This window comes from Bradyrhizobium xenonodulans, assembly GCF_027594865.1.
GTDB lineage: Bacteria > Pseudomonadota > Alphaproteobacteria > Rhizobiales > Xanthobacteraceae > Bradyrhizobium > Bradyrhizobium xenonodulans.
The window spans coordinates 7,682,196-7,738,942 of record NZ_CP089391.1; the positions used below are offsets into that span (position 1 = coordinate 7,682,196).

General features: G+C 64.2%; 51 protein-coding genes and 2 tRNA genes (2 of these 53 cut by a window edge). 26 read left to right on the top strand and 27 right to left on the bottom strand.

Features of this window, described 5'->3' with window-relative positions; genetic code table 11:
- Positions 1 to 993: the 5' portion of an OpgC domain-containing protein gene (locus I3J27_RS36250; RefSeq protein WP_270163593.1), read on the bottom strand. Its footprint begins 219 nt before the window's first position; the window shows 993 of its 1,212 coding nt (coding positions 1-993); the start codon lies at positions 991 to 993; its stop codon lies off the left edge, out of view.
- A 307-nt stretch (positions 994 to 1,300) separates the two neighbouring features.
- Positions 1,301 to 4,357 carry an ATP-binding protein gene (locus tag I3J27_RS36255; RefSeq protein ID WP_270163594.1) on the bottom strand — a complete coding sequence of 1,019 codons (3,057 nt, stop codon included), beginning with the start codon at positions 4,355 to 4,357 and terminating at the stop codon, positions 1,301 to 1,303.
- A gap of 249 nt (positions 4,358 to 4,606) precedes the next feature.
- On the opposite strand from I3J27_RS36255, the gene I3J27_RS36260 reads away from it, so the two are divergent.
- On the top strand, positions 4,607 to 5,098 hold the full coding sequence (locus tag I3J27_RS36260; RefSeq protein WP_270163595.1) for a hypothetical protein: 492 nt from the start codon (positions 4,607 to 4,609) through the stop codon (positions 5,096 to 5,098).
- 279 nt (positions 5,099 to 5,377) lie between these two features.
- Entirely contained in the window at positions 5,378 to 6,415 is a 1,038-nt protein-coding gene (locus tag I3J27_RS36265) for a thermonuclease family protein (RefSeq protein WP_270163596.1), read from the top strand.
- 25 nt (positions 6,416 to 6,440) lie between these two features.
- Here I3J27_RS36265 and I3J27_RS36270 read toward each other — a convergent pair whose 3' ends face one another.
- Both I3J27_RS36270 and I3J27_RS36275 read right to left on the bottom strand, forming a co-directional pair.
- The gene (locus I3J27_RS36270) at positions 6,441 to 7,340 is read right to left on the bottom strand and encodes an alpha/beta fold hydrolase (RefSeq protein ID WP_270163597.1); all 900 of its coding nucleotides are present in this window, start codon (positions 7,338 to 7,340) and stop codon (positions 6,441 to 6,443) included.
- Between the two features lie 262 nt (positions 7,341 to 7,602).
- A tRNA-Met gene (locus I3J27_RS36275) sits at positions 7,603 to 7,679 on the bottom strand.
- A 311-nt stretch (positions 7,680 to 7,990) separates the two neighbouring features.
- On the opposite strand from I3J27_RS36275, the gene I3J27_RS36280 reads away from it, so the two are divergent.
- A complete protein-coding gene (locus tag I3J27_RS36280; RefSeq protein WP_270163598.1) occupies positions 7,991 to 9,448 on the top strand; it encodes a coniferyl aldehyde dehydrogenase in 1,458 nt (485 codons plus the stop codon).
- 218 nt (positions 9,449 to 9,666) lie between these two features.
- A complete protein-coding gene (locus I3J27_RS36285) occupies positions 9,667 to 11,259 on the top strand; it encodes a GMC family oxidoreductase (RefSeq protein WP_270163599.1) in 1,593 nt (530 codons plus the stop codon).
- 9 nt (positions 11,260 to 11,268) lie between these two features.
- Here the strand turns inward: I3J27_RS36285 and I3J27_RS36290 are convergent, their stop codons facing one another.
- Positions 11,269 to 12,030, bottom strand: a complete 762-nt coding sequence (locus I3J27_RS36290; RefSeq protein WP_270163600.1) for an SDR family oxidoreductase — start codon at positions 12,028 to 12,030, stop codon at positions 11,269 to 11,271.
- 108 nt (positions 12,031 to 12,138) lie between these two features.
- Between I3J27_RS36290 and I3J27_RS36295 the strand changes: the two genes are divergently transcribed.
- From I3J27_RS36295 to I3J27_RS36305, 3 genes are all read left to right on the top strand, one after another.
- Positions 12,139 to 12,651, top strand: a complete 513-nt coding sequence (locus I3J27_RS36295; protein WP_270163601.1) for a CvpA family protein — start codon at positions 12,139 to 12,141, stop codon at positions 12,649 to 12,651.
- 125 nt (positions 12,652 to 12,776) lie between these two features.
- The gene (locus I3J27_RS36300; RefSeq protein ID WP_270163602.1) at positions 12,777 to 13,559 is read left to right on the top strand and encodes an SDR family oxidoreductase; all 783 of its coding nucleotides are present in this window, start codon (positions 12,777 to 12,779) and stop codon (positions 13,557 to 13,559) included.
- Positions 13,560 to 13,722: 163 nt separating this feature from the next.
- Positions 13,723 to 14,712, top strand: a complete 990-nt coding sequence (locus I3J27_RS36305) for an NADPH:quinone reductase (RefSeq protein WP_270163603.1) — start codon at positions 13,723 to 13,725, stop codon at positions 14,710 to 14,712.
- A gap of 4 nt (positions 14,713 to 14,716) precedes the next feature.
- Here the strand turns inward: I3J27_RS36305 and I3J27_RS36310 are convergent, their stop codons facing one another.
- On the bottom strand, positions 14,717 to 15,148 hold the full coding sequence (locus I3J27_RS36310) for a DUF3775 domain-containing protein (RefSeq protein WP_270163604.1): 432 nt from the start codon (positions 15,146 to 15,148) through the stop codon (positions 14,717 to 14,719).
- Between the two features lie 134 nt (positions 15,149 to 15,282).
- On the opposite strand from I3J27_RS36310, the gene I3J27_RS36315 reads away from it, so the two are divergent.
- The 7 genes from I3J27_RS36315 (at position 15,283) to mbfA (ending at position 22,337) form a co-directional block, all read left to right on the top strand.
- On the top strand, positions 15,283 to 16,131 hold the full coding sequence (locus I3J27_RS36315) for an MBL fold metallo-hydrolase (protein WP_270163605.1): 849 nt from the start codon (positions 15,283 to 15,285) through the stop codon (positions 16,129 to 16,131).
- A gap of 199 nt (positions 16,132 to 16,330) precedes the next feature.
- Positions 16,331 to 17,173, top strand: a complete 843-nt coding sequence (locus I3J27_RS36320) for a fumarylacetoacetate hydrolase family protein (RefSeq protein WP_270163606.1) — start codon at positions 16,331 to 16,333, stop codon at positions 17,171 to 17,173.
- Positions 17,174 to 17,309: 136 nt separating this feature from the next.
- Positions 17,310 to 17,921, top strand: a complete 612-nt coding sequence (locus I3J27_RS36325; RefSeq protein ID WP_270163607.1) for a glutathione S-transferase family protein — start codon at positions 17,310 to 17,312, stop codon at positions 17,919 to 17,921.
- Positions 17,922 to 17,941: 20 nt separating this feature from the next.
- Complete coding sequence (locus I3J27_RS36330) at positions 17,942 to 19,132, top strand: serine hydrolase domain-containing protein (RefSeq protein ID WP_270163608.1); 1,191 nt, start codon at positions 17,942 to 17,944, stop codon at positions 19,130 to 19,132.
- 17 nt (positions 19,133 to 19,149) lie between these two features.
- On the top strand, positions 19,150 to 20,019 hold the full coding sequence (locus tag I3J27_RS36335) for an MBL fold metallo-hydrolase (RefSeq protein ID WP_270163609.1): 870 nt from the start codon (positions 19,150 to 19,152) through the stop codon (positions 20,017 to 20,019).
- A 130-nt stretch (positions 20,020 to 20,149) separates the two neighbouring features.
- Positions 20,150 to 21,298, top strand: a complete 1,149-nt coding sequence (locus I3J27_RS36340; protein ID WP_270163610.1) for an alpha/beta hydrolase — start codon at positions 20,150 to 20,152, stop codon at positions 21,296 to 21,298.
- Between the two features lie 67 nt (positions 21,299 to 21,365).
- Positions 21,366 to 22,337, top strand: a complete 972-nt coding sequence (mbfA, locus tag I3J27_RS36345; RefSeq protein WP_270163611.1) for an iron exporter MbfA — start codon at positions 21,366 to 21,368, stop codon at positions 22,335 to 22,337.
- A 123-nt stretch (positions 22,338 to 22,460) separates the two neighbouring features.
- Here mbfA and I3J27_RS36350 read toward each other — a convergent pair whose 3' ends face one another.
- Together I3J27_RS36350 and I3J27_RS36355 are read right to left on the bottom strand one after the other, a co-directional pair.
- The gene (locus I3J27_RS36350; protein WP_270163612.1) at positions 22,461 to 23,675 is read right to left on the bottom strand and encodes a hypothetical protein; all 1,215 of its coding nucleotides are present in this window, start codon (positions 23,673 to 23,675) and stop codon (positions 22,461 to 22,463) included.
- Between the two features lie 56 nt (positions 23,676 to 23,731).
- Positions 23,732 to 24,361: an NUDIX hydrolase gene (locus I3J27_RS36355; protein ID WP_270163613.1), complete on the bottom strand. Its 630-nt coding sequence runs from the start codon at positions 24,359 to 24,361 to the stop codon at positions 23,732 to 23,734.
- 68 nt (positions 24,362 to 24,429) lie between these two features.
- Here I3J27_RS36355 and I3J27_RS36360 point away from each other — a divergent pair, with 68 nt between their 5' ends.
- From I3J27_RS36360 to I3J27_RS36385, 6 genes are all read left to right on the top strand, one after another.
- Complete coding sequence (locus I3J27_RS36360) at positions 24,430 to 24,855, top strand: PaaI family thioesterase (protein ID WP_270163615.1); 426 nt, start codon at positions 24,430 to 24,432, stop codon at positions 24,853 to 24,855.
- Between the two features lie 155 nt (positions 24,856 to 25,010).
- Complete coding sequence (locus tag I3J27_RS36365) at positions 25,011 to 26,021, top strand: aldo/keto reductase (protein ID WP_270163616.1); 1,011 nt, start codon at positions 25,011 to 25,013, stop codon at positions 26,019 to 26,021.
- 13 nt (positions 26,022 to 26,034) lie between these two features.
- Positions 26,035 to 27,348 carry a tetratricopeptide repeat protein gene (locus tag I3J27_RS36370; protein WP_270163617.1) on the top strand — a complete coding sequence of 438 codons (1,314 nt, stop codon included), beginning with the start codon at positions 26,035 to 26,037 and terminating at the stop codon, positions 27,346 to 27,348.
- A 33-nt stretch (positions 27,349 to 27,381) separates the two neighbouring features.
- On the top strand, positions 27,382 to 28,200 hold the full coding sequence (locus I3J27_RS36375; protein WP_270163618.1) for a CoA transferase subunit A: 819 nt from the start codon (positions 27,382 to 27,384) through the stop codon (positions 28,198 to 28,200).
- The gene (locus I3J27_RS36380; RefSeq protein WP_270163619.1) at positions 28,200 to 28,943 is read left to right on the top strand and encodes a CoA-transferase; all 744 of its coding nucleotides are present in this window, start codon (positions 28,200 to 28,202) and stop codon (positions 28,941 to 28,943) included. The genes I3J27_RS36375 and I3J27_RS36380 overlap by 1 nt, the downstream gene beginning before the upstream one ends.
- A 203-nt stretch (positions 28,944 to 29,146) precedes the next feature.
- Positions 29,147 to 29,722, top strand: coding sequence for a hypothetical protein (locus I3J27_RS36385; protein WP_270163620.1), 576 nt, complete (start codon positions 29,147 to 29,149; stop codon positions 29,720 to 29,722).
- Positions 29,723 to 29,731: 9 nt separating this feature from the next.
- Here the strand turns inward: I3J27_RS36385 and I3J27_RS36390 are convergent, their stop codons facing one another.
- Both I3J27_RS36390 and I3J27_RS36395 read right to left on the bottom strand, forming a co-directional pair.
- Entirely contained in the window at positions 29,732 to 31,291 is a 1,560-nt protein-coding gene (locus I3J27_RS36390; protein WP_270163621.1) for an oleate hydratase, read from the bottom strand.
- A gap of 94 nt (positions 31,292 to 31,385) precedes the next feature.
- Complete coding sequence (locus tag I3J27_RS36395) at positions 31,386 to 33,209, bottom strand: AMP-dependent synthetase/ligase (RefSeq protein ID WP_270163622.1); 1,824 nt, start codon at positions 33,207 to 33,209, stop codon at positions 31,386 to 31,388.
- Positions 33,210 to 33,317: 108 nt separating this feature from the next.
- Here I3J27_RS36395 and I3J27_RS36400 point away from each other — a divergent pair, with 108 nt between their 5' ends.
- From I3J27_RS36400 to I3J27_RS36410, 3 genes are all read left to right on the top strand, one after another.
- Entirely contained in the window at positions 33,318 to 33,665 is a 348-nt protein-coding gene (locus I3J27_RS36400) for a DUF3088 domain-containing protein (RefSeq protein WP_270163624.1), read from the top strand.
- A gap of 115 nt (positions 33,666 to 33,780) precedes the next feature.
- Entirely contained in the window at positions 33,781 to 34,350 is a 570-nt protein-coding gene (locus I3J27_RS36405) for a cysteine hydrolase family protein (RefSeq protein WP_270163625.1), read from the top strand.
- A gap of 163 nt (positions 34,351 to 34,513) precedes the next feature.
- The gene (locus I3J27_RS36410) at positions 34,514 to 34,828 is read left to right on the top strand and encodes a hypothetical protein (protein WP_270163626.1); all 315 of its coding nucleotides are present in this window, start codon (positions 34,514 to 34,516) and stop codon (positions 34,826 to 34,828) included.
- 98 nt (positions 34,829 to 34,926) lie between these two features.
- On the opposite strand, the gene I3J27_RS36415 is transcribed toward I3J27_RS36410, so the two are convergent.
- The 5 genes from I3J27_RS36415 to I3J27_RS36435 all read right to left on the bottom strand — a co-directional run bounded on the left by I3J27_RS36415 (position 34,927) and on the right by I3J27_RS36435 (position 38,220).
- Complete coding sequence (locus tag I3J27_RS36415) at positions 34,927 to 36,201, bottom strand: flavin monoamine oxidase family protein (RefSeq protein WP_270163627.1); 1,275 nt, start codon at positions 36,199 to 36,201, stop codon at positions 34,927 to 34,929.
- 8 nt (positions 36,202 to 36,209) lie between these two features.
- Positions 36,210 to 36,920, bottom strand: a complete 711-nt coding sequence (locus I3J27_RS36420) for a RibD family protein (RefSeq protein ID WP_270163628.1) — start codon at positions 36,918 to 36,920, stop codon at positions 36,210 to 36,212.
- A 21-nt stretch (positions 36,921 to 36,941) separates the two neighbouring features.
- A complete protein-coding gene (locus I3J27_RS36425; RefSeq protein WP_270163629.1) occupies positions 36,942 to 37,604 on the bottom strand; it encodes an FABP family protein in 663 nt (220 codons plus the stop codon).
- 159 nt (positions 37,605 to 37,763) lie between these two features.
- Positions 37,764 to 37,943: a hypothetical protein gene (locus tag I3J27_RS36430; RefSeq protein ID WP_270163630.1), complete on the bottom strand. Its 180-nt coding sequence runs from the start codon at positions 37,941 to 37,943 to the stop codon at positions 37,764 to 37,766.
- 94 nt (positions 37,944 to 38,037) lie between these two features.
- The gene (locus tag I3J27_RS36435; RefSeq protein ID WP_270163631.1) at positions 38,038 to 38,220 is read right to left on the bottom strand and encodes a hypothetical protein; all 183 of its coding nucleotides are present in this window, start codon (positions 38,218 to 38,220) and stop codon (positions 38,038 to 38,040) included.
- Between the two features lie 377 nt (positions 38,221 to 38,597).
- Here I3J27_RS36435 and I3J27_RS36440 point away from each other — a divergent pair, with 377 nt between their 5' ends.
- Positions 38,598 to 39,740, top strand: a complete 1,143-nt coding sequence (locus tag I3J27_RS36440; RefSeq protein ID WP_270163632.1) for a helix-turn-helix transcriptional regulator — start codon at positions 38,598 to 38,600, stop codon at positions 39,738 to 39,740.
- A gap of 14 nt (positions 39,741 to 39,754) precedes the next feature.
- On the opposite strand, the gene I3J27_RS36445 is transcribed toward I3J27_RS36440, so the two are convergent.
- The 4 genes from I3J27_RS36445 to I3J27_RS36460 all read right to left on the bottom strand — a co-directional run bounded on the left by I3J27_RS36445 (position 39,755) and on the right by I3J27_RS36460 (position 44,513).
- Positions 39,755 to 40,003 carry a hypothetical protein gene (locus I3J27_RS36445; protein WP_270163633.1) on the bottom strand — a complete coding sequence of 83 codons (249 nt, stop codon included), beginning with the start codon at positions 40,001 to 40,003 and terminating at the stop codon, positions 39,755 to 39,757.
- A 131-nt stretch (positions 40,004 to 40,134) separates the two neighbouring features.
- A complete protein-coding gene (locus tag I3J27_RS36450) occupies positions 40,135 to 42,741 on the bottom strand; it encodes a bifunctional diguanylate cyclase/phosphodiesterase (protein WP_270163634.1) in 2,607 nt (868 codons plus the stop codon).
- Between the two features lie 306 nt (positions 42,742 to 43,047).
- Positions 43,048 to 43,827 (bottom strand): DUF2182 domain-containing protein, encoded by a 780-nt coding sequence (locus tag I3J27_RS36455; protein ID WP_270163635.1) that lies wholly within the window; start codon positions 43,825 to 43,827, stop codon positions 43,048 to 43,050.
- Between the two features lie 53 nt (positions 43,828 to 43,880).
- Positions 43,881 to 44,513, bottom strand: a complete 633-nt coding sequence (locus tag I3J27_RS36460) for a DUF1326 domain-containing protein (protein ID WP_270163636.1) — start codon at positions 44,511 to 44,513, stop codon at positions 43,881 to 43,883.
- Positions 44,514 to 45,018: 505 nt separating this feature from the next.
- On the opposite strand from I3J27_RS36460, the gene I3J27_RS36465 reads away from it, so the two are divergent.
- Entirely contained in the window at positions 45,019 to 49,848 is a 4,830-nt protein-coding gene (locus I3J27_RS36465; RefSeq protein ID WP_270163637.1) for an NAD-glutamate dehydrogenase, read from the top strand.
- Positions 49,849 to 50,279: 431 nt separating this feature from the next.
- Here I3J27_RS36465 and I3J27_RS36470 read toward each other — a convergent pair whose 3' ends face one another.
- Both I3J27_RS36470 and I3J27_RS36475 read right to left on the bottom strand, forming a co-directional pair.
- Positions 50,280 to 50,735, bottom strand: a complete 456-nt coding sequence (locus I3J27_RS36470; protein ID WP_270163638.1) for a hypothetical protein — start codon at positions 50,733 to 50,735, stop codon at positions 50,280 to 50,282.
- Complete coding sequence (locus I3J27_RS36475) at positions 50,732 to 51,313, bottom strand: hypothetical protein (protein WP_270163639.1); 582 nt, start codon at positions 51,311 to 51,313, stop codon at positions 50,732 to 50,734. The genes I3J27_RS36470 and I3J27_RS36475 overlap by 4 nt, the downstream gene beginning before the upstream one ends.
- A 1,163-nt stretch (positions 51,314 to 52,476) precedes the next feature.
- Between I3J27_RS36475 and I3J27_RS36480 the strand changes: the two genes are divergently transcribed.
- Positions 52,477 to 52,983: a tyrosine-type recombinase/integrase gene (locus I3J27_RS36480; RefSeq protein ID WP_270163640.1), complete on the top strand. Its 507-nt coding sequence runs from the start codon at positions 52,477 to 52,479 to the stop codon at positions 52,981 to 52,983.
- Positions 52,984 to 53,048: 65 nt separating this feature from the next.
- Here I3J27_RS36480 and I3J27_RS36485 read toward each other — a convergent pair.
- The 6 genes from I3J27_RS36485 to hisD form a co-directional block, all read right to left on the bottom strand.
- A tRNA-Phe gene (locus I3J27_RS36485) sits at positions 53,049 to 53,124 on the bottom strand.
- Between the two features lie 185 nt (positions 53,125 to 53,309).
- On the bottom strand, positions 53,310 to 53,492 hold the full coding sequence (gene yacG / locus I3J27_RS36490; RefSeq protein WP_270163641.1) for a DNA gyrase inhibitor YacG: 183 nt from the start codon (positions 53,490 to 53,492) through the stop codon (positions 53,310 to 53,312).
- Positions 53,493 to 53,642: 150 nt separating this feature from the next.
- Positions 53,643 to 54,272 (bottom strand): Maf-like protein, encoded by a 630-nt coding sequence (locus I3J27_RS36495; RefSeq protein ID WP_007597557.1) that lies wholly within the window; start codon positions 54,270 to 54,272, stop codon positions 53,643 to 53,645.
- A gap of 155 nt (positions 54,273 to 54,427) precedes the next feature.
- Positions 54,428 to 54,895, bottom strand: a complete 468-nt coding sequence (locus I3J27_RS36500; RefSeq protein WP_270163643.1) for an arsenate-mycothiol transferase ArsC — start codon at positions 54,893 to 54,895, stop codon at positions 54,428 to 54,430.
- A 72-nt stretch (positions 54,896 to 54,967) separates the two neighbouring features.
- Complete coding sequence (locus tag I3J27_RS36505; protein WP_247504021.1) at positions 54,968 to 55,465, bottom strand: UPF0262 family protein; 498 nt, start codon at positions 55,463 to 55,465, stop codon at positions 54,968 to 54,970.
- Positions 55,462 to 56,747: the 3' portion of a histidinol dehydrogenase gene (hisD, locus tag I3J27_RS36510; protein WP_270163644.1), read on the bottom strand. The gene runs 10 nt beyond the window's last position; the window shows 1,286 of its 1,296 coding nt (coding positions 11-1,296); its start codon lies off the right edge, out of view; its stop codon occupies positions 55,462 to 55,464. The genes I3J27_RS36505 and hisD overlap by 4 nt, the downstream gene beginning before the upstream one ends.

Genomic DNA, 56,747 nt, shown 5'->3' on the forward strand with positions numbered 1-56,747 from the left:
CAGGAATACGCCGAGGCAGAAGATCGGCAGCGAGTGCTGGCCGCAGAGGATGACGGGCCGCAGCCATGCCGCATAAAGCGGCCGCCATTTGCGCGAGATGAAATGGGTCACCCAGATCGCCAGCGCCAGGAAATGCGTGAAGCGCAGCATGTCGAGATCGGTCTTGTCGATCGGGTAGATCGCCTTGATCATCCATTTCGGGATCAAGGCTTCGAGTGCAGGGACGTGCCAGGTCATGACGATCACGAGCGCGAAGACCAGCCAGGCCGCGGCCAGCCCCATCGCCGCTTTCGACCACACCCAATTTGCGACCTTCTCGATCTGGCCGATGCCGCACCAGGCAGCGAACACGAACATCAGCTGCCAGCAGAACGGGTTGAAGTACCAGGTCGTGCCAGGCGGATAGGAGGCGATGTTCCAGTCGAACCAGCGCGACAGCACATAGAGCACCACGGAGCCGGCGAGCGTCAGGTTCGGCCGGCGCACCAGGCACCAGACGATGAAGGGCGCGGCAAACACCAGCGTGATGTAGAGCGGCAGCACGTCGAGATTGACCGGCTTGTATTTGAGCACGATCGCCTGCCCGATCAGCTCGTCGGGATGCGCGAGGAAATTGAACACGTTGAACTCGTGCTCGTACATCGGATTGTCGAAGCGGCGCGCGGTGCGGGCGATCTGCGCCGTGAACAGCAGGAACAGCATGATGTGCGCGACATACATCTCGGCCGCGCGCCGCCACAGCCGCTTCAGCGCGGCGAGAAACCAGCCGCCGGCGACGATCGGCCCGTAGATCCAGCCGACGAGGTAACCCGAGATGAAGACGAAGAACTCGGCGGCATCGCTGAAGCCGTAATTGCGCAAGGTCAGCCAGGCCACGACGTCGTGCGGGATGTGGTCGAGGAAGATCATCCACAGGCCGAGGCCGCGAAAGAGGTCGAGCCGCAAATCGCGCTCGACCGGCGCCAACAGAGCTGACTGGTCCCGTGTGATCATGACCCCGCCTCGTCCGGTGGGCGTCGCGCCGTCGCGGCGCCGGCAAAATGGGATGCTAAAAAGACTGCTTCAAAAGTCACCTGGCCCTGCGGCTAGTACCGACGGTAGCCGACCTTGGTGCGCGCGCAAGAGCCTTCGTCGTCGGAGCGGGCAACGCGCACGTGCGCTCCTCTGCGTTGCACCATGGGCGGGGCCTTCAAAAAGGAGCGAAAACAACCCCATGCACAGTAGCTAAGCCCTTGTGCTGCCTGCCGGATTTATTTGACGCGTCGGGTATCGGCTGCAGCGACGGATCCGGCTGGCAAAGTCAGGTCAGCTCGTCGCCCTTTGCCACCATCTCGTTCAACATCGCCTCGGCCTTGTGCCGGAGCGGCAGCGCGCCACTCTCGGAGGCGATCGCGATGCTCGCGCGCAGGGCGGCCAGGATGCCCGCTCTGGCCTCCGCATCCGACGGCGGCGTCACCACGGCCTCGCCGAACAAGGCTTCGGCCTCGAGGCCCGAAAACCCCTGCTGGCGGGCGGTGTTGCGCGCCTCGCGCAGCATGTTCTGAGCGGCCTGGACATCGCCGAGGCGGCAGGTCGCCAGCGCCAGATAGATCGAGCTGCGCAGCACCGCCGAGGTATAGCCGACCGCCTTCGCCTCCTCGCGCGCCTCGGTCAGCATGCCGCGCGCCCGGTCGAACAGCCCCTGCTCCAGATAGGCGATGCCGAGATGGCAGGCGAGCACCGGCACGAACAGCCGGATGCCGTGCTTCTGCGCCAGCACGAACCCGTCTTCGAGAATGGCAGCGGCCGCCGCCGGCTCGTTGCGGCCAAGCATCAGCCAGCCACCGCTATAGGCGGCGGCAACGCGGTCGTAGGGCCGCCCCGTCTCCTCCGCGATCGCGGCAGCCTGCTGCTGGAGCTGCTCGGCCGCGTCGAGCTCGCCCATCACGGTGTGGGTGATGGTGTTCATCATGCAGCAGAGGAGGAGCAAAGACCGTGGGGTCGTGCCGATCGGGGCGCTCGCCGCGGGCTCGGCGAGATGGTTGCGGGCCATCGCCAGCATCTTCCCGGCGCCATGGTAGCGGCCGGACAGAAAATAGGCCTGCCCGAGACCATACTGCGCGAGGTTGCGCCAGGCGGGATTACCCGAACTTTCCGCCAGATGCACGACGTCTTCGCCGATCGCGACGGCTTCGACCGGCGTTCCATAGAAATTCTGCGCACCCGCTCTCATGGTCATGGCCGCGACTTTGCGTCCAACGTCGCCGATCGCATCGGCTCGCCGTTCGGCTTCCCTTCCCAAATCCAGCGCCTCGGCGACACGCCCCGATCCGGCGAAGGCCAACCGCGCCTCCATCCGGAGATCAATGGCGTCCACCTCCCGCGCGTCCGTCGCCGGAGTCTTGTCGAGAGATCCCATCGCGATCTCGAAATAGTCGACCGCATCAGCATAGGCCGAGCGAACCAGACATTTCCGAGCAGCGCTCCTGCCGTGTTGAAACGCCTTCCACCAGTCCTTTGCCCTGGTCGCGTGATAGCAGAGCGCGTCCGGACCATCGGCCCAATCCGCGTCGCTCTCAAGAGCAACCAATATGCTGGCATGGATGCTTTCGCGCACCTTTTCGACCATTGAATCGTAGGTCACCTGCCTGACCATCTCGTGCCGAAATTCGAGCGAGTCCTCCAACTCGCTATCGATCCTGACGAGCAGCTCGGCGCGATCGAGCGCGGTCAGGCAATCCTGCAGGACGTCTTCCGGCAAGGCCGCGACCTTCCGCAGCATGGCCTGGTTTGCCCGATGTCCAAGCGCCGCGGCGATCTGGAGGAGTGACCGTTCCTGTCGTGATACGCGATCAAGTCGCGCCGCGATCACACCCTGAACGCTGCTGGGAATACCCAGCTCATCAACAGGACGAGCGAGGGAAAGATCACCCCACTGGCCAAGGAGCATGCCGCTGTCCTTCAGATTGCGGCAGACTTCCTCGATGAACAGCGGAACGTTGGCTGTATGGGAGATGATCCGGTTCTTCAGGTCCGCGTTGGTCGTGGCGGGGCCAAGCATGTCCGCGAGCATCGCCAGGCCAGAATCGTCGTCGAGAGGTCTCATCGCGACGATTTCCGCGTGGCAGCGCGCGATCCACACCGGCATTCCATTCGGGCGCGTCGTCAGCAGCACAAGCAAATCGGGGCATCGCAGCCCGGAAAGGGCAGCCACAACCGCATCGCTGGCCCGGTCGATCCAGTGCAGGTCCTCGATCAGAAGGATCGTGCGCCGGCGACGGGCGACGCTTTCGACGATTGCACAGCTCGCATCTGAAATCGCGCGACTGCGCGCGTGAGGCTCCAATTCGTCCCATTGTGGATCGGAAATCGGGAGGTCCAGGACCGAGTCTATGGCTCGCTGGTGCACTGTCGGCAACGTGTCTCTGGGATCGTCCGCCCCGGTCCGATCCCTTGCGGCCGGCTCGAGGATCGACAGCAACAGACGCTTGAGGGCGCTGTACGGCGCGCCTTGGAGATTCGGGCTGCATTCGGCATCGATCAGCCGCCAACCTCCGGCCCGGAGGCCCTGCGCGAACTCATGCGCGAGCCGCGACTTTCCAATGCCGGCGTCGCCCATCAGCAAAACCGTCTGCCGCCCGGCGGTCACTCTTTCCGCAGCGCGCCACAGCAATGCCCGCTCCGTCGTGCGGTCGACGAAACGGGACACACTGCGCGCCCGTCGGACCCGCCAGCTCGACAGATCGCTCGCGCCCATGACCCGGTACACAGGCTGGGGCTCACCAAAGCCGCGGAGCACCTTGCGGCCGAGGAATTCAAAGCGGACGTGCCCGTCCGCGAGTTGCTGGCAGGCTTCGGAGACGTAGATCTGGTTCGCCTCGGCCGCGGTCTCGAGTCGCGCGGCCAGATGCTGGGCGGCCCCACCGATCTCGTAGACCTTGGAGAACTCGCTGGCGACCATGTAGGCTACCACGTGGCCCGAGTGGAGGCCGACCCGGACCTGAAGTCCGGGATCGCCGAGGCCGCCGACGCGCCGGACAAGCTCGATGGCCGCATGGCAGGCCAGCGGCGCATGGTTGTCGTCCGCGATCGGGGCGCCGAACACCGCGGCCAATCCGTCACCCAGCTCCTTGCTGACGATGCCGCCGAACTGGCGCACCGCGCCTCTCATCGCCGCAAGCGCCGGCTCGAGGCGCGACACCGCCTCCTCCGGCTCCAGCTCGGCAACAAGACCCGTGGAATCGACGACGTCGGCGCGCAGAATCGTCACGAACCGCCGTTCGCTGTCGGGATCGACGCGTTGACGGACCGCCGCTCCGCATTTGGAGCACCAGCTATCGCCCGTACCAATCGCCGACTGACACGCAAAACAATGCATTCCAGCGCCTTCAACGACTGCCTCGGCAGTCCCGCCCCACGCCCGCGAAGCGTTCGACCCAACATTACCTACGGGCAAGTGCATGGCAATCGGGCTCGGCATAAGCGATGTGACTGGATAGTGGACGAAGTACCGTCCCGAGTAGTAGCGTGCCTGCGCACAATGAACTGTGCGATTGGCCACAAATGACGCATATTTTCGGCCAGCAGCTACAGATTTTGACAAACCGACATATCGAGGAAACAGGCGATGGCCGGACTGGTATATAGCGGCAAGGCATTTCGAGACTTGATGAACGCCAATTACTATCCCCTGGCGAACATGAAAAAGAGCGTCGCCAAGCTGAAGGCATCGGACGACATCGACCTGCCGACTTTGGAATACGGCCAGTACCACCTGATTTTGAACCCGGCATCGAGCTGGCCGCAGGGAAGCGCCAAATATTGGCACAAGGAAAAGGGCCGGGCCCGCGTCGACCTCAGCACCCAGCCGAACACGGTCCCCCTGTCCAGGGATGAGCCTGGCGTCATTCCCCTGACCCGATGCGACCTGCTCGATGCCTGCGTCCGGAAATGCTTCAACTCCGAGCCGCCGATCCCGATGAAGACCAAAATCATCACCCACGCAGCAAGCGATGCTTTCGCGCATCGGCACGAGATCCGGCTGGAGTGGGAATACAAGAAGGGTTCGGACAAGCCGACGCTGCTCAATCTGACGATGGTCTGTCCGCACAGATCCTGAACGTCGGCCGTCTTCGGCTCGATCAAGACAATCACTGGCCTTCGCCTCTCGCACGCCCCGGCATGCGGGAGCCATTCGTTTTTGGGGCTGCGCGCGGCAGGACCGATGTTGTCAGCTTTGCGTCAGCTGAAACCTATCGCTGTCGCCGTAGCCGCTTCGTGTCGCCCCTGTCCCGTCTGTCGTCACGGGCCTGTCGCATGAAGATGATCCGCTGCCGCTCATGTGCGCGCGAGTCGCCTCAACGAGGCGCACGTTGCGTTCGTTCGAGAGGAGCGGCCGATGCCCGTTGGACTGCTGGAGGTCGAAGGCACCATTGACGTCAAGCAGTTCTGGCCGGAGGGACGGTCGGACGCCGACACCACGAAGGTCGTGGTCAATGTCGCGCCCGACGCGATCCGCTTCCGCAAGAACGACGAGACAGCCTTCCAGCCGACCCACGTCTTCGACAATGCCAAGGTCAAGGGGCGAACCAATACGGCGCCGATCAAGAACGGCAAGCTCACGATTCGTCTCCAGGGCATCGACGCGCCCGAGCTGCATTACATGCCCTCGCCGCTCTCGGCCGCCGAGAAGAAGGGGCTGACGGATGCCAAGAAGCAGGCCTATCACGAGGTCACGCATTCCTACCGGCAATTCCTCGGCGCGACGGCGAGCAAGGCGCTGCATGATTTCCTCTCCGGCGCCGGTGGGCCGACGCTCGCCTGCCGGGTGTTCACCCATGTCGATGCGCCGAACGAGGTGTTCGACACCTATGGAAGGCTGGTCGGCGACATCGAGGTGACGGCCGGAGGCCACGAGGTCGACATCAACCACTGGCTGGTCGAGCAGGGTTTTGCCTATCCGACGTTCTACTCGTCGATGAACGACGACGAGATCAAGGCCTTACTCGCGCTGACCAAGACCGCGCGTACGAAGAAGCTGCTGGTCTGGAAGCACCTCGCCAGGACGATTGGCGCCTTCGACTTCGACCTGCGCGAGCCGAAGATCAACGAGACCAGCGTGCTCGCGACCGACAAGGGCCCCGTGATCCTGCCAAAGCTCTACCGCCGCTACACCAACTGGTCGGCGCGCAAGAAGGCCAAGGTGACAAGCCAGAATTTCCAGAAGTACTTGAGCGAAGGCTCCGGCGGCAAGCCCGACACCTGCTACGAGATCGACGACTTCCTCACCAACGGCGTGCACTCGGCCACGCCAAGGAATTTCGCGGAGTTCGTCGAAGGCGGCAAGACGATCAAGTTTCAGCCGGAAGGGCTGGTGTTCGGCGAAGCGCCGTCGAGCCTGGTCGGCGCGGACGGGAAGGCGATTACGGAGTTTTGAAAAGAGCCTTGAATTCGACGCGCAACTAGCTGGCGCCGCGGAAAAACCGGTTCAGCTCGTGTGCGGTCTGTTGCGGATGCTCCTCCGGGAAGAAGTGCCCTCCGTCGAGCGCCTTTCCTTCCACGTCATCCGCCCAGCGCCGCCACAGCCCCAAGGGGCCACCCTCGCTCGCATACCACGAAGCCAACGGGCCGTGGCCGCTCCAGAGGACGAGGACGGGACAACCGATCCGGCGACCGGAATTGCGGTCCGCCGAATCGTGCTCGTGATCAACCGTCGCGGCCGCGCGGTATTCCTCGCAGATCGCGTGAACATGTGCCTGATCGCTCAACGCTTCGACATAGGCGGCCCGGACCGCCGGACTGAAACTGTCCGCTGCGGACCCCCAGCCATGGAGCGCATTGTCGACGACGGCATCGGGAGCCGCCGACAATAGCCGCTCGGGAAGCGGCTCCGGCTGCGCAAGCAACGACCACGGCCAATAGCCGACCGTCAGGTTCTTGTCGGCGCGTTCCCAGGCATCGGCGATCGGGACGACGTCGAGGACTGCAAGCCGCTCCACGCGTTCGCCATGGTCGAGCGCGAGCCGGTAGGCCACACGGCCACCGCGGTCATGGCCCGCAACCGAGAAACGGTCGAAGCCAAGCTTCGTCATGACGGACACCATGTCCTTTGCCATCGCGCGCTTTGCGTATGGCGCGTGGTCCGGCCTGGAGGGAGGACAGCTGCTGCGGCCATATCCGCGAAGATCGGCGCAGACCACGGTAAAGTGCTCAGCAAGCAATGGCGCAACGCCGCGCCACATCAGATGGGTCTGCGGAAATCCATGTAACAGGAGAACGGCCGGTCCTGAACCGGCCCGACGGATGAAGATGCGTGCTTCCTCGGCCTGGACATCGGCGGCGACGAATTCCTCGAACTTCATTGGACCGGTCCTTCCGAACGACAGAAACCAAAAAGCGAGTATGGGATGGGTCCGGTGATCCATGTTGACGCTTTGGATGGCTCTTGAGTTCCTGGTCGTCCTTGTGCCCGGCACGTGCGCCAAGGGAGCAGCGAAGAGCTTTGTCATGCTTTGGGCGCGGCGGTTTGGCCGAAACGGACAAGCGCGATCTTGGACCTGCCAAAACAAAAATGGCCCGCGCGATGCGGGCCATTTTCGTATCGGATCCGGTGAAATCCGAACTTGGTTGCGGGGATAGGATTTGAACCTATGACCTTCAGGTTATGAGCCTGACGAGCTACCGGGCTGCTCCACCCCGCGTTAAATCGTGCTTTGCCTTCGCCGAAACGCCGGGGACGGTGAGGTGAGGCCGACGCTGTTCGCGTGGCTTGCTTCGTCCGTCCCAAAGGCTTCCTTGGAAGGCAACCCCGGGCAAAGCCCGTCGGGTGCGGGGCGTATGTAACAAGGCGGGCTGCCTTTGGAAAGGGCTGCGGGGACGTTTTTTTCGACTTTATGACAGCCGAACCGACTGATTTCAGGTCCGTTTGGCACGCCCTTGCCAGAAGTTCCGCAAAGGGCCAGCTTGCGGCAACAAAACCTTGGCGACAAACGCCATTTCAGGGAGGAGCGGCATGGACCAGATCTTGGACCAAGCCCCGGACCGATCCCCGCCGAGCGCCCCGCTCCGCGTCCTCGAAGACGCCTTCCGCGCCATGGTGGCGCGGTCGCGGGACGAGCCGGCGCCCGATCTTGCCGCACGGCTCGACCGGCTGGCGCGGCTGCGCACTGTGGTCGCGGACAACGAGGAGCGTTTCCGCCAGGCAATCTCGGCCGATTTCGGCCACCGCTCGGCGGTCGAGACCACCATCGCCGAGACGCTGCTGGTGTTCTCCGAGATCCGTCACGCCACAAAGCATCTGAAGGGCTGGATGGCGCCGCAGCGCGTGGCGACCGCGCTCCAGTTCCTGCCCGCGCGCAACCGGCTGATGCCGCAGCCGCTCGGCGTGGTCGGCATCATCGCGCCCTGGAATTATCCGCTCCAGCTCACGCTCGCACCCGCGATCGGCGCGCTCGCCGCCGGCAATCGCATCATCATCAAGCCCAGCGAGCTCTCGCCGCACTTCGCGGCGCTGCTGCGGGAGACGGTCGCGCAAAAATTCGATGCCACCGAAATGCTGGTGACCGGCGTCGAGGACGAGGTCGCAAAAGCCTTCGCACACCTGCCGTTCGACCACCTCGTCTTCACCGGCTCGACCCGGGTCGGCCGGCTGGTCGCGGAGGCCGCGGGGCGCAATCTCACGCCTGTCACCCTCGAGCTCGGCGGCAAGTCGCCTGCTATCATCGATGCCTCGGCCGATCTGGAAGAGGCGGCCGAGCGCATCGCCTACGGCAAGCTGCTCAATGCGGGGCAGACCTGCATCGCGCCGGACTACGTGCTGGTGCCGGAGCGTTCGTTGCAAGCGTTTGCCGAAAAGGTGCGCGCGCACATGCGCCGCATGTTCGGCACCGATCCGGCCAACAAGGACTACACCTCCGTGATCTCCGACCGGCATTATGCCCGGCTGGAAGGTCTCGTCGCCGACGCCGCACAGCGCGGTGCAAAGATCCTGCAACCGGCGAGGCCCGACGATCCCAACTGGAAGGCACACCGCAAATTCCCGCCGACGCTGATCGTCGGCGCGACCGAAGACATGGCGGCGATGCAGGAGGAGATCTTTGGGCCGGTGCTGCCGGTGCTCGGCTATCGCGAGGCGGCAGAGGCGATCGCCTTCGTCAACCGCCGCGACCGGCCGCTGGCGCTGTACTGGTTCGGCAAGGACCGCGACGCGCGCGACGAGGTGCTGGCGCGCACCATCTCCGGCGGCGTCACCGTCAACGACTGCCTGTTCCACTTCACCCAGATCAACCAGCCGATGGGCGGCGTCGGCGCGTCCGGCACCGGCGCCTATCACGGCGAATGGGGCTTTCGCACGTTCAGCAAGCTGAAGCCGGTGTTTTATCGCTCCAAGTTCAACCGCCTCGCCGATCTCTATCCGCCCTATGGCGGCAAGATCGCGCGACTGGAGAAGTTGATGCGGTTCATGTCGTAGCTATCCGTCATTGCGCGCGCAGCGAAGCATCCAGAAGAGACCCTCACCCTGAGGAGCGCGCCGAGGGCGCGCGTCTCGAAGGGCGAGGCCACCAGCGGGGCCTTCATCCTTCGAGACGCGCGTTCCGCGCTCCTCAGGATGAGGAATGGAAAGTCTGGATTGCTTCGCTGCGCTCGCAATAACGAAACCAACAAAAAGACTCGCAGGGGGAAACATCAGTGACGGACACATTCGATTTCGTCGTCGTGGGCGCGGGCTCCGGCGGCTGCGCGGTGGCAGGAAGGCTGTCGGAGGATGCGGCGACGTCCGTGGCGCTGCTCGATGCCGGCGGACGCAACGACACTTGGCGGATCACCACGCCGTTCGGGCTCGCCCTGCCATACAGCGCGGCCAACTGGGCCTTCGACACCGTGCCGCAGAAGGGATTGAACGGCCGTATCGGCTATCAACCGCGCGGCAAGGGCCTCGGCGGCTCCTCCGCGATCAACGCCATGGTCTACATCCGCGGCCACAAATGGGACTACGACCACTGGGCCTCGCTCGGCAATGAAGGCTGGTCGTACGCGGACGTGCTGCCCTATTTCAAGCGCTCGGAGAACAACGCCGATTTCGACGGCGCGTATCACGGCAAGGGCGGCCCGCTGCACGTCAACAGGCTGCGCTCGAACAATCCGATCCATGACATCTTCCATCAGGCCGCGCGCGAGGCGCAGTTCCGCATCCGCGAGGACTTCAATGAAGAGGGCCACGAAGGGCTCGGCAGCTACCAGGTGACGCAGCACAAGGGCGAGCGCTGGAGCGCGGCGCGCGCCTATCTGCAGCCCCACATCGGCAAGCGCGCGAATCTGCGCATCGAGACGGGGGCACACGCAACAAAGATCCTGTTCGAAGGCGGGCGCGCGGTCGGCGTCGAATATGTGCAGGGCAAGCAGACAAGGCAGCTGCGCGCCCGCCGCGAGGTGATCCTCGCCGCCGGCGCCTTCCAGTCACCGCACTTGCTGATGTTGTCGGGCATCGGCGATGGCGATGCCCTTCGTACGCACGGCATTGGCGTCGTGCATCATTTACCGGGCGTCGGGCGCAATCTGCAGGACCATCCGGATTTCGTGTTCGTCTACGCCTCGGACTATCCGCACTTCGTTCACGCATCGCTTGGCCGGTTGCCGTCCCTGCTCCGCGCCATCCGGCAATACCGACGCGAGCGACGCGGCCTGATCACCACCAATTTCGCCGAGTGCGGCGGCTTCCTGAAGACGCAGGCCCACCTCGACGTACCCGACATCCAGCTGCACTTCGTCATCGCGATGCTCGACGACCATGGCCGCAAAAAGCACAAGGAGGCGGGCTTCTCGTGCCATGTCTGCCTGCTGCGGCCGAAGAGCCGCGGCAGCGTAGGGCTGAAAAGCGCCGATCCGCTCGCCGCGCCCATGATCGATCCGAACTTTCTCGGCGAGGCGGAGGACCTCGAGGCGATGGTGGCGGGCTTCAAGACCACGCGACGGCTAATGGAGACGCCTGCGCTGCGCGCGTTGCAGAAGAAAGACATGTTCACGGCTGGCGTGAAAACGGACGACGACATCCGCGCCATCCTGCGCGAACGCGTCGACACGGTCTATCATCCCGTCGGCACCTGCAAGATGGGCACGGATGCGATGGCCGTGGTCGATCCGGCATTGAAGGTGCACGGCGTGGACGGTTTGCGCGTCGTCGATGCGTCGATCATGCCGACGCTGATCGGCGGCAACACCAATGCGCCGACGATCATGATCGGGGAGAAGGCGGCGGATATGATCCGAGCGGAGGCGCGGTGAAGAAAGAGCTCAAGTCAGCAGGAAACCACCGTCGACGGTGATGACGCTCCCCGTCATATACCGCGACGCCTTCGAGGCCAGCAGCAGGATCGCGCCGTCGAGATCGGACTCGGCGCCGACGCGGCGCTGCGGGATGCGCTTGGCCAGTCGCTCACCTGCCGGCGTCGACCAGAAGGCGTGGTTCATCTCGGTGTCGATATAGCCGGGCGCGAGCGCGTTGATGCGGATGTTTTGCCCGGCGAGCTCCAGCGCCATCGCCTTGGTCGCCTGGAGGATGCCGGCCTTGGAGATCGCATAGGGCGAGACCGCCTTGAGCACGCCGGTGCCGAGCACGGAGGCGATGTTGACGATGTTGCCTTCCTGCTTGCGCGCGATCATGCGCCGCGCGACCTCGGTCGCGAGGAAATACGCGCCCTTGAGATTGGCGCCGATCACGGCGTCCCAATCGGCCTCGGTCTGCTCGGTCGCGAGCTTCTCGATCGCGATGCCGGCATTGTTGATCAGCACCGTGACCGGGCCGAGCGCGGCTTCCGTGGCATCGACCGCTTTCGCGATCGACGCGGTGTCGGTGACGTCGAGCGCGACGGCGGCAGCGCGGCCGCCCTTGCCGCGGATCTCCTGTTCCAGGCTCCTCAGCTTGTCGGACTGCCGCGCCGCGAGTGCGACCGCCGCGCCATTGGCCGCCAGAACCCGGGCAAATTGCCGCCCCAATCCCTGGCTCGCGCCCGTCACGAGGATGGTTTCTTGACTGACGTCGAATAGGTCTGACATGACACTGTTCCCGAGCTTTTGGAGCCCATCAATACAGACGATTTTAGCGATCTGAAACCGGAATGATCGGTCCGGCGTTCATTCGTTCCACCGGCAGGGCTCACGCTCATGAACAGTTTCGATCTCGCGGTCTATGCGGCGTTCGCCATCGCGATCGGCTTCGGTTTCAGAACGGGCCTGCTCGGCAGCGCCATGACCATCCTCGCCTATCTCCTCGCCGCCCCCATCGCCGTCGCGCTGATGCCGCTGATCGTGCCGCAGGTCGCCGGCAATCCGAATTCGCCGTTCCTTCAGAACTGGATCTGGTTCTTCGGCATCTTCGTGGTGGTCGGCATGCTGTTCGGATATATCGGTCGCCTCGCGCTGAGCGACACGATCCGTGAGGCCGGCATCGGCGACCGGCTCGGCGGCGCCGCGCTCGGCGCCGTCAGGGTCTGTCTCGTCGCCACCACGCTGGTGCTGGTGTTCGACCAGATCGTGCCAGCCAACCGCCAGCCGCCGTTCCTCGCCGGCTCGCATCTGCGGCCGTTGTTCTCCGCCGCCGGCCGGATGGGCTTCAAGACATTGCCGCCGGAGGCCGCCGCAGCGATCGACCGCCTCAAGCAGGAACGGCGCATCTAGTCCGCATTTGCATCGCCGCAGCGCGCGCCATGCATTTTGACGCGGGCCCATCCCTTATCAGGGCCACCGGGTTTGGCTACAGTAGCCGCCATCCAAAACCTGCCTGACATTACGGGAGTGAAACTGTGGATCTTGGGATCAAAGGTCGCCGCGCCATCGTCTGCGCATCCAGCAAGGGCCTCGGCCGCGCCTGCGCCATCTCGCTGGCCGAAGCCGGCGTCGACGTCACGCTGACGGCGCGCGGCGCCGAAGCCTTGAAGAAGACGGCCGACGAAATCCGCAAGGCCTATCCTGGTGTCAAGGTGACCGAGATCGTCGGCGACATCACGACGCCCGCCGGCCGCGAGGCCGTGCTGAAGGCCTGCCCCGAGCCGGATATCCTGATCAACAATGCTGGCGGCCCGCCGCCCGGCGATTTCCGCAACTGGACCCGCGACGACTGGATCAAGGCGATCGACGCCAACATGCTCACCCCGATCGAGCTGATCAAGTCGACGGTGGACGGCATGATGGCGCGCAAGTTCGGCCGCATCGTCAACATCACCTCGGCCGCGGTGAAGGCGCCGATCGACATCCTCGGCCTCTCCAACGGCGCGCGCGCCGGTCTCACCGGCTTCATCGCCGGCCTGTCGCGCAAGACCGTGATCAACAACGTCACCATCAACGGCCTGCTGCCGGGCCCGTTCGAGACGGATCGTCTGACCAGCACCGCGAAGGGCGAAGCCGACAAGCGTGGCGTCACGCCGGAGCAGATCCTGGCCGAGCGCGCCAAGCTCAACCCCGCCGGCCGTTTCGGCCAGCCCGACGAATTCGGCTATGCCTGCGCGTTCCTGTGCGGCGCCAAGGCCGGCTTCATCACCGGGCAGAACATCCTGCTCGATGGCGGCGCTTTCCCCGGAACGCTCTAGTGCCGCCGATTTGAAGCTCCTGCGGTGTAGGCCGCGCGTCCTTTCAGGAGCTTCAAATCGATAAGCGGCACTAGAGCTTTTGATTTCTTTCTGGGGCCCGCTTTCCGAAGTTCGCGTTCGAGGTAGCAGCAATGGTTCACGAACTTCGGAAAGCGGGCCCCAGATGAGAGCGGTCTGGTACGAGCAGACGGGACCGGCGGCGGACGTTCTCACCTATGGTGAGATGGCGACGCCGGTCGCGGGTCCAGGCGAAGTTCGCATTCGCCTGGAAGCCTCCGGCGTCAATCCGGCCGATGTCGGCCGGCGCGGCGGCAGCTATCGCGCGATGGAATTTTCGCGCGTGATCCCGAACAGCGATGGCGCAGGCTTTGTTGACCAGGTCGGCGATGGCGTGACGCGCTTCAAGGTCGGTGATCGCGTCTGGCTGTTCAACGGCCAGCGCAACGGCCGCGCCTTCGGCACGGCGGCCGAATATATCGCGCTCGCCGAGCAGTTGGTGACGCCGTTGCCGGACAATCTTTCTTTCGCGCAAGGCGCCACACTCGGCATTCCCGCGATGACCGCGTGGTGCTCGCTGTTTGCGGATGGGCCGATCGTCGGCAAGACCGTGCTCGTCACCGGAGGTGCCGGCGCGGTCGGGCACTATGCGGTACAGCTCGCCAAATGGGGTGGCGCGCAGGTGATCGCGACCGTCAGCTCGGCGATGAAGGGCGAGCAGGCGCGGCGGGCGGGCGCCGATCTCGTGGTCAACTATAAGGACGAGGACGCCGTCGCAAAGGCCCTTGCCTTCTCCGGCGGCCGCGGTGTCGATCATGTAGTCGATGTCGATTTCGGCGGCAACATCGCAACCACGCTGAAGCTGATGGCGGTCAATTCGACCATTGCGGTCTATGCCACCAACGGCAACCGCACACCCACGGTGCCGATGCGCGAACTGATGGAAAAGTGCATCAACCTGCGTGCGCTGGTGCTGTTCGCATTGCCGCCGACGTTGCTCGCCGCCGCGCAAGCCGACCTCACAAAGTGGCTGGCAGCGGGGCCACGCATCCACAATGTCGCGGCGCAATTCGCGCTATCGGACACGGCGCAGGCACATCTCGCCGTCGAGAAGGGCGACAAGCTCGGCACCGTGATCGTCGATTGCGCGCGCTAGCTGCTCATACGACGGGTGTCGTCCGCTCGTCGGTCCAGTCAATGCCGAGTTCGTCCATGCCGTCGGCCAACAAGTCGCCCAACATCGGCTCGCCCAGCAGATATTTCACCGCTTCGCGCCGGGGCGCCTTGTATTCGGCGCGCGCCTCGATAGCGCGGGCGCGCAAATCGTCCCACTCCTCTACGTCGCCATCGCCGCGTCCGAGCCACATCAGCGTGACGAGGTCGAGCTGCTCGTCCTCGTTCAGCGCATGGATGAAGCCGGAGAGCTCGGCTGCGACCGGATCGGAATTGGTGTCCTCCAGCACGTCGATCTCGTCATCGTCGGAAGGGTTGGACCCCGAGTCCGGATCGGACGCGGCTTCCTTGACGTCGAATTCGCGCGCCTTCTCGATGATGAAGGCGACTTTCTCGGCAGAAATGGCGAGCTCTGGCATGGGTTTCCCCTTGGATCGTGGTTCTTGCTGGTCCGGGTTCCTGCGATAACGCAACATCGCGACAGATGATCCATTGCCTTCGACGGCGGAAGGCCGCATCTTTCGCGAAAGCAAGAAAATTGAGGGCGCACCGCATGCACTGGACGGTCGGCAACGTCAAGATCACCAGGATCGTGGAAATGGAGACGGTCGGCTCGACCCGCTTCATCCTGCCGGCAGCGACCAACGACGAAATCCGGAAGCTGCCCTGGTTGATGCCGCATTTTGCCACCGAAGAGGGCCGGCTGAAAATGTCGATCCATTCGCTGGTGGTCGAAACACCGACGCGCCGCATCGTGGTCGATACGGGCTTGGGCAACGACAAGCAGGGCCGCAGCGTCCCGGTCTGGAATAACCGCAGCACGCCGTTTCTGGAGACCATGACAGCGGCGGGCTTTCCCCCTGACAGCATCGACACCGTGCTGTGCACGCATCTTCATGTCGACCATGTCGGCTGGAACACGATGCTCGTCGGCGGCAAATGGGTGCCGACATTTCCCAAGGCGCGCTATCTGTTCGGCAAGACCGAATATGAGTATTGGCGCGATTACACCGCCGAGCCCGACAAGGTCGCGGTGTTCGACGATTCCGTGAAGCCGGTCGTCGATGCCGGCCAGGCCGAGCTGATCCCGAGCGACCACCGGCTCTGCGAGGAGATCAGCCTGATCCCGACCCCCGGCCACAGTCCCGGGCACATGAGCGTCCTGATCGAGTCCGGCGGCGAGCAGGGCCTGCTCACCGGCGACGTCGCCCATCATCCCTGCCAGATGGCCCATCTCGACTGGAGCTCGCTCGTCGATAGCGATCCCGCGCAGTCGGCGGCAACCCGGCGCAAGGTGTTCTCGCGCTTTGCCGACACGCCGACGCTGGTGATCGGCGGGCATTATTCGGCCGGACATATCAAGCGGGATGGGGACGCGTTCAGGTTCGTGGCGCTGGGATGATGCTGCCGTAGGGTGGGCAAAGCGAAGCGTGCCCACCATTCAGGGGGCGCTAAAAGAACCGGTGGGCGCGGCGCTATGCGCCTTTGCCCACCCTACAAAAGAGGGGCTGCAATGCACCCCGCTCTGAGCGGTTGAATTTCCCGCCGCCCTGTTCCATGAAGCTGTTCAACCGATCGGTCCATCCCAGGGAGAAACGAGAATGAAGCTTGTTCGTTATGGCGAAAAGGGTGCGGAAAAGCCCGGCCTGATCGACAAATCCGGTCAATTGCGCGACCTGTCGGCGCATGTGAAGGACCTCACGGGCGAAGCTTATTCGCCTGACAGCCTGAAGAAGCTGGCGGGCCTCGACCCCGCCTCGCTGCCCGCTGTCTCCGGCAAGCCCCGCTTTGGCGCGCCTGTCACCGGCATCTCGAAATTCGTCGCCATCGGCCTCAATTACAGCGACCATGCCAAGGAAACGGGAGCAGCGATCCCGACCGAGCCGATCATCTTCATGAAGGCGAACACCTCGCTGTCCGGCCCGAACGACGCGGTCGAGAAGCCGCGCGGCTCGACCAAGCTCGACTGGGAGGTCGAGATCGCCGCGATCATCGGCACCCGCGCCAAGTATGTCTCGGAAGCGGACGCGCTGGACTACGTCGCCGGCTACTGCGTCTGCAACGACGTCTCCGAGCGCGCCTTCCAGACCGAGCGCCTCGGCCAGTGGACCAAGGGCAAGTCGCACGACACGTTCGGCCCGGTCGGCCCGTGGCTCGCCACCAAGGACGAGATCAAGGATGTGCAGAATCTGTCGATGTGGCTCGACGTCAATGGTCAGCGCCGCCAGACCGGCTCGACCAAGACCATGATCTTCTCGATGGCCAAGTGCATCTCCTATGTCTCGCAGTTCATGACGCTGCTGCCGGGCGACATCATCACCACCGGCACGCCGCCCGGCGTCGGCCTCGGCATGAAGCCGCCGACCTTCCTCAATGTCGGCGACGTCGTCACGCTGGGCATCGAAGGCCTCGGCGAGCAGAGGCAGGAGATCATCGTGGCGTAAGGCCCCCGCCCTCTCCCCGTCATTGCGAGGAGCGAAGCGACGAAGCAATCCAGACTAATTCCACAGAGACAGCCTGGATTGCTTCGCTTCGCTCGCAATGACGAAAATAACTGCCGGTCACCCGCAGGATATTCCCATGAAACTCTCCTTCTCCCCCGCCTCGCCCTTTGCCCGCAAGGTGCGTATCGCCGCGATCGAGCTCGGGCTGATCGACAAGATCGAGCTGACGCCCGCAACCGTCGCACCGGGCACGGTCAACGAGGACTATTCGAAGATCACGCCGCTGAAGAAGCTGCCGGTGCTGATCACCAATGACGGCGATGTCATTCTGGATTCCTACGTCATCGTCGAATATCTCAACGAGATGGCCGGCGGCAGCCTGATCCCGGATTACGGTCCGCGCCGTTGGAAGGCCAAGACCAATCACTCGCTGATCAACGGCATGCTCGATTCCATGCTGCTGTGCCGCTACGAGAAAATGGTGCGGCCGCAGGGCCTGCAATGGCAGGCGTGGTCGGACGACCACTGGAACCGGGCCTGGACCGGCATGGCGCGCTTCGAGAACATGCCCGATGTCCTGAACGGCCCGTTCGACATCTCGCAGATCGGCCTCGTCTGCGTGCTCGGCTATGCCGACTTCCGCTTCGCCGATTGCGGCTGGCGCAAGGCCTATCCGAAGCTCGACGCCTTCCACCAGAAGATGCTGGAGAGGCCCTCCGTCAAGATCTCGGTGCCGCCGGCCGCGTAGCGGCGACAGGGAGAATGACGATGCGTGATCGCCTCTCCCGTCTCACAATCTTCGGCGCGAGCCTCGCGTTCGCGCTCTCCGTCTCCGCCGCCCACCCACGGGCCGAGAGCGTGTCCCCTGGACAACCCAACCAGGCCTGCGGATCGCCGTCACCAATCGACGATGGCTGGAAGATCACCTCGCCCGACAGTGTCGGCATGGATGGCGCGCAGCTTTGCACCATCGCCGCGCGGCTCGGGCAGCGGTCAACCGCGGTCCATTCGGTCGTCGTCGTCAGGCATGGCAAGCTCGTCTTCGAGCAGTATTTTGCTGGCTACGACCAGCCCTGGGGACAGGCGGATGGCCAATACGAATTCACCGCAACGACGAAGCACGACATGCGCTCGGCATCCAAGAGCGTGACCTCACTGCTGATTGGAATTGCGATCGACCGCAAGCTCATCGCCGGCGTCGATGAGCCCGTTCTGAAATTCTTTCCCGACTACACAGCAGTGAAGCAGCCGGGATGGGACGCCGTCACGCTCCGCCATCTGCTGACGATGTCATCCGGCATCACATGGGACGAGGCGCGAGCCTGGACCGATCCTAAAAACGATGAGCCGCATCTCGTCACCGAGCCGGATCCGCTCGGCTATGTGTTATCGCGACCAGTCGCAGCACCGCCGGATACGCTATGGACCTATAATGGCGGCGGCACGGAGCTACTCGGCAACATCGTCGAGCGCGTCTCGGGAAAGCCGCTGGAGGCGTTCGCGCGCGAGGCGCTGTTTCAGCCGCTCGACATCACTGATGTCGAATGGAAGCCCTACAAGAACGGCAAGATCGCGGCGGCCTCGGGCCTGCGCTTGCGGCCGCGTGATGCGGCCAAGATCGGCCAGCTTGTGCTCAACCGCGGCCAGTGGAACGGCCGGCAGATCGTCTCGGCCGACTGGATCGCGCAATCGATCACGCCGCGCTTCCAGGCAGTCGGCTATTTCGGCGGCACGCTGTTTTATGGCTATCAATGGTGGATTGGACGCTCGCTGGTCGGCGACAAGGAGATCAAATGGATCGGCGCCTTCGGCTGGGGCGGCCAACGCATCTTCGTCGTGCCGGAGCTTGATCTCGTCATGATGACCACAGCCGCGCAGTACGGCCAGCCAAAGGAAGGCCTGGCCGCCATCGATATCCTCTCCAATATCGTCATTCCATCCGTGCGCGACGCGCATTGATACCAAGGGAAGCAAACATGAGCCTGAAATACACGGTCGGCGATCTCACCATCCATCGTGTCATCGAGCAGGAAGCCCCGTTCTTCCCGGCGCTGGAGTTCATTCCCGGCCTGACGCCGGAAGTTCTGGCCGAAAACCGGGCGTGGATGCGCGAGGCCAAGGCGCTGGACGACCAGGACACCCTGATCCTCTGCTTCCAGTCCTATGTGGTGAAGACGCCGCATCACACCATCCTGATCGACAGCTGCATCGGCAACGACAAGCCGCGTCCGCAGCGGCCGAAATGGCACATGAAAACCGACGACACCTATCTGCGCGGGCTCAACGCTGCCGGCGTCTCGGTGGACGACATCGACTTTGTCATGTGCACGCATCTGCATGTCGATCACGTCGGCTGGAACACCCGGCTTGAGAACGGCCGCTGGGTGCCGACCTTCCCTAAGGCGCGTTACGTCTTTGCCAGGCAGGAATTCGACTACTGGACCGCGCAGAACGCGAAGGCCGAGGTGCCGCCCTTCGCCGACAGCGTGCTGCCGGTGGTCGAGGCGGGGCGCCACGAGCTCGTCGGCAACGACCACCAGATTGGCGATCACATTCGCATCCTGCCGACACCTGGCCACACGCCGGGTCATGTCGCCTTCACCATCGGACGCGGCAAGGACGATGCGGTGTTCTCCGGCGATCTGATCCACTCACCGTTGCAGACGCACTATCCGGAGCTGTCGATGAAGTTCGACGTCGATCAGGCGCAAGCCGCAAAGACGCGCCGCAGCTTTTTGGAACGCTATTGCGACACCGACACGCTGTGCTGCACCGCGCATTTTCCTTCGCCGTCGGTGGGAAAGATCCGGCGCAAGGGCAGCGGGTTCGTGTGTGCGTCGGTTTAAGGAAGTGCCGTAGGGTGGGCAAAGCGAAGCGTGCCCACCATTCCGGACGCGTTGCGAAGAGTTGGTGGGCACGGTGCGCGAAGTGCGCACCTTTGCCCACCCTACGATTCCGCCCGAGTGGAGAGAAAAGATGACAACGCTCCCCGACATTCCCCTGCCCGCCGGCATCCGCTCGCGCACCGTCGACGGCATCAACGGCTTGCGCATGCATGTGCTGGAAGCCGGCTTCGAAACCAAGGGGCGGCCCTGCATCCTGTTGTTGCACGGCTTTCCCGAGCTTGCCTTCTCCTGGCGCAAGGTGATGCCAGCGCTCAGCGCGGCCGGCTATCACGTGATCGCGCCGGACCAGCGCGGCTATGGCCGCACCACGGGATGGACTGCCGATTACGACGGCGATCTCACGCCGTTCTCGCTTCTCAACCTGGTGCGCGACGCGCTCGCTTTGGTGTCGGCGTTCGGCTACAGGCAGGTCGATCTGGTCGGGCATGATTTCGGTAGCCCGGTCGCGGCGTGGTGCGCGCTGATCCGGCCCGACGTGTTTCGCTCGGTGGCGCTGATGAGCGCACCGTTCGGCGGCGCGCCAACTCTGCCCTTCAACACGGTTGATGCGCCGGCCAAGCCAGCTGCAGAGGACCCCGTGCATCGCGAGCTCGCCGCGCTGCCGCGCCCGCGAAAACACTATCAATGGTACTATGCGACACGCCCTGCCAACGCCGACATGCAGCACGCGCCGCAGGGCGTGCATGATTTCCTGCGCGCCTATTACCATCACAAGAGCGCGGACTGGACCGACAACAGGCCTTATCCGCTGACATCGTGGTCGGCGGGTGAGCTCGCAAAACTGCCGACCTACTACGTGATGGACCTGCACGAGACGATGGCGGAGACAGTTGCGAAAGAGATGCCCTCGCCCGCCGCGATCGCCGCCAACCAATGGCTGCCTGACAGCGACCTTGCCTATTACAGCGCCGAATACGGCCGCACCGGATTCCAGGGCGGGCTGCAATGGTATCGCTACGGCACGTCGGGCATGCTCAACAGCGAGATGCAGCTGTTTGCGGGCCGCAGCATCGACGTGCCCTCCTGCTTCATCTCGGGCAAGCAGGATTGGGGCACCTATCAGCGCCCCGGCGTGTTCGAGGCGATGCAGGGACGCGGATGCACGAAGATGCTCGGCTGCCATCTCGTCGACGGCGCCGGCCATTGGGTGCAGCAGGAGCAGCCGGCCGAGGTCGGCCGGCTCCTGCTCGATTTCCTGATGAAGGCCCGCGCCGCCTGATTTGACCCGGGAACTGCGGCGGCCTATATAGTTTAGAATAATTCTAAACTATTGGAACAGGGCCGTCGTGAAGACTTTTGCCGATCTGACCGAGCGCGAGGTGCTTGCGGTCGCGATTGCCTCCGAGGAGGAGGACAGTCGCATCTACATGAGCTTTGCCGAGGACCTCCGCGAGCGTTACCCGGACACGGCAAAAATATTCGAGGAGATGGCCGAGGAGGAACGCGGCCACCGGCATCGCTTGCTCAAGCTCTACGAAGAGCGCTTCGGCCAGCACCTGCCGCCGATCCGCCGCGAGGACGTCAAAGGCTTTCTCCGCCGCCGTCCGATCTGGCTGACCAAGAATCTGCCGCTCGACACGATCCGCAAGGAGGTCGAGACCATGGAACTCGAGGCCGAGCGGTTCTACGCGCGCGCCGCCGAGCAGGCCGAGGATGTCGGCGTGCGCCGCCTGCTCGGTGATCTCGCCGAAGAGGAGAAGCAACATGAGAACCGCGCCGTCGCGCTGACCGACGAGATCCTCAAGCCCGACGTGCGCGCCGAGGAAGACCGCACGCGGCGGCGGATGTTCGTGCTGCAATATGTGCAGCCGGGCCTCGCAGGCCTGATGGACGGATCGGTCTCGACGCTGGCGCCGCTGTTCGCGGCCGCCTTCGCCACGCACCAGAACTGGCAGGCGTTCCTGGTCGGCCTTGCCGCCTCGATCGGCGCCGGCATCAGCATGGGCTTTGCCGAGGCGCTGTCCGACGACGGATTGCTCAGCGGGCGCGGCTCGCCATGGCTGCGCGGCATCACCTGCGGCGTGATGACGACGCTCGGCGGGCTCGGCCACACCCTGCCGTATCTCGTGCCCGACAGCTGGGCCAATGCATTCTGGATCGCGACGGGAATCGCCGGCGTGGTCGTGTTCTTCGAATTGTGGGCAATCGCCTTCATCCGCGCGCGCTACATGGACACGCCGTTCTTGCAGGCGGTGTTCCAGATCGTGCTCGGCGGCGCCATCGTGCTGGCGGTGGGGATATTGATCGGGGCGGCGTAGCGGCCGCCCTCGAGGTCATCGCCTAAAGCGCGATGAGATCACGATGAATCGTCATCGCGCTTTAGGTTGTTGTTTGAGCATGATCTTTTCGGAAAACCGCTTCGCACTTTTCCGGATCATGCTCTAGAACGCGCCCGCCAGCTCCCGCGCGCCGGCATTGTTGCTGTTCGAGTCCATCCGCGTATCCGTCACCGCGAGCAGCTTGGCCACCGTGTTGTGGCGGATCGCGACCGGGTTGCGCTCATAGCCGCCGCGCTGGAAGAAGTTCGAGGTCGGCACCTGCTCGCGCATCGCTTGCGGCATCGTCACCATGTCGAGCCCGGTGCCGTCGCCGGTGAGGTTCATCATCTCGAGCTCGGCCGCGGTGAGCGGACGGCTGTAGCCCTTGGTGCGGGCGAACAGCACGGACGTCAGCAGCTTGTGGGTCTGCAGCATCGGGCCGATATCGATGTCGAGCACCATCGCATGCATGGCCCAGCCTTGCGCGGTGTTGCCGATCTTCTCGTGCTCCGACCAGGTGTCGGGCACCGCCTTCGCATGCGCGACCATCTTCTTGAGCACACCGAGCTTGTGTTCGAGCGCCTGACGCGCCGGGCCCGAGGTCCGCGCCACCTTCTCCGAAAGCGCACGAATGAGCTCGTGGCCCTGCTCGGCCAGCAGCTCGACGCTGTTGGTGGTCAGGAGCTGGTTGTAGCCCATCGCGGTCGAGATCGCGCGCTTGCCGCCATGCTCGATGCCCGCCTGCACGTCGTAGCTGCCGGTGCCGCCGGTCTCGAACGAGTAGACCCGCACCGCCTGCTCGCGCGTCAGGCCATTTGCCAGCGCGTAGCGCGCATAGGCGCGCTTGAACTCGACCTCGCTGGAGGGCCGCTGCGGTGTGAACTGGTAGAGCTCCTGCGCCGCGCGCAGCAGATCGGCGACCACGGGGATCGGCTTTTTGGTCGGGCGCTCCGGCGTTTCCTCCGGCTCCGGATTCACCGGCCGCTTCGGACCGTTGTAGAGCGGCGGATGCTCGAGCACGTAGTCATCAAGCGTGATCTGCTGTCCGCCGCGCCGCTTGGCGTTGCGGCCTTTCCGCTTCTCCGAGATCTGGCTCCAATAGGCGCCGGCCTCGGCGTCGAAGGCGGCGCGCGCCGCCTGGTATTCCGCGAGCTTGCGGCGATATTCGAGCACGGCCGGCGAGGCGCCACCTTGCGCAAAGAACTGCGACAGCAGCTGGGCCTTGGCATCGCGGACGGCAGGCGGCAACGCATCGGCTTCGCCGCCGCGTGCGGCGGGCGTGAGCAGAACGAGCGCGAATGGAACCAGCGCGAGGCTATGTCGAATCGAATGATGCATGCTGCCGTCTTAGCAGGCATCCGGTAACCGTCACGTTAACGCGCCGTTTACCATCATTATTTCCAGGCGAACACCGGCTGTTCCAGCTCGGTGACGCGGGTGTGCCGTCCCGCCAGCACCTCGCGGAACTGGTAGATCAGCGCCGCCGTCGGCGCGTGGATCAGGCTCATCTGGTGATGGAAGCGGATCACGCGGCGCGTGCTTTCGGGAATTGCGGTGAAATCGAACGCCTCCTCGCGCTCGATCGTGTCGAGCGCGATCCGATGGACGGATGCGACCTCCTCGGGGTTGGGCCGGATCGCGCCACTATCGGCGGCCCAGACCACGACCGGCGTGATCAGATAGCCCGAACGGGTCGGATAATCGTCGAGCGTGCCGAGCACCTCCGCGCTCGTGAGACGAAGGCCCAGCTCCTCCTCGAGCTCGCGCAGCGCCGCCTCGACCGGCGTCTCGCCGGCATCGCAGCGTCCGCCCGGCAGGGCCCATTGGCCGCGGTGGGCGCGCAGATGCGATGCGCGCAATGTGAGCAGGAACGCGGTGTCATCGCCTTCGCGTGCCGCGGTCAGCGTGACCGCCACGGCAGCGCGCTTCAGCGCCGATGACGCGTCATCCTCCGGCAGGCGCGTGAAGGCCGCGCAGGCGCCTGCGATATTCCGCCGTGTGGCATCGTCGAACGGTCTCATCATGCTTGACTACACCACGTCCGGCCCCGATGAAATGAAATCGCAAGGCCCGCACAGCAACGGACGACGACATGACCAACAAGGCCGCCGCAAGGCTCAAATCAGACGGCTGGAGCGTCCTGGAGACCACGGGCTTCATGCACCTGATCGGCCCGCTGTGGGAGCGCGAGGTCGACGGCCAGTACGAATTCGCGCTCGCCACCGAGGACAAGCATCACAACCGCCGCGGCATGGTCCAGGGCGGCGTGATGATGACATTCGCGGACCGCACCTGCGGCATGACCGCCCGCTACGTCTCCGGCAAGGAGTTCATGGCGACGGTGCAGCTCGACACCCATTTCGTCGAAGCCGGCAAGATCGGCGACATCCTGATCTCCCGCCCCCGCGTGGTGCGCTCGACCCGCAGCCTGATCTTCATGAGCACCGAGGTGACGGTGGATGATCGCTGTATCGTGATGGCGAACGGCGTGTTCAAGATCTTGAAGGGGCCGGCGTAGCTTCGCGCTCTGCTGTCATTCCCCGCCTTGTGCGCAAGTGCGCACAAGGCGGACGATGACAGCGGAGGACGCATCTCTGGATTGCTTCGCTGCGCTCGCAATGACCGCAGTAGCTGGCTATGCTGGCGTCTCCGATAGCGTTGAGGAAACAGCCCATGCAGTACCGCCAGCTCGGCCGCAGCGGCCTGAAAGTATCGCCGATCTGTCTGGGCAGCATGATGTTCGGCGGGCCGACCGATGAGGCCGCATCGAAGCGGATCATCGACAAGGCGCATGGGGCCGGAATCAACTTCATCGACACCGCGGACGCCTATTCGAAAGGCGCCTCCGAAGAGGTCGTCGGCCGCGCCATCGCCGGCAACCGCCACGCCTGGGTGCTCGCGACGAAGCTTGCAAACCCCATGGGTAACGATCCCAATCGCGTCGGCCTGTCGCGGCGCTGGGTGCTGCAGGCCGCCGACGAGAGCCTGAAACGGCTCGGCACCGACCACATCGACATCTATTATCTGCACAAGGAAGACCATGCGACGCCGCTGGAGGAGACGGTGCGCGCGATGGGCGATCTGATCCGTGCGGGCAAGGTGCGCTATTTCGGCGTCTCAAACTACCGCGCCTGGCGCGTCGCCGAAATCTGCAACATCTGCGACCGGCTCGGCATCGACCGACCGGTGGTGAGCCAGCCTTATTACAACGCCATGAACCGCATGCCCGAGGTCGAGCATTTTCCGGCCTGCTCTTACTACGGCCTTGGCATCGTGCCCTATAGCCCGCTGGCGCGCGGCGTGCTCACCGGCAAGTACAAGCCGGATGCCGCCCCGGACAAGGAGACGCGCGCGGGCCGCAACGACACCCGCATGATGCAGACCGAATGGCGGCCGGAATCGCTCAAGCTCGCCCAGGAGATCAAGACTCACGCCGAGAAGAAAGGCATCACCGCCGGCCAGTTCGCCGTCGCCTGGGTGCTGAACTCCGCCTTCGTCTCCTCGATCGTCGCAGGTCCCCGCACCGAGGAGCAGTGGGACGGCTACATCAGCGCGCCCGACTATCGCTTCACCGCCGATGACGAAGCGCTGATCGACCGGCTGGTCGTGCCGGGCCATCCCTCGACGCCGGGCTACAACGACCCGGCCTATCCGATCGAAGGACGCCGCGCGCGGACGATTTGAGAGGGAGACGACGATGCCTCACGAAGACCGCTACGGCCTGCCGCTCTCCACTTTTTCAGACGAGGCGGCCTCCGCCTATCGCGAGGGCGTCGACCTCATGCTCGCGGGCTGGACCCGCACGGCGGAGACGCTGGAACGCGCGATCGCGGCCGACCCGGATTTCGCGCTTCCGCACATTGCCCGCGCCCGCGTGCATGCGTTCTACCAGCAGGGCGATCTCGCACGAAGCAAGGCGGCGATGGCGCGCGAGCTCGTCGCCAGGCGCGGCACCGAGCGCGAGCGCTCCCATGTCGAGACGCTGGCGCTGGCCATCGAGGGCCGGCTCCCCGAAGCGACCGCATCGACGCTGAAGCACGTCGAGGCCTGGCCACGCGATGCCGTCGTGCTGTCGCTGCCGCTCGGCGCCTTCGGCCTGTTCGCCTTCTCAGGCATGGCCGATCACGACCGCGCGCGGCATGAGCTGTGCGAGCGCATCGCGCAGCATTATGGCGAGGACTGGTGGTTCCTCACCATGTCCGGCTGGGCCATGACCGAGAACGGCGACGTCGCGCGCGGCCGCGCCGTCACCGAGCGCGGTTTTGACCTGCGCCGGGCGAACGCGCATGCCGCCCACGCCGTGCTGCATGCGATGTTCGAGGACGGCTCGATCGAAGCGGCCGACCGCCTCGTCGACGAATGGATTCCGACCTACGACCGCGCAGGGATTCTGCACGGCCATATCCGCTGGCATCAGGCGCTCGGCGCCCTCGAGCATGGCGATGCGGCGCGGGCGCTTGCGATCTATGCCGACGTGCTCCAGCCTTCCGCCACGCAGGCGCCGCCGCTCAACGTCGTCACCGACGCCGCCTCGCTGCTCTGGCGCCTGTCGGCGTACGGCCACGCGGTCCCGAAGGCGCTCTGGCTCGATGCCGACGCTGCCGCGCAAAAGCTGTTTCCGAAATCGAGCCTGGCCTTCGCCGACGTTCACATGGCGCTGTTCGCGGCGGCGACGCAAAACCGCGAGGCGCTGGCCGCGCGGCTTGCCGTGATCGAGCAGCGGCTCGGCGACGGCAAGCTGCCGGCCGGCCCCGTGGTGCCGGCGATCTGCCGCGCGCTCGCAGCCTTTGCCGATGAGGATTACGCCTCATGCGTGCAAACGCTGGCGCCTGTCCTCGAGGAGGTGGTGCGCATCGGCGGCAGCCACGCCCAGCGCGAGCTGATCGAGGACACTTTTATCGTTGCCCTGATGCGCGGCGGCGAGTTGCCGCGCGCCCGCACCTTGCTCGATGCCCGTCTGCACCGCCGACCCTCCCTTCGCGATACGCGCTGGCAGGCGACGACGGCCTGAGGCAGGATGAGGAAAACAGACGGGAGGATGCCCATGACCGAGATCGTTGCGCTGGAGGCGCTGGTCGCGCGCATTGCGCCGAGGCAATCGCTGGCCATTCCCGTCGACAGCTCCGGCGTCGCGATGGCGGCGACCGCGGCGCTGTTAGAGGCCGGTATCCGTGATCTCGGCCTGATCTGCGTGCCGGTCTCCGGCCTCCAGGCCGATCTCCTGATCGGCGCCGGCGCCATCGCCTCGCTCGAAACCAGCGCGGTGTCGCTGGGCGAGGCCGGCGCCGCGCCACGCTTCGTATCGGGCGTCAAGAGCGGTGCCTTCACGTTACGCGACTCCACCTGTCCCGCGATCTTCGCCGGCCTGCTCGCCGCGCAGAAGGGCGTGCCGTTCATGCCGATCGCCGGCATCATCGGCAGCGATCTCCTCAACGTGCGGCCGGACTGGCGGGTGATCGACAGCCCGGTCGGCGAGGCGCGCAAGGTGGTCGTGGTGCCCGCGATCTCGCCTGACGTCGCGCTGTTTCATGCGCCCGAGGCCGACCGCGCCGGCAATGTCCGCATCGGCCGCCACCGCGAGCTCGCCAACCTCGCCTATGCCGCCAAGCGCACGCTGGTCACCGTGGAACGCATCGTCGACCGCAATCTGCTGGACACGGAAGACTCGGCCGCCGGCGTGCTGCCCTCGCTCTATGTCGACACCATCGCAGTCGCCGCGCGCGGCGCCTGGCCGCTGGCGCTGTGGGACGAATATCCGGCCGACGAAGCCGAGGTCGCACGCTATGCGGCGATGGCACGCAGCGAGGACGGCTTTCGCGCCTATCTCTCGGCTTTCCTGTCGCATCGCAAGCAGGCGGCCTGATGTCGACTGAGCGCGAACGGCGCGAAATCCTGATCGCCACCATTGCCGACCTGCTCGATGGCATCCGTCACGTCGCGGTCGGCGCGTCATCGCCGATCCCCGCGGCAGGCGCGATGCTGCTGCGCGCGCGCAACGAACGCGACGGCAAGCCGCCGGTGCGCATCTCGATCCTGGGATCGCAGAAGCATAATTTCTTCACCAATGGCGGCATCGAGCTGTTCGACTGCGCGGCGCAAGGCCGGGTCGACGCCTTCTTTCTCGGCGGCGGCCAGATCGACGGCGAAGGCAACATCAACCTGGTCGGCACCGGCGATTATCCCACCAGCAGCGTGCGCTGGCCCGGCTCGTTCGGTTCAGCCTATCTCTATCATCTCATTCCGCGCGTGATCCTGTTTCGCGAGGAGCACACCCCGCGCGTGCTGGTGCCGAAGGCCGATTTCGTCAGCGCGCGGGCGATCACGCCGGACGTCCCACGGCGGGGCGGACCGCATGCGCTCCTGACCAACATGGCGCTGTTCGACTTCAATCGTGAGGTGGGCGGCTTCTCCCTGCGCTCGGTCCACCCGCCCTTCACCCCGGCCGACATCCGGGACAATACCGGCTTCGACTATGCCGAGCCGGAGGCGGTGCGCGAAACGCAACGGCCCGACGCCGCGACCCTGGCGCTGCTGCGCGGCAAAGTTCTCGACGAACTCGCTGAGACTTACCCGGCATTTGCGCGGACCATGAAGCAGGCCGCGTAATGCTCGGCTCTGCCACGAAAAAAACATCGGCCTGGCAGCAAGTGCCTGCTAGGACGGGATGGGCGATCGGGGGCTAATCGCCGATGGGTGGTGCGGTGGTATTCCAGGCGGGCTTGGCGAAGCAAACGGGATCGCAACCAATTTGCGGTTCGATGGTTATTGGACGGACCTTTTCCGTGGCCCCCTGGCACGCGAGCCCCAAGATGCGCCTCCGCCGACCGGTTCTGGCTGCAACCCTCATTGCTCTCGCAAGTCCTTGTTTTGCCGAGACTTCCGCCCCGATCCCGGTCAACAATCCGCCCCAGCAAAATGCCTTCATCGACCTGCTGGCGCTGATGTCCGGCCGCTGCAAGACGCTGAAGGTCGCCGGGCGCACCTACGCCTGCAAGACGGTGGCCTACGCCCATGGCGACAAGGGCCGGGTCAATTTCGCGGTCGCCGTCGACGATCCCTCAGACGCGAACCACGTCGTGTCGTTCTCGGGCGAGAACGGCAAGCGCGCCGACGACAATTCCTACGAGCTGCCGATCGACCGCATGCTGCTCAATTCCAAGGACCGGCCCAAGATCGACGGCCTGCCGGTGCCGGCCGAGCAAGCCTCCACCGGCATCTGCCGCCAGACCGGCAATTTCGCCGCCAGGAAGGTGAACGACGTCACCTGCTCGGCGACCGACAGCGAGGGCCGCAGCTACGAGCTGCTGTTCGTCTCCGACGGCAAGCCGGTCAGCGTCCGCCGCATCCGGCAATCCTCGCCGTCGATCCAGGACCCGTTCAAGTAGCGGCATCGCTCACGCGAACGCCTTCTCCAGCGTCGCGAAGATCACCGCGAGCGATTTGTCGTGACGGGTCACCGGCGGTACCGGCCGATCGACCTTCATGAGCTGATAGACCGCCATCTGCGCGGCGCGCACCGAATATTCGACGGTGAACACGACGTCATCCGGGATCTCGACGAACTGGCTGACGAAGGCGAGATTGATCGCGTTCTTCGGCACCGGCAGCGGCCGGTCGGTTGCCGTGCGCGGCATGAACATGCTGGTGATGTAGGGCATGCGGCAGGGAATGCAGGTCGCATCCTCGAACACGGCGGCATCGAAATTCAGGTGGCCGCAGAGCTCCTTCAGGATATCGGCACCGCCGCACTCCGATATCGGCTTCGGCACGAAATTGCCGACGCGGTCCGGATGGAGCGCGTAGCCCCAGAACACCTGCACGTCCTTCGGCTGGCCCGTGAAATGCGGCTGGTGATACAGCACGACCGACATCAGCCAGTTGGAATCCTTGAACGTGACGAGTCCGCCGGTACCGGCCCTGTTGCCGGAGAACGCTTCCATCTGGTCGAAGAAGCGCGGGTCGCGGCAGGTGACGGTGAAGGACAGCCAGTACGATTCGGGAATCGAGGCGTTGAACGCCGCCGGATTGCCGAATTCGGGACGTCCCTTTGCGATGCTTTCCCAGAGCGCCCAGCCCCGGCTGTCTTTCTTGGTCAGGCGCGGAGCCGGCTCCGTCATGGAGCCGAGGCTCGACGCGTCGGTCATCGAGCCGTTCTGGAAGAACACGAGATCGCCATCCTCGAGCCGGACGTTGGCGGTGCGGCCATCGCGGTCGAGCGTGAGCTGGCGCACGCGCACACGCCCGCCCTCGTCTTCGATCATCATGTCGGTGACACCCGTGCCGCGCACGAACTGCACGCCCTGCCGCTTCAGCCAGTCGGCAAGCGGCCGCACGATCGCGTCATACTGATTGTAGACGGTGCGCTTGACGCCGGCGAGGGTCTCGATGCGCGGGAATTCGTTCATGAAGCGGTGCAGATAACGCTTCAGCTCGACCGCGCTGTGCCAGGGCTGGAAGGCGAAGGTGGTCTGCCACATGTACCAGAAATTGGATTCGAAGAATTTTGGCGACAGCCAGTCGGTGATGCGGCTGTTGCCGAGCGTCTCCTCCGAGGCCTCGGTGAGCCGCAGCAGCTCCAGCCGGTCGCGCGCGGAGAAGCCCATATGCGAGACGTCGACCTTGAAGCGGTTGCGATCGACCAGCCGCGCCTTCGAATGCGCGGGGTTTTCAAGATTGAACGCGATGGTCTCTTCGCGCACGCTCAGACCAGGACGTTCGAGCGAGGGGATGGTCGAGAGCAGATCCCAGGTGCATTCGTAGTGATCGGTGGTGAGCATGCGCCCGCCGCGCAGCGAATAGGCGCCGTTTGCGAGCAGCGCGCCGTCGAGGCTGCCGCCGACCAGCGGCTGCGCCTCGTAGATCACGATGTCGCGCCCCGGCAGCTTTGCGTCGCGGATCAGGAACGCCGCGCCGGCGAGCGATCCAACGCCGCCGCCGATGAAATACGCCTTCATGTCTTGCCTCGATTGCAATTTGAATTTCGCGGCGACATTGCATCGGCGTGCGGGGGCCGAAGTTGCGCTGGATCAAGCGCGGGGAGGGGCAAAATCACGTCGACGTTATCGCCGCCTTCTTCTTCGCATAGATCTGTTCGATCTCGTCCGCGAAGCGGTGTTCGAGCGCAGGACGCTTGTTTTTCAAGGTCGGCGTCAGCAGCCCTGCGGCGATGGTCCATGGCTCCATCGTCCACCACACCGCGCGCGGCGTCGCGTAGGACGGATAGGCCTTCACCGCCGTCGCGATTCTGGCGAGCAGCGCGGCGCGCGTCTCGGCCTCGCCCTGCTTGCCGGCCGCCGCGAGCCGTTCTTTCTCCTGCACCCAGGCTCTTGCGTTGAGCACGACCAGCGCGGTGAGGAAGGGGCGCTGCTCGCCGACCACCAGGGCCTGCTCGAAGAGGGGATCGGCGAGGATCGCGGTCTCCAGGTCCACCGGCGCGATCTTCTCGCCGGTGGACGTCACGAGGATGTCCTTGATACGGCCGGTGATGGTTATGCGCCCGTTCTCGATGCGGGCCTGGTCGCCGGTGCGCAGCCAGCCGTCGGCGTCCTTGACGCGGCGCGTCTCCTCCGCCTTGTGCCAATAGCCGAGCATGACGCTGGGCCCGCGCACCAGCAGCTCGTCGTTCTCACCCAGCCTGACCTCGATGCCGTCGAGGACATGGCCGACCGAATGCGGATCGTTGTCCTCAGCGGTGTTGACGGAGACCACCGGCGAGGTCTCGGTCATGCCGTAGCCCTGGAGGATGTCGAGCCCGAGTGCAAGAAACAGGCGAATGACGGGCCCGGCGATCGGCGCACCGCCGGAGACCGCGACGCGCAGGCGGCCACCGAACTGCGCCAGCACCTTGTCGGCAACGAGCCGCTTGAGCAGCGGCCAGGCCAGCCGATCGAGCAGCGACGGCACCCCGTGCCCCTGTCGCGCGTCGAAACGCCGCCCGCCGACGGCGATCGTGAGGTCGAGCAGCGCGCGTTCGGTGCTCCCGGCCGAGGCGCGATGCTGCATGATCAGCGCGTAGACGCGCTCATAAATCCGCGGCACCGAGATCAGCACCGTCGGCCGCACATGTCTCAGATCCTCCGCGAGCTGCGGCACCGAGCGCGCATGGGCAACGCAGGCCCCGGCCGCGATCGGATAGTAATAGCCGCCGGTGCGCTCGAACGTATGCGAGAGCGGCAGGAAGGACAGGAATACGTCGTCCGGCGCCGCCGCGATGCGCCGCGCGATCGCCTTCACGTTGGCGACGATGTTGTCATGCGACAGCATCACGCCCTTCGGCCGCCCGGTCGTGCCCGAGGTGTAGACGATGGCCGCGAGATCGTCAGGTTTCAGCGCGAGGTCAGGCAACGGTGCCGCCGCCGGTGCTGCCGCGAGCCATTGATCGAGCGCGACGACGCGCGCGTCGGCCGGCACCGGCCCGGCTCCATCCGCGCAGACGATCCGCTCGAGACGGTCGAGCGGTTGACCGGTGGCACCGATCGTCTGCCAGCGCTCCAGCGAATCCACAAACAGCAGGCGCGCGCCGGAATCGGCGAGGATGTAGGCGATGCTGTCGGGATTGTCGACGGCATGCATCGGCACCGGCACCAGACCGCGCGACAGCGCCGCCTGGTCCATTGCGACATGCGCAATGCCGTTCGGCATCAGGATGGCAACGCGCTCGCCGGGCGCGAAGTCGTCCGCGGCCAGCGCCCGGCGCCACAGCTCGAATTCCGCATCGATCTCCTGCCAGGACTGGCCGACCCAGCGCCCGGCCGCGGAATCGAAATGGCGATAGGCTTCGGCGGCCGGCGTCGCACGGATGCGCCAGCGCAAGAGCTCCGGCAGCGTCCTCACCTCGGCGAGCCCATGCGGTTGACTTGTCGGCTCTGGCATGGCGTCCTTTCGCGGCCTGATCGATTCCCAATCTGGGGCGTCGATACTAGGCCGGCCAGTCCTTGTCGCCTTGATCCTCAGCAAGGTGGCCATGCTTCGGAGCGCCCCATGACGCGCGACCGCCTGTTTCTGCTGCGCCCCGGTTTCGAGGACCCGGCCTATCCGGGCCGGCGCTTCTATTGCTGGCATTGCGCGCTGATCGAAGGCGTGCTCGCCTCGTTTCCAGCGTTGGCCGAAAAGCTCGATGTCGAGCGCATCGCATGGCCAAGGCCACGGCAGGAGGTGATCGCGCTCGTCGGCGAGGCGAACCAGTCGCTGCCGCTGCTCGTGCTGGCCAAGGGAGCAACCTCGCCGCACCAGACCGGCAGCCATCAGGGACGCGCGTTCATCGTCGACAAGGACGCGATCCTCGCCGCGCTCTCCGAACGCCACGGCTATCCCGACCCGCATCCGTAACGTACGGCACTCGCACACCTCTCGTGACCCGTCTCGAAACGAGGGAAAAAGGGCATTGCCTGCGCAGACACGCCTCGCATACTCGTCTCGACAAAGTTCCTGAGAGCCACCGTTCATGCCCGGCCCCCTCCCCGCCCTCATCGTCGTCGACGTCCAGAGCGCGTTCGACGAATGGGAGGCGGCGGGCAAGCGGCGCAACAATCCGGATGCGGTGGCGCGCATCGCCGATCTGCTCAAGGCGTTCAGGACGCGCGGCGCGCCGATCTTCCACATCCGCCACGAGGGCACCAGGCCGACCTCGTCATTCCTGCCGGAAAACTCCGGCTACGCGGTCAAGGACGAGGCGCGCGAAGAGCCGGGTGAACCCGTGATCGTCAAGCGCGTCAACAGCGCCTTCATCGGCACCGATCTCGAACAGCGCCTGCGCGCAGGCAACATCACGACGCTCGTGATCTGCGGCGCCACCACCAATCATTGCGTGGAGACGACGACGCGGATGGCCGGCAATCTCGGTTTCGACGCGAGCCTCGTGCGCGATGCGACCTGGACCTTCGACCGCATCGGACTCGATGGCGACCAGCATTCGGCCGAAGCAATCCATGCGATGACGCTGTCGAATCTCAACGGCGAATTCGCGCGCATCGTCACCGCCGATGACGTGATCGCATCATTCGCGGCAGAGTGATGGCGGCAATGCGATCGATACCGATGCTGCGACAATAAATCTCACGCCGCACGCGCATTCGCACGAATCGGATGCGGCGCGCTGCGTCGTTTCGACGCCGCACTGGGCCGGAACGCAGCCAGCACCCATGTGTTGTCACACGACATTCAACTGGAGTGATGACATGAAGTATCTCATTGTCGCGATGGCGGTCGGTGCTGCGGCGCTTGCCGGCAGTTCGGCGGCGAACGCGGCCAATAACGACAGCGCGACGCGGAACGCGCAAAGCCAAACGACCGACATCAGCGCGCAGCACCGGCACCACGGCCACCATCATCACTGGCGTCCTCATCACCGCCATCACGGCTACTATCGCCCGCACTACCGCAGCTACGGCTATTACCCGCGGCACCACGGTTATTACGGCGGCGGACCGTACGGCTACTATGGTGGCGGTGGTCCCGGCGTGAGCTTCAGCTTCGGCGGCGGCCGCTGGTAAGAGATTAAGAGATCAGGCCCGCAAGTGTGCGGGCCTTTTTTCTGCTTGCCTTCTTTCTGCCTGCCTTCGCCAACGGGAATGACGGGTTTCGCTACGCTCTACCCATCCTGCAAGATCATCCCCGCCGTCTCCAGCCCGCTCGCCAGCGCCGCCTCCACCGTGCCCATGTCGCGGCCGCGATAGAGCGCTTCGCCGGAGAACAGCACCGGGCCGTCGGTGCGCGCGAGGATCGCCTGCGCCTTGCGCGTGCGCGGCGTCGCCCAGGAATAGGCGCCGCGGGCGAAGGGATCATGTGCCCAGTTGGTTGCGGCGGCCGCCACGAGGTCGCGCGCGAGGTCTTGCCGCGACAGGCCGAACATCGCCGCGAGCGAATCGAGCCCCGCATCGATCAGCCCTTGCGGATCGAGCGTCGCCAGCTCGGCCGTTCGCGGACCCCCGAACCAGCCGGTGAGCACGGGATGCTGCTCCGGATAGCGCGTCCACCACACCGGAATGGTTTCGTCCGACAGCAGGAAGGTCATATCGGCGAGATCCCGCTTTCGCTCTCGCCACCAGGGCCGCGCGAACCGCAGCAGAATCTTGATCACGCTGCCGAAGCCAATATCGCCGGCGACCGCAGCCTGCGCGCGGGCGCTCGCTGGAAGCGAGATCTCACGCAACAGCGGCAGCGGCACGGTGAGGATCGCGCGATTGCAGCCATGCAATTCACCGCCGGCAGCGCGGACGGCCAGCGCGCCGCCCGCCTCCTCGATTGCCGACACCACGCCGCCAAGGCGGATCGCAACACCCAGCCCGCGGCACTCCACGGTCAGAAAATCGATCAGCGCGCCATAGCCGCCGACGATGCGCGCCAGGGTGTGACGTCCGCCGTCCATCCATTCCTCGCGCAACGCCAGTGTCGAGGCGCGCTCGGGATCGGCCGCGTCATAACCCTCAACCATGCGTTCGACCGAATGGCGCAGCCCGTCATATTCCGGCCCGGCAAAATGACGGCGCAGGAAATCGGCGACGGTGAGGTCGTCCCTCAAGCCCCGGAGCATCGCATGCAGCTCTGCCTCATGCGGATCGTGCCGATCTTCCCGCGAGAATCCTGTGCCGTCAAAACTCCATCGCGTGCCTTCGGTCTCCTGAAACGACAGCCCGGCCTCGCGCAGCAGTCCGCGCGTGACCGGCGCCTCGCCATGGACGAATTCGGCGCCGCCATCGGCGGGGTAGCCGAACTCCGACGCCGGCAGCGGATGGATGCGCCCGCCGCAGCGCTCGCGCGCCTCCAGGATCGTCACCGTCCTGCCCGCGCGTGCCAGCTCGCGCGCCGCCATCAGGCCGGATGCGCCGGCACCGACGATGATGATGTGTTCCGTTTCCCCCGACATGCCGATGCTTACTTTGCCACCGCCTGCGGATCGTTCTGAATGAGATAGCGCAGCAGCAGCACGCCGCCGCCAAGCTGCCGCGTGCTCTCCAGCGTCATCGCGGTCAGCGGCGCACGCTTGTCGCCGTCCGCCTCCGCCGAATCGAACACGAAGGGGGCACCGCTCGCGCCATCGATTGCGGGGCTGAGGATCAGATTGAATTCGTCGATCAGGCCGGCGCGCAGGAATGCGCCGTTGGCGACGCCGCCGCCCTCCACCAGCAACCGCTTCACGCCGAGCTCGCGGTCGAGAACCTCGACCGTCAGCGCCAGATCGATCTCCGACTTGCCGGCAAAGATGTAGGACACGCCCTCGCCGCGGAGCCCTGCGAGATGTGAATCCGGCACGCTCTCGGTCAGCACGACGACGATCGGGTCGCCGCCGATGTCGGAGCGCCCCCAGCCGATCTTGCCCTGCGCATCGAGCACGACGCCGTAGGTTTTCGCATCGCGCCGCGCGAACCAGTTTTCGCGGGGAAATCTCTCGCCCGGCGTCTCCGGATACGGCTTGCCCCTGGCGAACTCCGAGCCGGTGACGCGGCCGATGACCCAGGCATCGCCGCCGAGCTCGTCATGGATCTTCTCGAACCAGTCCGTACCCGCGCCCTTCGGGCGCCAGCGGCTGGGATGCGTGCGGCCGTCCAGGCTCGAATGCATCAGGCAGATGACGTAAGGCTTCATGCAGATTCTCCGGACGTCTTCTCACGCCATCCCGCCGCCGCCCTTGGCGCGGTCGTTCACGATCACCGCGAGCGGATTGAGCTTCGGCGGTGCGACGAGCTTCAGCGTGTTGCTGTCGTGATGATTGAACGGCGCGCCGCGGACGAACAACTCGGTCTGGATCAAATAGCTCCAGCTTCCATCATCGTTGAAGGTGATGTCGCAACGATAAGAATCGGTGCGGAAGGCCTGCTCCAGGAAATCGGTCGAGCAGATCCCGTAAGCGGTATCACCGCGCTTCGCCGTGACGGAGATCTTTCTGTCATCCGACCCGGCCTTGCCCTTGGCCAGCAGCACCTGCCCGCGCGGGATCGCCAGCGTCTGCATGATCAGCCCGGTGGCGGGCTCCCACAGCCAGTAGCCGACCTGGTCGTGAAACGTGATGTCTTCTTCCGGCGTGTTGATGTGGATGTGGTAGCGCAGGCCATAAAGCAGCTGCGGCCCATTGGCCTGCGGATCGATCGGGTCCATGCGGATGTGCTCGATGAAGGTCCGCCGCTCCGGCCCCTCCGCCTTCGGATTGACGTCGATGCCCTTGTCCGCCTGCCAACTGCCGGCGAGGCGGCGGAGCGGGCCGAGATTGGCAAGGCCGTCGGGCGAGACGTCCTCGGGCTCGGTGAAGATGTCGGCGGGAAGGGGCAGCATGGGTGTCCTCGCGGAAGTTGCGGGAACAGCCATATCACGGAGGCAGGAAGCTGGCTCGCGTCCGGGTGTCACAATCGCGAATGGACATAGGCGCCACACGCAGACGACGCATGAGGCGAAGCGGAGCCGAACTTCGGTTCGGCCCCGTCGCCATGAAGCCTAGTGGCGGTGGTCGCGGACCTCGGGCTGATTGCGGTGGTCCCGGACGATGGGCTGATTGCGATGGTCGCGCACGACGGGCGGATCGCGATGGTCGCGCACGATGGTCAGCGCGTTAGCCGGTGTCACCACGCTCGCCACGGTGATCGCTGCGAGAGCCACAAGGATGTAATTGCGCATGGGTCTTGTCCTTTGCCTGGTGGATCACTGCGAACCACCTGACGATAAGCTAGATTGATCAGCGAGAATGATATGTGTCGTCGATCACGCGTGATCATCGATGCGCCGGCCGGTGCGGCCGCGCCACTTGTCGCGACACATCGACCGTGACGCCGGGAAGCTGGGTCTCGATGGGGGTCGGCTGAGACATTGCCGTGCCGCTCGGGCCGCACAGCAGCAGTGCAATCGATGGAACCGCGACAGCGGGATGCGCAACGAAGCGTGACGACAACGTCATGACCAGATCCTTCCAGATGCGGAGGGACAGTCGATTCCACCCCGTGCGGAACGATCTCACGCGTGCATTGGAGTTGCATCGCCAAATCCTGCAGCCCGACACGAGTCGGCCGGCCCGCGATCGGCGCCACAATCTGCCGCAGATTTAATCAGGCACCCGGGCGCCGAAGCTGCGCATAAGGTGCAGACGTCCCGCCATTCGCGAAAATCAAGGCAGCCGCGCAAGAGGCGTCACACCAGTTTGTGCGCGACGTTCCCGTTTGCGGCTCGATATCGCGATGATAAGACGATAGGGTTGTGAAATACGCCATAGGCGACGAAGCCGCTCCCAATATAGCTTTCAAGCGACGTCCATGATTTTCAAGTGAGTGCCTCGGAATGCAGCAGGCTTCGGTCGAGAAGTTCTCGGACCTCATCGGCAATATCTATGATTGTGTGATCGCACCGGAACGCTGGACCGAAGTTCTTGACCAGATTTGCAGCGAGTTCGGCTTTGCCACTGGCGCGCTCTCGGTCGCCAGCCTTTCGAACATGAAGGCCGTCGTCAATGCGGTCTCCGGCAGCAACCTTGCCCAGATGGCCCAGAATGCCGTCGGCTATGGCGCCGACATCATCGAGCTCTGGGGCGGCGCCGAGCGCATTCAGCAATACCCGCTCGGAGAACCCATCGTTCAATCCCAGGCGGTCCGGCAGGACATCATTTCCGGCAATCGCTATTATCGCGAATGGGCCCTGCCCAAGGGCCTGTTCGACGCCGTTGCGGTCGGCCTGGTTCGCGACAGGACGATGGTTGGCAATGCAATCTTCAGCCAGCACGAATCGGCCGGCGCGATCGACGATGCGCAGCTCAGTGGATTGCGCCTGCTGGCGCCTCACATCCGCCGTGCCGTGACGATCAGCAATCTGTTCGACATGAAGACGGTGGAAGCCACGACATTCGCCGCGACCGTGGAGGCCCTGACGGTCGGCGTCGTCCTGGCGGACGAAGAGTCGAAAATCGTTCACAGCAACGCCGCGGCCACGGCGATGCTCGCAGCCGGCGATCCCATCGTGGCGCGCCATGGCCGGATCGCCGTTCAGTCCCCAGCGACCACGACCGCATTGCAATCGGCCGTTGCCCAGGCTGCGAAGGACGAGGCGACGCTCGGGCAGAAAGGCATCGGCATCCCGATCCCCCGCTCCGATGGTGACCCTCTCGTCATCCACGTTCTGCCGCTGCGGCGCGGCCACATGCGCGCCGGCCTGGTCCAGCGCGCCGCCGTCGCCCTGTTCGTGGCGTCAGCCTCGGGCCCGCCGCAGCTGCCTCACGTCGCGCTCAACCAGCTCTATGATTTGACGCCGGCCGAGATCCGCATCTTCGAGCTCATCTGCGACGGACAGACGCGCGCGGACATCGCGGAACTGCTCGGCATTTCCCTGAGCACCGTGAAGAGCCACCTCATTCATGTCTTCGAGAAGACGGGGTGCCGGAGACAGGTCGACCTGGTGAGGCTGGCGAAGTCGCTGACGTTTCCGGTGTAAGCCGAAGGTCGCTCTCAAGCCGCTTCCGGCGTCGATCTCGCGCGCTGCTCGAGCACACCGATCGTGGAGACCAGGTTGTCGCGTCGCGCGCGAAGGTTAACCGCGAGTGGCGGATATGTCGGCTGCTGCACATCAAACACCCCCGCGCGAGCCTCTTGCTCGAGAATGTCGGTGTTTAACAACCGAACGCGCCACCACAAATCGGCGATCAATGCATCGAGCCGGAGTTCACCAGCCGCACCAGAACGGGACACTTCCTGCATCGCTTGCCTCAACCTGACACGGCCTGCCTGCTGAGGCCGGGCTTCGGCCAAAACTGAGCAAGCAGAGTGCCAAAGGGGGGCCTCGTCACGACCGCGCAACCGCGGAAGGCGCGACAGTTCTGATGCCCGCCTCACGCCACGGCCCGGCGTCCCCGCCGAGGGACTGGGCTTTGCAATGGCAGGTCGGCCAGGGGCACGGGCCTGCTGAAGAAATAACCCTGACCCAGCGCAATTCCGAGCGAGTGGAGCCTTGCGATCTGCGCGGAGGTCTCCACACCTTCGGCGACGATCGAGAGCTTCAACGCCTTTGCAAGCTGCACGATGGACTTCAGCACGGCGACGGTCTCGCACCGGTCGATCCTATCGATGAAGGATTTGTCGATCTTGACCTTGTCGAATGGAAAGGCCGTCAGATAGGACAATGACGAGTAGCCGACGCCGAAGTCGTCGAGGGCAATGGAGACGCCGAGCGCCTTGAGGCGCTGCAGCGTCTTGAGGTTCTCCTGGGTGTCGGCGAGAAACACGCTCTCGGTGATCTCGAGCTCGAGCCGGGTTTCCGGAAGCCCGTTCTGCGCCAGCGCGGACGTCACGATATCGACGAGGTTGGCGCCGGCAAACTGCAGGGCCGAGAGATTGACCGCGACCTTGACATCGCCCGGCATGGTCGTCGCATCGCGACACGCCTTGGCCAGCACCTGATTGCCGAGTTCGACGATCAGTCCGCCGGCCTCCGCGACCGCGATGAACTCGGCAGGTGGAATGAATCCCCTGATGGGGTGACGCCAGCGCGCCAGGGCCTCGACCGATTTCACGCGGCCCGTGCTGAGTTCGGTCACGGGCTGATAGTACACGTCGATCTCCTCGCGCCAGATCGCCTCACGCAGCTCGACCTCGAGCACGTTGCGCTGATCGGCTTCGGCCTTGAGCTCCGCCGAGTAGACATGGAAGCAGCTTCGGCCGGCGCTCTTGGACCTGTAGAGCGCAAGATCGGCGTTGCGAAGAATCTCATCGACACGCGTGCCATGCTCGGGGACCAGGGCAAGGCCGATACTGCAGCCGATGACGACGGGATGGCCCTCGATGTGATAGGGCTCGGCAATGACCTGAACCAGCCGCGCCGCGAGGCTTGCAGCGCCGTCCTGGATCGCGGTACGGCCCGGCGCCACGATCACGGCAAACTCGTCGCCACCGATCCGGGCCGCCATGTCGAGGTCTCGGATCTGTGCCTTGATCCGGCCGGCAACCTGCTTCAACAGCGCGTCGCCGCATTGGTGGCCAAGCGCGTCGTTGACGGCCTTGAACTTGTCGAGGTCCAGCAGCAGCACGGCGAACGCAGCCTCCGGGCCGGGAGATCCGGCGAGCACTTCGTCGATGTGCTCCTTGAACAGGTTGCGATTGGCAAGGCCAGTCAGACTGTCGTAGTGCGCCAGCCTCTCGATCCGGTCCTCGGACGCCTTGCGCTCCGTGATGTCTTCGTGCGTGGCGACCCAGCCGCCGCCCTCGCGCCGTCCGTAGGAGACATAGACGACCCGACCATCGGGAAACGGCACGGTGTTCGAGATGTGCTCCGACTGCTCGAGCCGGCTCTTCAGATCGACGAGGTAAGCCTCGACGTCGAGCACCGCGGTCTGTTTTGCGAACACCTCGCGGAAATCCATGCCGATCCGAATTTCCTCCGGCTCCAGCCCATAGAGTTCGAGCCATTGACGATTGAACGCGATCAGTCGGTCGCGGCCGTCGAACATGCTCAGCCCCTGCGGGAGGTTTCTGAGAGCATCTTCGAACTTGCTGGCAAAATCGCGCAGCTCACGCTGGGCGCGGCCCAGCGCCAATTGTCGCCGCCAGTGGAACAGCGTCGCGGTCACGATGATGAAGGTGAGCAGCAGCGCGCCGCCGAGATAGACCTTCTGCCTGAGATCGGAGCGGGAATAGATCTCCTGCGCCGAAATGCCGACGGTGAAGATGAGCGGGAACACGCGCGACCTGCGCGCCGTGATCAGCCTGTCGCGGCGGTTCGGGCGGTTTTCGTTCCAGTATTGTGCATAGAAGCCGTCCCGCAGCTCGCCTTCGACGCGGTTCGGGGCGCGCTGCCCCAGCACGGTATCGTGATCCACCCCCCGCGCGGCTAGCACGACATGGTTGGCATTTCTGAGGACCAGCGTTCCTCCGGCACCGAGCTTCGCGGTGTCGTAGATTCTGCCGACGACGTCGACGCTGATCGAGCCGACGACCACGCCGGCCGGATTCCTGGCAAGGTCAAACAGCTTTCTCGCCAGCTGGATGGTCCATTTGTTTGAGGCCCGCCCCAGCACCGGCTTCGCGACGTAGAGGCTATCGTCGGCTTGCGCCATGACGCTGGCGAAGTGCTCGCGATCACCGAGATAGAGTGGCGCGCCGGAATAGCCCGTGGTCGTATCGAACATGTAGCCGTCCAGTCCGATCAGAGAGAACTGGACCACGTCGCCGGTCGCGATGCGAGCCTTGTCGGACCAGAATTTCAGGCTGAACGTCAGCGGATCCTGGGCGTAGAGAGCGCGCACCACCAGCAGCGACTGATCCACGCGCTCGATGATGCGCTCGGTATTTTCCTCGAACAATTCGGCGACGCTGTCGCCGTGCGACCGCGCCTGCTGGACGGCATCCGCTCGCTCCGACGACGTGATCGCGACATACCCGATCCAGACCAGGGGCAGGAAGAACAATGCAATCTGCAGCGGGGCATTGCGCAGAATTGTCATCGCAACCTTGCGAACTGGTCTGGCAAGAATCACGAGGCGCGCTCCCGCATCAGCCGCGGGGGCAGAACAGGACTGGTCGCCCAGAATGGCATTGCCTCTCTCCGCCTCGATTGCGGGGACGCCACGGCCGCGAGCCGGCACTGTCGTCCCGGAGCGCGAGCCTAGAAGCAACAGCCTTAAGTTTCTGTTGGTAGAAGGCTCAATTATTCAGCTCACGACCTCCGTAAGACCACGGAAGCCCGGTGGTTTGGGCAGCTTGGCGGTACCGGCGAACGGTATTTTGGCGACACCTGTCGTGCCAGGGGGTCACATTGCGCGCGCGAGCACGATCACGCCGGACAGGACGAGCAGCCCGCCTGCCGCACGGCTCAGTCTTGGGCCGAACGGCAGCAATTTCTCACCGGCAACATAGAGCGCGATGGCGATGATCCAGACGAAATTCATCACTCCGCTGACGAACAGCAGTGCCATCAAGAACCAGCAGCAGCCGACGCAATAGCTGCCGTGGCGAAGTCCCATGCGGAGCGCCCCGCGTGTGCCGGGCCGCCAATGCCGACTGAGAAACATCAACGGGCTCTCGCAGTAACGCAGACAGGCACGTTTGAGTGGCGTGAACTGGTAAAGCCCTGCGGCGAGCAGAATGATGCCGCCCAAAATCGAGCTGGTGCTTGCCATCGCCATCGACAGCAACCCGAAGCGCTCGAGCGCCCATTGCACCAGGACCGCAACGACACAGAACCCCGCCCATGTGACGAGATAACCGGCGAGAAATATCCAGGCGTCCATTGCGGCGCGGGATGCTGTCTCCTGCTTGCGCTTGACCGTCGCATACAAGAGGACGGTGGGCGCCGCGCTCGGTGCCATCATCGCGATCATCATCACCCACCACATCACGAACAGCAGCGCGGCATAGAGCGGCGTCCACGGCATCGGCGCCATGTCCGGCATATCGGCCATCATCTCGGTGTCCATGCCGGCGCCGCTGGCGAGATAGACCCAGGCGAGCACCGCCACCGCAGCGGTCCCGATCCCGACGATCAGGCGGTCGCGGTGGAGCAGGTGTTCCAGCATGAAGCGCCCGTGCATGGGCTTGCCTGCCAGTGGTGTGGCCGAGTCGACCTCTCGATTTCAGCGCAGCATCACGCCGCGACGCCGTCGGGCGTCTGCGCGACGGTAGCAAGCGAGCTGTGCGTGGCCTGGGTCTCGAACGGAATCGCGCCGGTCGAGCGGATGTTGGCGGACGCGACCTCGGCAGCCCTGTGCTCGAACCCCTCCGGCATCACGACCTGGATGCGGTGCGGAGTACCGGTCACCGGGTTCTTGATCGGCTCCACGTCGGTCTCCAGCACGCCTCCGGCGACGAGCTTGGCGACACGTCCGTCCTTGTCGAAGGAAAACTCAAAGGGGGCAAACACCGGCTCGTGGATCTTGGTGACGATCAGGCTGACGATCTGGAACAGCGTGCCCTCGGCGGAATGCTTGCCCGAAAAGATATCGAACAACGCCTGGCGCTGCTCCGGCGTGGCGCGTTCGTCGATGATGGGCTGGATCGTCCCGTTGCCCTCATGCAGCGCTCCGGGGAAATCGACCGTGATCGCGAAGCAGAGACCGTCGAGCCTGGTCCCCTCAAAATGTCCCTTGGCGATGCGCATGGCGACCAACCCCTTGCAATAGCCTCGGGTCGGCGGTGCGTTGAAATCGCAAGGGCAGCCGAATGCGCAAGTGCAATTCTTCATCCATTCGCCTTCGAGACGCCAGTCCGATGCAGCCATGGCACATCTCCCAATGTGAGGAGGGAGGCGGCAGCCGTGGACGAATTTGTTCAGCGTTGTGTCGAAGCAAAGGGTAGAACCGCGAGCGGGATCGAGATCCGATCAGAAAACCAGCATCGCAGAAGAGTCGGTTGGCGAGCTGCCGTTTACCGTCCCGATGGGACATAGCATATCAGCCGCGGCCGGGCGCGTACAGTGAACACGCGCGGTGGAGCAGGCAGGTCCGGAGGACGTCCGAAACAGAGGCGGATGGTGCGCCACTCCGAACAAAACTGCGAACTCGTATGTCATTGAATGCACTTATGATTTCTCGTGGCATCTGCGACCTGGCCGTGCCGTAGGTGCCTTTTTGCCGCGGCTCCGCGCGCCTTGGCCGCCGTGGTGGTAAGATCAGGTGCCGAGGGCAGATTTCGCGGCGCCGGATCTCGGTCAAGATAACAGCGCCCGAAGCGATGAACTCCAGAAGCAAACTGACGATCGCGGTTGCGATCGGACGATGCGAGAGATGGAGGACGTTATGGAAGCGTGGCGTGACGACAAGGCCCGGTCGACCCTGATTCGCGAAGCTGCGGCCAACGTGCAGCTAGGCAACGCGCCTCGGACTTTTGCCGAACTCCTGTTCGGCCACACCAATAGCGAGGATCTCGCCAACCACGACGCCGCTTCGCTGGCCTTCCTGGCCGAGCAGGCCTGGGAACATGTACAGCGGCGCACGGCGGGGCACGCCGATATCCGCATCGTCAATCCGACGATGCCGGATGGCCGCGAGATCTCCGTGCTCGAAATTCTCAACGACGACATGCCCTTCCTGTTCGACTCCACTTTGGCCGAGCTAGCCGAGCAGGGCATCGAGGTCGCCCTGGTCGCCCATCCGATCATCGCCGTGGAGCGCGATGAGCAAGGCAAGCTGATGCGCTTCCATGGCGAAACCCTGCCGGCGGGAGCAAGGGGCACGCGCGAAAGCCTCATCCATCTCCACATCACCCGCATGGACGTCGACGCCGACCGCCAAAAGCTGATCGTTGGGTTGACCATGACGTTGAATGACGCGCGTGCCTGCGTCACCGACTGGAAGCCCATGCGCGCCCGCATCGAGGAGGCGATCAAGATCTTCTCTACCAATCCGCCGCCGCTGCCGATCGACGAGATCGCCGAAGCCAGCCAGTTCCTGCATTGGCTATGCCTGGACAATTTCACCTTCCTGGGCGTGCGCGAATATCGCTTCTCCCCCGACAGCGATGCTTCGGACGACATCACGACCGGCGAGGGCCTCGGCATCCTGCGCGATCCCGAGGTGAAGGTCCTGCGCCGCGGTCGCGAAATGGTGGTGATGACGTCGGAAATTCGCGAGTTCATGCGGGAGCCGAGCCTTCTCATCGTGATCAAGGCCAACGTGTCCAGCCGCGTTCATCGCCGCATCCGGATGGACTATGTGGGCATCAAGCTCTATAGCCCCGACGGCCGGCTCGAAGGAGAATTGCGCCTCGTCGGTCTGTTCACGTCCGGCGCCTATACCCGATCGGTCAAGCAAATCCCTTATGCCCGCCACAAGGTGGCGCAGGTGCTGCAGCGCGCCGGCTTCGACCCGAACAGCCATTCGGGCAAGGCGCTGACGCATATTCTCGAAGATTATCCGCGCGACGATCTGTTCCAGATCGACGTCGACACGCTCTACAATTTCGTCATGGAGATCCTGATCCTCTATGAGCGCCCCCGGGTCCGGGCGCTGGCACGCGTGGACAAGTTCGATCGCTTCGTCTCCATCCTCTGCTTCATTCCGCGCGACAAATACGATACCGACGTGCGCACGCGCGTCGGCGCCTTCCTCTCGCAAGTCTACAAGGGAACCCTGTCGGCCTCCTACGTGTCCTTCCCCGAAGGATCGCTGGCGCGCGTCCACTACATCATCGGGCGATATGAAAGTGAGACCCCGGTCGTCGAGCGCGAGACACTCGAAGCCGGGATCAGCGCCATTGCCGAGACCTGGGCCGACAAGTTGAAGGTCGCGCTCGCAGCGTCTGCCGACGGTATGCGGGCACGCATGCTTGCAAGCCGCTATGCCCAGGCCTTTTCCGGCGGCTACACCGAGATATTCAGCGCCGAACAGGCGATCGCCGACATCACCACCATCGAAAAGCTCACCTCGGCCCGACCGGTGACGATTTCGGTTTACCGCCTCGCGGGGGACGATGATCCCAGACGATTCGGCCTGAAGGTCTTCTCGGATGCCGCACCGCTGTCGCTATCCTATCGCGTGCCGGTGATTGAAAATCACGGCTTGAACGTGGTCAACGAACGCACCTATCAGATCGTGCCGCGCGCCAGGCAAGCGCCGGTATGGCTGCACGATATGACGATCGAGACCAGCGACGGCAAGCCGATCGCAATCAGCCGTGAATTCAACCACCGTCTGGAAGCCTCGATCATGGCGGTGGTCCGCGATCGCGCCGAATCCGACGGGTTCAACGCACTGATCCTACGCACAGCCCTGAGCTGGCGAGAAGTATCGACGATCCGCGCGCTGTCGCGCTACCTCCATCAGATCCGTGCTCCGTTCACCCAGGACTATATGTGGGAGACCCTGCGCAAGAACGCCGTGATTACCGCCAACGTCGTCGCCCTGTTCCAGGGCCGCCTCGACCCGCGCCTTGGACTCACGATTGCGGAGCGCTCGGCGCGCGAGATGGCTCTCGTCGCCGAGATCGAAGAGCAGCTCAAATCCGTCGCCTCGCTCGATGAAGATCGCATCCTGCGCCGCTTCACCAATCTCGTGCAGGCAACCATCCGCACTAATTTGTGGCAAGTCGGTCAGGATGGACATCCGCATCCAGTGATCTCCTTCAAGTTCGACGCCCGCAAGATCGAGGCCCTGCCGGCACCGCGACCACTGTACGAGATTTTCGTCTACTCGCCCCGCGTCGAAGGCATTCATCTGCGCTTTGGCAAGGTCGCGCGCGGCGGTCTGCGCTGGTCCGACCGGCCGCAGGATTTCCGTACCGAGATCCTGGGCCTCGTGAAGGCACAACAGGTGAAGAATGCCGTGATCGTGCCGGTCGGCGCGAAGGGCGGCTTCGTGCCCAAGCGCCTGCCGTCACCCTCGAGTCGCGACCACTTCATGGCGGAAGGCACCGAAGCCTATCGTATCTTCGTTCGCACGCTGCTCGAACTCACCGACAATCTCGACGGCGACACCATCGTGCCGCCCGACTCGACTGTGCGGCATGACGGCGACGACCCCTACCTGGTCGTCGCCGCCGACAAGGGCACCGCCACCTTCTCCGACATCGCTAATGCGATCTCGACCGAGAAGCACCATTGGCTCGCCGATGCCTTCGCCTCCGGCGGCAGTCAGGGCTATGACCACAAGAAGATGGGGATCACGGCGCGAGGCGCCTGGGAAGCGGTCAAGCGTCACTTCCGCGAGCTTGGCACCGACATCCAGACCAAACCGTTCACGGTTGCCGGCGTAGGCGATATGTCGGGCGATGTCTTCGGCAACGGCATGCTGCTCTCGCCGGCGACGAAGCTCGTCGCGGCGTTCGATCACCGCGACATCTTCATCGATCCCTCGCCTGATCCGGCGGTCAGCCTCGCCGAACGCAAGCGCCTGTTCAGCCTGTCGCGATCGAGCTGGCAGGACTACGACAAGTCCCTGATCTCGCAAGGCGGCGGCGTGTTCTCGCGCTCGCTCAAGGCGATCCCGCTTGCGCCGGAAGTGCGCAAACTGCTCGATTTAGACAAGCCGCAGGCCACGCCTTTCGAGGTGATGACAGCGATCCTCAAGGCCCGCGTGGACCTCCTGTGGTTTGGCGGCATCGGCACGTATATCCGCTCGTCCTCGGAAAGCGATGATCAGGCCGGCGATCGTGCCAACGATCCGATCCGCATCACGGGCGCCGATGTCCGCGCCCGGGTGATCGGCGAAGGCGCCAATCTCGGCGTCACCCAGCGCGGCCGTATCGAGGCGGCGCAGAAGGGCGTGAAGCTCAACACCGACGCCATCGACAATTCGGCCGGCGTGAACACGTCCGACGTCGAGGTCAATATCAAGATCGCGCTGGCGCGCCCCGAGCGCGAGGGGCGCCTCAGTCCAGGCGACCGCAACAGCCTGCTCGCCGCGATGACCGAGGAGGTCGGCGCGCTGGTGCTGCGCAACAATTATCTTCAGACGCTGGCGCTTTCGCTGGCCGAACGGAAGGGGGTGGCCGAGATCGGCTTCCTCACCCGACTGATGCAGTCGCTCGAGCAGCGCGGCCTGCTCAGCCGCGCCGTGGAGTTCTTGCCTGACGATGCTGCGGTCACTGAGCGTACGAGACGCAGCCAGCTCCTGACGCGGCCCGAGCTTGCCGTGTTGCTCGCTTACGCCAAGCTGACGCTGTACGATGACCTGCTTGCAACTGGCGTACCTGACGATCCCTATCTCGCCCGCGAACTATCCCAATATTTTCCGCGCCAGGTGCAGGAGCAGTTCCCGACAGCGGTACAATTGCATCGGCTCCGGCGGGAGATCATCGCCACCAGTCTCGCCAATGCCGTGATCAACCGGGGCGGCCCCGCCTGTGCCGTGCGCCTGACCGACGAGACCGACGCCGATATCGCCACCATCGTCATGGCCTTCGTGGCGGTGGACGAATCCTACGGCCTCAGGGGGCTCAATGCCGCGATCGATGCACTCGACACCCGCATCGACGGGCAATTGCAACTCGGGCTCTATGCGGCGATCCAGGATCTCCTGCTCTCACGCACGGTCTGGTATGTGCGCAATGCTGATTTTAAGGCCGGTCTGGACGCCGTGATCGCACGCTTCGGGCCCGGAATCCGGGAGATCGCCGCCGGGCTCGACAAGACCCTGCCGCAGGATTCGCAGGCTGGGCGCACCAGGCGGCGGCAGGATCTGATCGACAGCGGTGTCCCGGCGGGCCTTGCTGCAGAACTCGCCGATCTCGATGCGCTTCTCTCCGCACCGGATATCGTCACGGTCGCGGAGCGCACCAACCGGGCCATCGGTGACGCCGCCACGACCTTCTTCGCCGCCGAGGCCGAATTCAGACTCGATCGGATCATCGCCGCCGCGCGCAGTGTTCCGGCCAACGATAATTACGAACGTCTCGCCATCGATCGTGCCGTTGGCCAGATCGCGGCCGCGGAAAGAGCACTGGTCGCCGACATGCTGGCGAACGGCGAATCCGGCCCGCAGGCCACCGGCGACTGGCTTGCGGCTCATCCTGAGGCGATGCGCGTTCGCCGCTCGGTCGAGGAGATCGCGGCCAGCGGCTTGACGCTCGCCAAGCTGACGGTGGCAGCCAATTTGCTGGGAGACCTCGTCAAGGCCTGAGTCCCGACGGAAGGAAATGCAGAGGCTATGCTCTGGCACAGGAGGAGCCAGGCTGAGCCTGATGGTGCCCAGGGGCGGAATCGAACCACCGACACTGCGATTTTCAGGCTGATGTTTTCTAAGGAATAACAATTAGATAGGGCGCATCCTGTCGTCTAACGGGCCACCAGACATCAATGACATAGGGTGGCTTTGTCTAACAAATGTCCTTGGTCGCCGCTGGCTCGGGAGAGCCCTCCCTTCACACGGAGAGGTCCAGATTCGGGCCCTTGTGCGCCCACCATCCATCCCTCTGAATTCCCTTTAGCGTATGCCTTGGATATCTGGGCTTCGGAGCGCCTGTGGCCACGGATTTCCCACCAGTCGAAGACCCCCGCCAGCATGTCACCTTTCGTCGAGCTGTTTTGAACCGTATGCCAAAGCTTCGGTCTTCAAGGCTGATAGTGCCGCATAATATCCGCAGCGACTTGACGGTGAACGTCGGTCGAAGGGTGGAAATGAATTTCAGTCTGAAACGCTGGCCACTGCCCTGCTGACCGGATGAGGAAGACGACCTCAGCTTCGACCGTCTCGATGTCCAGTTCGCTCCTGTCCACGGCATCCATGTGGCACCAGACGCTCAGGGTCGCCTTGTCGTTTCCATGGCGCCACGCATATCCGTGGTAACCGCCCTCACCCGCTGCGTTCCAGCCAAGCCGAAGCCGGTTGCGGATGCTCTGCTTGGTTAGGCCGACGTAGACCGGCTTCCGGTCGATGCTGGCGATGTAAAGCTTGGGCAGGTCGTTGGTGGCGAGGCCGGAGAACTTGTTTGTCCCCTTGGGGCACAGCACAGTGAACTCCGTAGAAGTGAAAGATAGCTCGTAGCTTTCAGGGCCTTGAATTCTCATTTTTCCTCGAACAGCGAAAAATCTGCGTCTTCCGGCGGTGCTTCGCCTGTCTGCATCGACTTGCCGAAATACTCGACCACCTTCTTTTTCTTGTCTTCTGACCAGCCGTCGTAAAACTCGGGCGAGAGGGTGAAATTCTCAACCCGCTGAAGAATGAGGTTGGAAAGGGGCTTCCTGGGATCAAACTTTTCATCGAAAAAGGAGGGTAGAGCTTTCTTGATGATGTCCGAATGCGCGACGGCATAGGACAGGATGGCGGTTGTTTTTTCGGCCTCGGGTATCACGGTGAGCGCAACCCCAATGGTGTCGCCACTCTCCTCCTCCGCCAAACCGAAGAACGATGATACGGCCACGGTCGGCTTCAGCCCGGTCATCGTGATAATTTGGTGTTCCATTTGCGGTTGTTGGCCGTTCGAACGAGGGGTGTCGAACTTTTGGGAGCGGTAGCGGAACAGCCGCCATGCCTTATTGCGGAAGTGTGCTGCCATATGCGCCGCAGCGCCCTCCCCCGGCTTAGTGAGGCCGACCTTTACGTTGCTGGCGTCAAGCTTGAAGAATTGGTTTGCCAACGCATACAAGAACCGCGTTGACCATCTTTATCGAAATGACACGCCCGGCGTTTGTGATGGCCCTATTTTGAAGCAACCTAAAGGCTGCGATCCCGGAGGCAATTCGGAGATTACCGATGAAGATGTAAAGGCCCTTTCCGCCGCTAAGTGAACGGATGCGCGCGGCATCTCAGGGTCTTTGGAACAAATGAACGAGCTGAGGAGACGACGTGAGAGCTACCGCCCTTATTTTGATTGGAATCGGGTTACTCATTGCGACAAGCGACGGGCGTACGCAAACGCGTCCCCCGGAGCCAGCAGCAACGTTAATAGAGCTGTGGGCCGACGCAAATGGTCGATGTCGCGGTGGTTCTGGCGACTCCGCAATGACAGATGCAGCGTGCGCCGAGAGAGAGCGTCTAGGAGGCCGATTAGACGGGTTGGATTGGTGTTACGGAAAGCGCGGGCAGATCGGGGCTGAAATGCAGTGGCATCGCTGTGTATCCAGCTCCATTAGGCAGGAAGGCTCGGTAGCCAACTGCGTGATCGCGGATCCGACTTCCACTCCGCTGAATGTGAGAACCAGCCCGAATGGCAAGATCATTCGAACCGTGTCAAATGGCGACCGCGCCAATGCATCCGAGATTGCTACCGCAGGATCGCCGATCTTGAAGCCAAGCTGCCTGAGCGCCCTCCAATCGAATACGAGCTTTCCCCGAAGCCAAATTTCGATATCCGGAATACAAATTCGCCAACTTGAGATCCATCTGGGATAGCTTTGGCGTTTGACAGATCGAAATCTCGTCTAGGGTCTTAGCAAGCTGACAATTGAAGCTGGGACGCATCAAATTTTCTGAGCTGGCGATAACACCTGATCGGTCCAAATCGCACACAATTTTCGTTCCACCTACTTCGAAGTCGGCGTACCCTTGCGTGGCCGTACAAAAATCGAAAGATGACCCGGGCCGTTCGGCGTGCCAACCAGTTCGGCCGCAGTCGTCCTTAGGGGCAATTGAATACGTGTGCCCTTTCCAAACAAGGGTATTCCGCTCATCGTCCACTCTCAGTGGGAAGGGTCTTCCGTCATCGCCGAAAACCCCGTCAAAGGGGTGCGGCGGGTGAAGCGAGCGAGGGGAGCAAAATCCGCAAATCGGCCCTGGACACGCGATGAGTGTAGAACGGTGATCTCAGGCATGCCGCCGCAATTGAGGCTTCCTGTTGCACTGGGAATGTTCACAGGTTTGCGCAAGGGGGACGTGCTGGCCTTGACGAAGGCTGCAATCAGAGACGGTAAGATTTGGAGAAGGACAGGTAAGACGGGTCAAGAAGTTTCAATCCCGGTCCACCCTGACCTAGCACATCTGCTAGCGCGCGCGCCAAGTCACGACGCAATTACCCTTTCAGCCACTTCCAATGGCACCCCTTGGACTGAGAGCGGGTTCAATTCCTCTTTTAACAAGGCAATGGCCAAGTTGAAACACGAAGGGAAGATCGGAGACGGTCTGACATTTCACGGCCTGAGACATACCGTCGGGACATTGCTGGTAGAAGCCGGTTGCGACCTCGACACGGTGCGCAGGTGGCTGGGTCAGAAAACGCTTGCCATGGCGATCCACTATTCTGAGACCGCTGACACCTCAGATCGCATGAATCAGGTGATCAAGAAGTTCGATCCTCTGGGGAGCAAAGCGCGAACATAAGTGTCTAACGCGCCGTTATATTTGTCTAACCGGCTCGGCCGCATCGGGCTAAGCCATTGAAATCGTGGTGCCCAGGGGCGGAATCGAACCACCGACACTGCGATTTTCAGTCGCATGCTCTACCAACTGAGCTACCTGGGCGTGCTCCAAAGAGGGGCCAAAGCCCATCGAGCGGGCGGTTTATAGTGGGCTGAAGGCGGCCTGTCCACCCGGCTTCGCCAAGAGGCTTCGCCGGGCGCGGCCCGGCTGTGCACAAGGTCGGGCGGGCTTGCCGCGGCTGGCGCGCGGGGCGTCGGATCGGCCACCAAGCACTTGATATTACTTATTTATTCCTCGCCGTCCGCTTCGTCGTCGCGGCCGGGGATGACGTAGGAGCCTTTCAGCCAGCGGTTCAAATCGACATCGCGGCAGCGCGAGGAGCAGAACGGGCGGGTGGCCTCGGACTGCGGCTTGCCGCAGATCGGGCAGGTTTTGAGCGGCCCGGCGGGCTTTTTGACCTGGTCGTCCATGATATCGGCGGCTTACAAGGGATGAGAGAGTTCAAGAGCCTGTCGGCGAAGCGGTTCCCCGGCCGGCAACGCATGCGCTCGCCCCAGGGGTCCGGTGGGCCCATTCTACTGTGCATCGGGCTGTTTTCGAGATTTTTGTCGAGCCGGCGCTCACACCGCAGTGGCGTTGAGCCAGCCGAAGCGGATCGGAAAGCCTTCGCCGCCGAGCAGCGTGGTGGTCTCGTAGAGCGGCAGGCCGACAACGTTGGTATAGGACCCCACCATCTTCACCACGAAGGAGCCGGCGATGCCCTGCACGGCATAGCCGCCGGCTTTGCCGCGCCATTCGCCCGAGCCGATATAGGCCTGGATGTCGTCTTCCGAGAGGCGCTTGAAGCGGACGCGGGTCTCGACCAGGCGCTGGCGGAAGGCCTCGCGCGGCGTGACGAGGGTGATCGCGGTGTAGACGCGGTGGTTGCGGCCCGACAGCAGCCGCAGGCACTGCGCGGCTTCGTCCACCAGATTGGCCTTGGGCAGGATGCGGCGACCGACCGCCACAACCGTGTCGGCGGAGAGGATGAAGGCGCCCCGAAGCTCGTCGTCGAGCTGCACCGATTTGAGCGCCGCATCGGCCTTGGCCCGCGCGAGACGGTTGGCGCAGGCGCGCGGCAGCTCGCCCCGCTTCGGCGTCTCGTCGACGTCGGCCGGCCGGAGCGCGTCCGGCTCGATGCCGGCCTGGTTGAGCAGCGACAGGCGACGCGGCGAACCGGAGGCAAGTACGAATTTGGGGCGGCCGAGCATCAGGTGATTTGGGGATGAAGCAGGGGGTGAATTGCGCGCGGAACCTATCGGACGGGGGCTGATTTCACAACCCGGGAACCCGGACTTTGCTGATTCGAAGCTTCCAACATGCGTGTGCCCTCAGTCTGTGACGCGGGTGTTACGCCCTCCCAGTGCTACCCGCTTGCAGCCCCCACCTTCGCAAAGCGTCTGCGGATGCGCATCAGGAGCTGGTCGCAGACCTCGCGGTAGGCGGCGAGCTTCTGGTCGCGGCTGCCTTCGATGGTGGTGGGATCCTGCGTCGGCCAGTATTCGACGTCGGCGGCGAGCGTGCGGGTCAGCTCCAGCGCCTTGTGGTGCGCTTCCGGCGAGAGCGTGATGATGAGGTCGAAATTCAGCCCCTCCCAGTCCTCCAGCTCCTCGAAGGTCTGCGGCTTGTGAACGGAGATGTCCTGGCCGAGCTCGGCCATCACGCTGACCGCGAAGGGATCGAGCTCGCCGCGCCTGGCGCCGGCCGACTTCACGTAGAGGCCTTGCGGAAACATGTGCCGCAGCAGGCTCTCGGCCATCGGCGAGCGCACGCTGTTCATCGCACAGGCGAACAGCACCGATTGCGGATCGCGTGCGCGTGGGGGCGCAGCCATCCGCGTTTAACCTCTTTTGATAGAGGGCATGGCCTTGTCGGAAAACCGCTGCACACTTTTCCGGGCCATGCCCTAACCCTTCCAGTGCAGGACAGTGATGAGCGTGAACAGCCGGCGCGAGGTCTCGAAATCGACCCGCACCTTGCCCTTCAGCCGCTCCTGCAGCGTGCGCGATCCTTCGTCATGGATGCCGCGGCGGCCCATGTCGATGGCCTCGATCTTGTCCGGAGTCGCGGTGCGGATCGCCTGGTAGTAGCTGTCGCAGATCATGAAATAGTCCTTCACGATCCGCCGGAACGGCGTCAGCGACAGCAGATGCGCGACCACGGGCGTGCCGTCCTCGCGGCGGATGTCGAACATCAGCCGGCTGCCGGTGATGCCGATATGCAGCGTGAACGGCCCCTTCCCGTCCGCGCCCTCGGGCGCAAACAAATTCTGCTCGATCAGATCATAGATCGCGATCGCGCGCTCATGCTCGATGTCGGGCCCGGAACGGCCGATCGAGTCCTCGTCGAGCGTGACGCCCACGATGCGGTTCTGCGAGTCGTCCTGTTCGGGCAGCTCTGTCATGACAGATTGAGGCGCAATCCAATCGAGCGCGAATGAGCGTCCAGCCCCTCCGCTTGTCCGAGCGTCATCGCGGCAGGTCCCAGCGCACGCAGCTGGTCCGGGCCGCATTTCAGGATCGAGGTGCGCTTCATGAAATCGGCGACCCCGAGGCCCGAGGAGAATCGCGCCGAGCGCGCCGTCGGCAGCACGTGGTTGGAGCCGCCGACATAGTCGCCGATCGCCTCGGGCGTATGCGCGCCGAGGAAGACGGCGCCGGCGTTGCGGATCTTTGCGGCGAGCGCGTCGGGATCGGTGGTCATGATCTCGAGATGCTCGGCGGCGATCGCGTCCGCGAGCGGAATGGCGTCGGCCAGAGTCTTCACCATGATGATGGCGCCGAAATCGGCCCAGGAGCGACCTGCGATTTCCGCGCGCGGCAGCGTCTTGAGCTGCGCTTCGACCGCCTTTTCGACGTCGGCGGCAAGGCGCGCGGAGTCGGTGATCAGGATCGATTGCGCGCTGGCATCGTGCTCGGCCTGCGCCAGCAAATCAGCGGCGATCCAGTCGGCATTGCCGGTGTCGTCGGCGATGACCAGCACCTCGGAGGGACCGGCGATCATGTCGATGCCGACCTTGCCGAACACCAGCCGCTTGGCGGCGGCGACATAGGCATTGCCGGGGCCGACGATCTTTGCGACCGGCGCGATCGTCGCGGTGCCATGCGCGAGCGCGGCCACGGCCTGCGCACCGCCGACACGATAGATCTCGCTGACGCCGCCGAGATGTGCGGCCGCCAGCACCAGCGGATTGAGCTTGCCGTCGGGCGAGGGCACCACCATCACCAGACGCGCCACGCCGGCGACTTTTGCCGGCACCGCATTCATCAGCACCGAGGACGGATAGGCCGCGGTACCGCCGGGCACGTAGAGGCCGGCGGATTCGATCGCGGTGTAGCGCCAGCCGAGCTCGACGCCGAGCGGATCGGTGAAGCGCTCGTCCTTCGGCATCTGGCGGCGGTGATAGGTCTCGATGCGGTCGCGCGCGAGTTTCAGCGCATCCAGCGTCGCGGCATCGCAGGCCTTTACCGCGGCGTCGATCTCGGCGGCGGTGATGCGCAGGCCGGATGCATCCAGCGTCAAGCGGTCGAACTTCGCCGTCGCCTCGAGCAGGGCCGCATCGCCGCGCTTCGCCACATCGTCGACGATGGCGCGCGCGGCGGCCTCGACGTCGGCCGATACCTCGCGCTTGGCGGCGAGGAAGGCCGCGAATCGCTGGGAAAAATCGGCACTGCTGCGGTCGAGAC

Bases quoted from the DNA above. Each gene is read 5' to 3' on its own strand.
- I3J27_RS36255 (WP_270163594.1), bottom strand. From the start codon at position 4,357: ATGCATTGTTTTGCGTGTCAGTCGGCGATTGGTACGGGCGATAGCTGG.
- I3J27_RS36260 (WP_270163595.1), top strand. From the start codon at position 4,607: ATGGCCGGACTGGTATATAGCGGCAAGGCATTTCGAGACTTGATGAAC.
- I3J27_RS36265 (WP_270163596.1), top strand. From the start codon at position 5,378: ATGCCCGTTGGACTGCTGGAGGTCGAAGGCACCATTGACGTCAAGCAG.
- I3J27_RS36270 (WP_270163597.1), bottom strand. From the start codon at position 7,340: ATGAAGTTCGAGGAATTCGTCGCCGCCGATGTCCAGGCCGAGGAAGCA.
- I3J27_RS36280 (WP_270163598.1), top strand. From the start codon at position 7,991: ATGGACCAGATCTTGGACCAAGCCCCGGACCGATCCCCGCCGAGCGCC.
- I3J27_RS36290 (WP_270163600.1), bottom strand. From the start codon at position 12,030: ATGTCAGACCTATTCGACGTCAGTCAAGAAACCATCCTCGTGACGGGC.
- I3J27_RS36295 (WP_270163601.1), top strand. From the start codon at position 12,139: ATGAACAGTTTCGATCTCGCGGTCTATGCGGCGTTCGCCATCGCGATC.
- I3J27_RS36305 (WP_270163603.1), top strand. From the start codon at position 13,723: ATGAGAGCGGTCTGGTACGAGCAGACGGGACCGGCGGCGGACGTTCTC.
- I3J27_RS36310 (WP_270163604.1), bottom strand. From the start codon at position 15,148: ATGCCAGAGCTCGCCATTTCTGCCGAGAAAGTCGCCTTCATCATCGAG.
- I3J27_RS36315 (WP_270163605.1), top strand. From the start codon at position 15,283: ATGCACTGGACGGTCGGCAACGTCAAGATCACCAGGATCGTGGAAATG.
- I3J27_RS36320 (WP_270163606.1), top strand. From the start codon at position 16,331: ATGAAGCTTGTTCGTTATGGCGAAAAGGGTGCGGAAAAGCCCGGCCTG.
- I3J27_RS36325 (WP_270163607.1), top strand. From the start codon at position 17,310: ATGAAACTCTCCTTCTCCCCCGCCTCGCCCTTTGCCCGCAAGGTGCGT.
- I3J27_RS36330 (WP_270163608.1), top strand. From the start codon at position 17,942: ATGCGTGATCGCCTCTCCCGTCTCACAATCTTCGGCGCGAGCCTCGCG.
- I3J27_RS36335 (WP_270163609.1), top strand. From the start codon at position 19,150: ATGAGCCTGAAATACACGGTCGGCGATCTCACCATCCATCGTGTCATC.
- I3J27_RS36340 (WP_270163610.1), top strand. From the start codon at position 20,150: ATGACAACGCTCCCCGACATTCCCCTGCCCGCCGGCATCCGCTCGCGC.
- I3J27_RS36350 (WP_270163612.1), bottom strand. From the start codon at position 23,675: ATGCATCATTCGATTCGACATAGCCTCGCGCTGGTTCCATTCGCGCTC.
- I3J27_RS36355 (WP_270163613.1), bottom strand. From the start codon at position 24,361: ATGATGAGACCGTTCGACGATGCCACACGGCGGAATATCGCAGGCGCC.
- I3J27_RS36360 (WP_270163615.1), top strand. From the start codon at position 24,430: ATGACCAACAAGGCCGCCGCAAGGCTCAAATCAGACGGCTGGAGCGTC.
- I3J27_RS36365 (WP_270163616.1), top strand. From the start codon at position 25,011: ATGCAGTACCGCCAGCTCGGCCGCAGCGGCCTGAAAGTATCGCCGATC.
- I3J27_RS36370 (WP_270163617.1), top strand. From the start codon at position 26,035: ATGCCTCACGAAGACCGCTACGGCCTGCCGCTCTCCACTTTTTCAGAC.
- I3J27_RS36375 (WP_270163618.1), top strand. From the start codon at position 27,382: ATGACCGAGATCGTTGCGCTGGAGGCGCTGGTCGCGCGCATTGCGCCG.
- I3J27_RS36380 (WP_270163619.1), top strand. From the start codon at position 28,200: ATGTCGACTGAGCGCGAACGGCGCGAAATCCTGATCGCCACCATTGCC.
- I3J27_RS36385 (WP_270163620.1), top strand. From the start codon at position 29,147: ATGCGCCTCCGCCGACCGGTTCTGGCTGCAACCCTCATTGCTCTCGCA.
- I3J27_RS36390 (WP_270163621.1), bottom strand. From the start codon at position 31,291: ATGAAGGCGTATTTCATCGGCGGCGGCGTTGGATCGCTCGCCGGCGCG.
- I3J27_RS36395 (WP_270163622.1), bottom strand. From the start codon at position 33,209: ATGCCAGAGCCGACAAGTCAACCGCATGGGCTCGCCGAGGTGAGGACG.
- I3J27_RS36400 (WP_270163624.1), top strand. From the start codon at position 33,318: ATGACGCGCGACCGCCTGTTTCTGCTGCGCCCCGGTTTCGAGGACCCG.
- I3J27_RS36405 (WP_270163625.1), top strand. From the start codon at position 33,781: ATGCCCGGCCCCCTCCCCGCCCTCATCGTCGTCGACGTCCAGAGCGCG.
- I3J27_RS36410 (WP_270163626.1), top strand. From the start codon at position 34,514: ATGAAGTATCTCATTGTCGCGATGGCGGTCGGTGCTGCGGCGCTTGCC.
- I3J27_RS36415 (WP_270163627.1), bottom strand. From the start codon at position 36,201: ATGTCGGGGGAAACGGAACACATCATCATCGTCGGTGCCGGCGCATCC.
- I3J27_RS36420 (WP_270163628.1), bottom strand. From the start codon at position 36,920: ATGAAGCCTTACGTCATCTGCCTGATGCATTCGAGCCTGGACGGCCGC.
- I3J27_RS36425 (WP_270163629.1), bottom strand. From the start codon at position 37,604: ATGCTGCCCCTTCCCGCCGACATCTTCACCGAGCCCGAGGACGTCTCG.
- I3J27_RS36430 (WP_270163630.1), bottom strand. From the start codon at position 37,943: ATGCGCAATTACATCCTTGTGGCTCTCGCAGCGATCACCGTGGCGAGC.
- I3J27_RS36435 (WP_270163631.1), bottom strand. From the start codon at position 38,220: ATGACGTTGTCGTCACGCTTCGTTGCGCATCCCGCTGTCGCGGTTCCA.
- I3J27_RS36440 (WP_270163632.1), top strand. From the start codon at position 38,598: ATGCAGCAGGCTTCGGTCGAGAAGTTCTCGGACCTCATCGGCAATATC.
- I3J27_RS36445 (WP_270163633.1), bottom strand. From the start codon at position 40,003: ATGCAGGAAGTGTCCCGTTCTGGTGCGGCTGGTGAACTCCGGCTCGAT.
- I3J27_RS36450 (WP_270163634.1), bottom strand. From the start codon at position 42,741: ATGACAATTCTGCGCAATGCCCCGCTGCAGATTGCATTGTTCTTCCTG.
- I3J27_RS36455 (WP_270163635.1), bottom strand. From the start codon at position 43,827: ATGCACGGGCGCTTCATGCTGGAACACCTGCTCCACCGCGACCGCCTG.
- I3J27_RS36460 (WP_270163636.1), bottom strand. From the start codon at position 44,513: ATGGCTGCATCGGACTGGCGTCTCGAAGGCGAATGGATGAAGAATTGC.
- I3J27_RS36465 (WP_270163637.1), top strand. From the start codon at position 45,019: ATGGAGGACGTTATGGAAGCGTGGCGTGACGACAAGGCCCGGTCGACC.
- I3J27_RS36470 (WP_270163638.1), bottom strand. From the start codon at position 50,735: ATGAGAATTCAAGGCCCTGAAAGCTACGAGCTATCTTTCACTTCTACG.
- I3J27_RS36480 (WP_270163640.1), top strand. From the start codon at position 52,477: ATGCCGCCGCAATTGAGGCTTCCTGTTGCACTGGGAATGTTCACAGGT.
- yacG (WP_270163641.1), bottom strand. From the start codon at position 53,492: ATGGACGACCAGGTCAAAAAGCCCGCCGGGCCGCTCAAAACCTGCCCG.
- I3J27_RS36495 (WP_007597557.1), bottom strand. From the start codon at position 54,272: ATGCTCGGCCGCCCCAAATTCGTACTTGCCTCCGGTTCGCCGCGTCGC.
- I3J27_RS36500 (WP_270163643.1), bottom strand. From the start codon at position 54,895: ATGGCTGCGCCCCCACGCGCACGCGATCCGCAATCGGTGCTGTTCGCC.
- I3J27_RS36505 (WP_247504021.1), bottom strand. From the start codon at position 55,465: ATGACAGAGCTGCCCGAACAGGACGACTCGCAGAACCGCATCGTGGGC.